The following is a 57671-nucleotide window of genomic DNA, read 5'->3' on the forward strand; positions in this document are numbered from 1 at the left end:
TTCAGACATGATTATCCACATGGCTATCTAATCTATCCTTCTGAAAAATAAAAAGATTATATTTTTTCTCAAATTTTATACACACTTTATCCATAGCTTTTCTCCAGCAATAAAAAAGGTCGTCTGAAAACCCAAATTCGGATTTCAGACGACCTTTTATCCACAAGCCGATCGGTGATCAATCGCCCATGACTTTGCCTTCGCGGCGCGGGTCGGCACCGCCGAGCAAACCGTCTTTGCCGATCACAATGCCTTGTACGCCGGAATTCAAATCGCGGATTTGGACTTTGTAGCCCAGTTTTTCCAATGCTGCCGCTTTGTCCGCCGCCGCGGTTTTTTCCTCGATTTCATACTGGCTGCCGCGATTGAGCATATTCGGCAGGGAGATTGCCGCCTGAATGTCCATACCCCAATCGATATGTGCCACCAGCGTTTTGGCAACGAAACCGATGATGCGGCTGCCGCCGGGCGAACCGACTGCCAAATAAGGCTTACCGCCTTTCATCACAATGGTCGGCGCCATCGAAGAACGCGGCCGTTTGCCGCCCGCCACGCTGTTTGCCACCGTTTTACCGTCCGCGCCGACAGGGTTGAAAGCAAAATCGGTCAATTCATTGTTGAGCAGATAGCCGTTTGCCATCAGCCCCGAGCCGAACGCGTTTTCAATCGAAGTCGTCATCGACACGACGTTGCCGTCTTTATCCACAACCACCAAATGGCTGGTGGACGGCAGCTCTACCGCCATACCCTGCGCGTATGCCTTGCCGAACTTGCCTGCCTGAATGTTTTCCAACGCCTTGTCGGATTGGCGGATTTCTTCGGCACGCGGTTTCAAGTAAGCCTGAGAAATCAGGGCGCGGGTCGGGACGTTGACAAACGCGGGATCGCCGACGTAATAATCACGGTCGGCAAACGCAATCCGCGACGCATCGCCTATCCAGCGCCAACTGTGGATATTTTCCGCGCCTAATGCCTTCATATTCTGATTTTGCAGGACGCCCAAAATCTCGCCCAAAGCAATCGCGCCCGAACTTGGCGCACCCATACCGCAGACTTCGTATTCACGATACGGCGCGCAAACCGGTTCGCGCTCGATAACGCGGTAGTTTTTCAAATCCGCCATGCTGATTTTGCCGGGGTTATCCACAGCACCGGTAACGGCACGGACAATATTCTGCGCCTGCACCCCCTGATAAAACGGCGCGCTGCCTTTTTCCGCCAACAGGCGTACGGAGCGGGCAAATTCAGGGTTTTTCAACACCGTTCCCGCTGCCAAAGGTTTGCCGTCGGGCAGGAAATACGCGGCGGTTTGCGGATAACGTTGCAAAGGCTCCAAATTCTGCTCGATGGATTTCGCCATACGCGGTGAAACGCTAAAGCCTTGTTCCGCCAAAGCAATCGGTTTGTCAAACAGGCTTGCCCACGGCAATTTGCCGTAACGCTTGTGGACATCTTCCAGCAGCTTCGGAATCCCCGGCACACCGACCGAACGGCCGCCGACCACTGCGTTCATAAAGCCCATCGGCTTGCCGTTTTCATCCAAGAAAAGCGCCGGCGTTGCCGCTTTCGGCGCCGTTTCTCGGGCATCAAACGTCGTCAGTTTTTTCGCCTTATTGTCCCAATACACCAAAAACGCACCGCCGCCCAAACCGGAAGACTGCGGCTCGGTCAGTCCCAGCGTGGTCTGCATGGCGATCATCGCATCTATCGCGCTGCCGCCGCGTTTCAAAACCTCGTATCCCGCCTCAGTCGCCAACGGATTGGCAGACGCCGCCATATAATGCTTGGCGCGGATCAATTTCTGCTCGGTCAGCCCCGTCCCTTGTTCCGGCGCATGGTTATCCACAGCCGTCGGCACAGGCGCGGCATCAGGTTTCTGCATCGGCTGGTGCGCGCACGCTGCCAAAACCAAAACAGCCGACAGGTTTAAGCCAAAGGAAAATTTCATATCTGCTCCCTTTTCGTTGAGATATTTTTCAGACGACTTGCGGTTGAAAAACACAAAAGGTCGTCTGAAACATGAAAACCGATTGGACTGTTTATCTCTTCGGACAGTTCCGTTTGAGCCCAGTATAAAACCGGCAGGCTGTGTGTATAGCCGGAAAGTTATACACAAAACCAAACCGGATTTCAAAATTATCCACATCTGCAAACAAGGCAAACAGCAGTTTATCCGCATCCAAAATCTGCATTCAACTTATTGAACTAAAAAAGGAATCAAAGTTATACACAAGCAAATGCGCGACTCAATATAATCATCTATTTATTATTTAAAATCTTATTTTATAGTTTGTTTCCCAACGCGCAGCCAAAGCCCGCAACGTAAAGGCATCTTTTCAAAAAATTAGATAGTTAAGGATTGTTAAACCTCTGTAAATCAGATAGAGTTACGGCTGATAAATTAAATTAATAATGGAGCTTCCATCAATGAAAGGCGATATCGGCGTCATCGGCTTGGCCGTTATGGGTCAAAATTTGATTTTGAATATGAACGATCACGGTTTCAAAGTCGTGGCGTACAACCGGACCACTGCTAAAGTAGACGATTTTCTCAACGGCGCAGCCAAAGGCACCAACATTATCGGTGCCTATTCATTGCAAGATTTAGTAGATAAACTGGAAAAACCGCGCAAAATCATGATGATGGTACGCGCAGGTTTTGTCGTGGACGATTTTATCGAGCAACTTGTCCCGCTTTTGGATCAAGGCGACATTATTATTGACGGCGGCAACGCCAACTATCCCGATTCCACCCGCCGCACGCACGAGCTGGCGGCAAAAGGCATCCGCTTTATCGGCGCGGGCGTTTCCGGCGGCGAAGAAGGCGCGCGTCACGGCCCGTCCATCATGCCCGGCGGCGACGAAGCCGCATGGCCTGCCGTCAAACCCATCTTCCAAGCCATTGCCGCCAAAACCCCGCAAGGCGAACCCTGCTGCGACTGGGTCGGCCGCGACGGCGCGGGCCATTTCGTCAAAATGGTGCACAACGGCATCGAATACGGCGATATGCAGTTGATTTGCGAAGCCTACCAATTCATGAAAGACGGCTTGGGTCTGAGCTACGACGAAATGCACCGCATTTTCAGCGAATGGAACCAAACCGAGCTGGATTCCTACCTGATCGAAATCACCGCCGCGATTTTGGGCTATAAAGACGAAAACGGCGAACCTTTGGTCGAAAAAATCCTCGATACCGCCGGACAAAAAGGCACAGGCAAATGGACCGGCATCAACGCCCTCGATTTGGGCATCCCGCTGACGCTGATTTCCGAAGCCGTATTCGCCCGCTGTGTGTCCGCGTTCAAAGACCAACGCGTTCAAACCGGCCGCTTGTTCGGCAAAACCGTTACCCCCGTTGACGGCGACAAGGCCACATGGGTCGAAGCCCTGCGCCAAGCGTTGTTGGCATCCAAAATCATCTCCTACGCACAAGGCTTCATGCTCATCCGCGAAGCCAGCGAAAACAACGATTGGGCATTGAACTACGGCAACACCGCCCTTCTGTGGCGCGAAGGCTGCATCATCCGCAGCGCGTTCTTGGGCAACATCCGCGACGCATACGAAGCCAATCCCGATTTAGTGTTCTTGGGTTCCGATCCCTATTTCAAAGGCGTATTGGAAAACTGCCTGCCCGCATGGCGCAAAGTTGTCGCCAAAGCCATCGAATGCGGTATCCCTATGCCCTGCATGGCTTCCGCGATTACCTTCCTCGACGGCTACACTACCGAACGCCTGCCCGCCAACCTGCTGCAAGCCCAACGTGACTACTTCGGCGCGCACACCTACGAGCGCACCGACAAACCGCGCGGCGAGTTCTTCCACACCAACTGGACAGGCAAAGGCGGCGATACCGCATCGACCACTTACGATATTTGATTTGTCTGAATCAGCGAAAAGGTCGTCTGAAAACCAAAATTTTGGTTTCAGACGACCTTTGCCGTTTGAAAGCATCGGTTTTTGATAAAATCCACGGATTGCTCACAACTTATCCACAATCTGAACTTCATCCCAATTCAATCAAACCAAATCTAATTCATTGAAAACTATCAACATACAAAAAGGTCGTCTGAAAATTTTCAGACGACCTTTTAAATTGTTCACAAAATTATCAACAGGACTAGGGTTATCGGCATCAAACCAGATTCTGCGGATTGCCTGCGACGAAGCGGTTGATGTTGTCCACAAGGATGTCAAACAGACGGTTGGCGGCCTCTTGGCTTGCCCATGCAATGTGTGGCGTGACAATGAGGTTGGGCAGTCGAGCTTTCAGCAGAGGGTTGCCGTCGCGCGGCGGCTCTTGTGTTAACACGTCAAAACCTGCCCCGCCGATTTGGCCGTATTTCAACGCCGCAACCAAAGCGGCTTCATCAACCAAGCCGCCGCGCCCGCAGTTGATGAGGATGGCGCCGGGCTTCATCTGTTGCAACTCGGCTTCGCCTATCATGTTTGCCGTTTCCGGCGTGAGCGGGCAATGCAGCGACAGCGCGTCGGCAGTGCGGACGGCTTCGTCAAAGGAAACGTAGCCGTCGCGGACGGTTTCGGCGTGTTTGTGTTCGACAAACACGACCTTCATTTTGAACGCCTGTGCATAAGTTGCCAGTGTCTGTCCGATGTTGCCGCGACCGAAAATCGCCAGTGTTTTACCGTTTAAATCGCGCATCGGTGCGCCGAGGTGGCAGAAAAACGGCGAGTTTTCCCACAAGCCTGCTGCAACGTCTCGCTGATAGGCAGGCAGGTTGCGCATCAGGGTAATCATCATCATAAACGCGTGTTCCGCCACGGATTCATTGCCGTAAGCGCGGATGTTGCACACGCTCACGCCCGCTTGCTTGGCGGCAGCAAGGTCAACATTGTTGACGCCCGTCGCGGCTAGCGCAATCAGTTTGAGCTGCGGGTTGGCGGCGATGTGTTCGGCGGAAATCACGACTTTGTTGGTAATGATGATGTCCGCGCCCTGTATGCGCTCGGCGGTCTGATGCGCCTCAGTCGAACCATAGCTGCTTAAAGTATGCGGAAAATCAAAGTCAAACGGACGGTCGGCAAGCGTGTCGCGGTCGAGAACGGCAATGCACAGTGGATTCATGTTTCACCTATCAAAAATAAAATAATGATTTAAATAAACTAATTTTGAATAAAATATTCAAAATATACGGCGTAGTTGAGAATAGTTATTATCCGAATCATACAGACATCACCATATCAGGAAACCATCATGATTAAAACCATGACCTTTGCCATTTTACATTTCGCCACCGCGTTCGGCGTTGCCTATATTTTGACCGGCAGCATCGGCATCTCAAGCGCAGTCGCGCTGGTCGAGCCGCTTGCCAACACCGTCGTTTTCTATTTCCACGAACAGGCATGGCGACGTTACGAAAAAAATATAGTGGATTAACTTTAAACCAGTACGGCGTTACCTCGCCTTGCCGTACTATCTGTACTGTCTGCGGCTTCGTCGCCTTGTCCTGATTTTTGTTAATCCACTATAAAACCGTGAAACAAGAATGGGCTACGCCGCTGCACCATTGTGGATAAGTTTTGACCGGAGGTCGTCTGAAAACGGGCTAGGGCATATTGTTTCTTATTGGTAAATATTCTTTCAACAAAATAGATATTTATCAATCAAAAAGAAATCAATAAAATGCTTTCCATCGCTTGAACGCCTACGCAGTTCATCTTTTATATTCAACATCATAAGGAAAGTATCATGAAAAAAGCACTCTTCGCCTCCCTCATCGCCGTTGCCGCCGCCGCATCTTTCGCCGACAGCCGCATTCCTGAATGGAACCATGCCAACGACTCCGGTCCCATTCCGGGCTTAACCCAAGTCGAATATCACGATGCGCACGATATGCGTAAGGATGATGACCGCGTGAAATTCACCGCACCTGCCACAGGCGTGCGCGAAATCACCGACATCGGCTACAACGACACCTATGCCCGTTCGTTGCAAAACGGCTCAAATTGATTGCTAAGCAGTTGACGATACATTGAAAGGTCGTCTGAAAACGTATCCATCCGTTTTCAGACGACCTTTTGCTTTATCGGAAACGGCAGCTATGATACCCTTCAGCGCGGAATATCGAAGAGTCGATATTGTTAACTGATTGAAAACGCTATGAAAGGATAAAACATGAGCGGTTTGATTATTGAAGATTTGCAGGAAGGCCACGGCAAAGAGGCCGTGAAAGGCAAGGAAATTACCGTACATTACACCGGTTGGCTGGAAGACGGCACCAAATTCGACTCCAGCCTCGACCGCCGTCAGCCGCTGACGATTACGCTGGGCGTGGGTCAGGTTATTCAAGGCTGGGACGAAGGTTTCGGCGGCATGAAAGAAGGCGGCAAACGCAAGCTGACCATTCCCGCCGAAATGGGCTACGGCGCACGCGGCGCGGGCGGCGTGATTCCGCCTAACGCAACGTTGGTGTTTGAAGTAGAGCTGTTGAAAGTTTATGAATAATGCCTAACGGCATTGGGATGGATTTTCTGCATTGAATTGAGCAAAAGGTCGTCTGAAAACCGAATTTTCCGGTTTTCAGACGACCTTTCATTGTCCGATTCCGTCTAAAAACAGTAAAATACCCGTTTTAAAAGATTCTGGAGCCATCATGACCGTCAAAACCCGTTTCGCCCCCAGCCCAACCGGCTACCTGCACATCGGCGGCGTGCGCACCGCCTTGTTTTCATGGGCGTTTGCCCGCCATCACAAAGGCGAGTTCCTATTGCGTATCGAAGACACCGACTTGGCGCGTTCCACCGCTGAATCCGTCAACATCATCCTCGACGGCATGAAATGGGTCGGTCTCGATTACGACAACGCCGACAACGTCGTGTACCAAACCCGCCGTTTCGACCGCTATAAAGAAGTCATCGCCGAACTCTTGGAAAAAGGCGCCGCCTACTACTGCTATTGCAGCAAAGAAGAGCTGGAAGCCATGCGTGAGAAAGCCGAAAAAGAAGGCACGGCGACTTATGACCGCCGCTGGCGCCCCGAAGCAGGCAAAACCCTGCCCGAAATCCCTGCCGACGTGCAACCCGTCGTCCGCTTCAAAACGCCTTTGGACGGCGTTACCCAGTGGACGGATTTGGTCAAAGGCGAAATCTCCATTCCCAACGAAGCACTCGACGACCTGATTATCGCCCGCGCCGACGGCACGCCGACCTATAACTTCTGCGTCGTCGTGGACGACTACGACATGGGCGTTACCCACGTTATCCGCGGCGACGACCATGTGAACAACACCCCGAAACAAATCAACATCTTAAAAGCCATCGGCGCGAACCTGCCCGAATACGGCCACCTGCCCATGATTCTCAACGAACAAGGCAAAAAAATCTCCAAACGCAGCGGTGATACCGTCGCCATCACCGATTTCGGCGCAATGGGCATCCTGCCCGAAGCCATGCTCAACTATCTGGCGCGTTTGGGCTGGGCGCACGGCGACGACGAGTTCTTCACGATGGAACAATTCATCGAATGGTTTGATTTGAAAGACGTTTCCCCGTCTCCAAGCCGCATGGACTTGAAAAAGCTCTACTGGATAAACGGCGAACACATCAAAATCACGCCCAACGAAAAACTCGCCGAACTCGTCAAACCCCGCCTCGCCCTGCGCGACATTTACGACACGGCAAAACCCGCGTTGGAAGACGTGTTGGCACTGGTCAAAGACCGCGCCCAAGACCTGAACACGCTCGCCGACGAGTGCCTCTACTTCTACGTCAAACAAACGCCCGCCGAAGCGGACGTGCAGAAACATTGGGACAACGAAGCCGCCGCCCGTATGCTGCGCTTCGCCGAACGCCTCGAAGGGCTGGAAGACTGGAACGCCGAAGCCATCCACGACCTGTTCAAACCCTTCTGCGACGAAGAAGGCATCAAAATGGGCAAACTCGGCATGCCCCTGCGCCTCGCCGTCTGCGGCACGGCGAAAACCCCCAGCGTTGATGCCGTGTTGGCATTAATCGGCAAGGAAGAAGTGTTGAAACGGATTCGTTCTTAAAACGTTGAAAAGGTCGTCTGAAATTTTCAGACGACCTTTTTGATTTTTCCGATACCCATTGATTTCTTGTGAAATAGACGGCAGGCTGGAACAGAAAACACCTGTTCCGTCATTTCCGCGCAGGCGGGAATCCGGCTTCTGCGTTTGAGGGAATGGCGGATTCGCATTTGAAGTGCAACTTTCCATAACAGAAAAAGGCCAGTATGCGGTAGCATACGGCCTTTCCTGCAAGAAAGATTGCCATGGGCTACACACAACTGACCCAAGACGAACGATACCATATCCAATACCTGTCCCGCCACTGCACCATCGCCGAAATCGCCAAACAGCTCAACCGCCACAAAAGCACCATCAGCCGAGAAATCAAGCGGTACTGCATCCAAGGGCAGCAATACAGCGCCGATAAAGCCCAACGGCAAAGCCGGCTGACCAAACAGCACCGGCGAAAACCCTATAAACTCGATTCGCAGCTGATTCAACACATCGACACCCTTATCCGCCGCAAACTCAGTCCCGAACAAGTATGTGCCTACCTGCATAAACACCACGGGATCACACTCCATCACAGCACCGTTTACCGCTACCTTCGCCAAGACAAAAGCAACAGCGGCACTTTGTGGCAACACCTCAGAATATGCAGCAAACCCTACCGCAAACGCTACGGCAGCACATGGACCAGAGGCAAAGTGCCCGACCGCGTCGGCATAGAAAACCGACCTGCTATCGTCGACCAGAAAACCCGCATCGGCGATTGGGAGGCCGACACCATCGTCGGCAAAAATCAGAAAAGCGCGTTATTGACCTTGGTCGAACGCACTACCCGCTACACCATCATCTGCAAATTAAAGAACTTAAAAGCCGAAGACACTGCCCGGGCGGCCATTAGGGTATTAAAGGCATATAAAGCCAGAGTCCACACCATCACCATGGATAACGGCAAAGAGTTCCACCAACACACCAAAATAGCCAAAGCCTTGAAGGCGAAAACCTATTTTTGCCGCCCTTACCATTCTTGGGAGAAAGGGCTGAATGAGAACACCAATGGACTCATCCGGCAATATTTCCCCAAACAAACCGATTTCCGAAACATCAGCGATCGGGAGATACGCAGGGTTCAAGATGAGTTGAACCACCGGCCGAGAAAAACACTTGGCTACGAAACGCCAAGTGTTTTATTCTTGAATCTGTTCCAACCACTGGTACCCTAGTGTTGCACTTGAAATCCGAATCCAAGAATATTTAGAAATCACCATTATTTCAACTTTCCGGACTCCCGACTGCGCGGGTAAATCCCAGAATAGGGATTTGTCGTTTGAAACCCCTATAACAAGCGTTGGGAAGAAGAAAGCCGTTTCGAGCATAAAAAACGTCGTCTGAAATCTAAAACCTGTTTTCAGACGACGTTTGCGTTTATTCAGCCCGAACTTTACTGCGCACCGACCACGATGATATTCAAGTCTTCGGGGCGGACGCGTTTTTGCCAGGCGGCTTTGACGTCGGCGGCGGTCAGTTTGGCGACGGCTTTGGGGTAGGCTTCAAGGTAGTCGTCGGGCAGGTTATAGACGCCGATGAGGCTCAGGTAGCCGAGCAGTTTGGCGTTGGAATCGAAACGCAGGGGGAAGCTGCCTGTGATGTTGGCTTTTGCCTGAGCCATTTCTTTTTCAGTCGGACCTTCGGCGATGAACTGCCTGATAACTTCCTGTGCGGCAGCAAGCGAGGCGCGGGCGGCGGGTTTGCGCGAAGAATAAGCGATGGTGAACATGCCTGCCTGACGTTCCGGAGTAAGGTTGCTGTACACGCCGTAGGTGTCGCCCCTCTGATTGCGCAGGACTTCCATCAGGCGGCTGTCGAATCCGCCGCCGCCGAGGACGTAGTTGCCGGCAACAAGCGCGTAGTAGTCGGGGTCGTTGCGGGTAATCAGCGGCATTCCGAGCATGATTTGTGCCTGTTCGCCGGCAAAGGGGATGTCGCGGCGTTGTGCAGGATGTTTTTTGACGGGCGGAACGTCGGCCGATGCGGCAGCACGGTCGGGCAGTCCGGACAATGCGTCTTGCACGAGGCGGTCGGCGCCTTTGCGGTCTATATCGCCGACGATGGCGACGACGGCATTGTTTTTGCCGTAGCGGGTGCGGTAAAACGCGCGGATGTCGTCAAGCGTGATGCCGTTTATGCTTTGTACGGTGGTGTATGCGTCTTTGCCGTAAGGGTGGTCGGGATAGGAGAGGCGCGCCAATGTTCGGGCGGCGGTGAAGTCGGGTTTGGTTTCCTGTTGTTGCAGGACGGTGGCGGCTTGCGTTTGGTTGCGTCGGAACACGGCTTCGTCGAAACGCGGGCGAGCCAGTGCGCCGTTGAACAGGGAAACGGCTTTTTTGAGTGTATCCGGACGGCTCAGGCTGCGCAGGGTGGCAGTGGCGGTTTCGTTGTCCGTACCGCTGCCGATTTCAACTGCCAATCCGTTGGTTTGGGCGTTGAAGGTTTCTTCGTCCATTTCCTTTGTGCCGCCGGTCAACAGGGTGGCGGTGAAGGCGGCGGTTTCGCTTTTGCCGTCGGGATCGGACGCGTTGCCTGCGCCTCGGAAGCTGACTGCCATGTCGATAATCGGATTTTCATGCCGCTCGGCCAAGAGGACCTGCACGCCTTGCGGGGTGGTCCAGCGTTGGATGTTGACCGCTGCCTGTACGGACAGGGGCAGGATAAGGGCGAGGAAGGCAGGAGCGTATTTCATTGTTTTTCCTTTCGGACGGTATTCTTCAGGGGCAGTATAGTGCAAGTACGCGGAATGAAACACCCTTTGACGGGAAGGTTACGGCGGTTTAATTGTCTGGCCGCCGAAAATTAAGGGTCGTCTGAAACCTGATTTTCGGTTTCAGACGACCCTTTCATCCTTCGGTCAGATTCGTAATTTATAACCAAAAAAGAAGGGCGCAATCTTGCGCCCTGATGAGATGATTTTGAACTGGGGTCGTCTGAAATTCAAAACCGGATTTTCAGACGACCTTTTGTCTTACTGCAAGACACTCAATTATGTTCCCAATCAACGTGTTCGCTCAAGAAACCGCCGCTCTGGTGTGCCCAAAGTTTGGCGTACAGACCTTGTTTCTCGAGCAACTCGGTGTGGCTGCCTTCTTCGATGATGCGGCCTTTGTCCAAGACGATGAGCCTGTCCATCGCGGCGATGGTGGAGAGGCGGTGGGCGATGGCGATGACGGTTTTGCCGTCCATCATTTTGTCGAGACTTTCTTGGATGGCGGCTTCGACTTCGGAGTCGAGCGCGCTGGTGGCTTCGTCGAGCAGCAGAATCGGCGCGTCTTTGAGCATGACGCGGGCGATGGCGATGCGTTGGCGCTGGCCGCCGGAGAGTTTCACGCCGCGTTCGCCGACGTGGGCGTCATAGCCGCGCCGCCCTTTGGCGTCGGAAAGGTTGGGGATGAAGTCGGCGGCTTCGGCGCGTTCGGCGGCGGAAATCATTTCGGCGTCGGTGGCGTCGGGGCGGCCGTAAACGATGTTGTCGCGCACGGAACGGTGCAGCAGCGAGGTGTCTTGCGTGACCAAACCGATTTGGGCGCGCAGGCTTTCTTGGGTCACGCTGTCCACGTTTTGCCCGTCAATCGAAATCGTGCCGCTTTGCGGTTCGTAGAAGCGCAAAAGCAGGTTGACGATGGTGGATTTGCCCGCGCCACTGCGTCCGATCAGCCCGACTTTTTCACCCGGGCGGATGGTGAGGTTGAAGCCGTTGAGCAGCGGCTTGCCGGCTTCGTAGGAGAAATCGACGTGTTCGAACTTGATTTCGCCTTGCGACACTTTCAGCGGCAGGGCGTTCGGCTTGTCGAGGATGGTTTGCGGTTTGGACAGGGTTACCATGCCGTCGTTGACGGTGCCGATGTTTTCAAACAATCGGGCGGATTCCCACATGATGTATTGCGACAGGCCGTTGACGCGCAACGCCATAGCGGTGGCGGTCGCCACTGCGCCGACGCCGACCTGTCCGTGATACCAAAGCCAGATGCCCAGCGCGGTCGTGCCGGCGGTCAGCGAGCTGTTGACGATGAAGCTGCAAGTGTGCAGGAGCGTCGCTAAACGCATTTGGGCGTGTACCGTAACCATAAATTCTTCCATCGACTGCTTGGCGTAGGCCGCCTCGCGCGCGCCGTGGGAGAAGAGTTTGACGGTGGTGATGTTGGAATAGGCGTCAGTAATGCGGCCGGTCATCAGCGAACGCGCATCCGCCTGACGCGAAGCGGTTTTGCCGAGCTTGGGAATCAGAAAGCGCATAATCAGGGCGAAGCCAATCATCCAGCCGATAAAGGGCAGCAGCAGCCAGCCGTCGAGCGCGACCAAAATCACGCCGGAGGTGATGAAATACACCAGCACATAAACGACCATGTCGGCAACCGTCATCACCACGTCGCGCAACGCCAGCGCGGTCTGCATGACTTTGGCGGACACGCGGCCGGCAAATTCGTCCTGATAGAAACCGAGGCTCTGCCCCAGCATCAGGCGGTGGAAATTCCAGCGCAGGCGCATGGGGAACACGCCTTGCAGGGTTTGCAGGCGCACGTTGGACGCGAGGAAGGTCCAGAGGGCGAAAAACACCATCATCGCCGCCATCGCCGTCAATGCCCAGCCTTTTTCGGCAAACAGGGTGGCGGGCGTGTATTTGCTGAGCCAGTCCACGACTTTGCCCATAAATTGAAACAGCAGGGCTTCCATAATGCCGATGCCGGCGGTAAACACCGCCAAGACGGCAATCCATTTGCGCAGGCCTTCGATGTTGCTCCAGATAAACCGCCACAGCCCTTTTTCAGGCGTTTTCGGGGCGGCTTCGGGGTAAGGGTCGATTCGGGATTCGAACCATGAGAATATTTTTTGAATCATTGTATTGGGTTTAATTGAGAGAGAATGGATTTCAGACGACCTCTACGGTGGGGACAGGTCGTCTGAAAACAAGTATCGGGAGTTAAAGGCATTATTTTACGGGAAAAAACGGCGGGAAGACACCGCAAAGGAGAAGTGAGGACGATAATTCGGCAGATGTTTTGCCGAGAGCGGGTTTGCCAATCTGATTTGGGTTTTGCCGAAACAAAGGTCGTCTGAAAATCCGAATGATGTTTTCAGACGACCTTTGAGTTATCGCGGGTTCACTATTATGGCTGTTATCGGGTATGGCTGCTTTCGATGCCGGTTTTGATTTCGCCGTAGACTTGCGAGCTGCCGCCCGTTCCCGTTGCAGAAGTACAGGCGGCAAGGAAGAAGAGGGCGGTGAGGCTGAGGACGGTTTTCATGGGGTTCCTTTCTCGGAAGGGAAAGAGGTCGTCTGAAACCATATTGGGTTTTCAGACGACCTTTTGGGTTATTTAGGATCGCAGCGGAAATGGTAGGCGCAGATTTCGAAGCCGTTTTTGAAATACAGGCGGTGTGCATCGACGCGGTCGTGATTAACATGGACGTTGAGGTGGATTTTGGTCACGCCTGTTTCCGCGCCGATTTTACGGACTTCTGCCAACAGGCGGGAGGCGTAGCCTTTGCGGCGGCTTTGCGGCAGGGTAACGATGTCGTCGATGTGGATATGGCGGCCGCTGGCGAGGTTGCAGGATTCGCGGAAGCCGCAGACAGCGACGGCGTTGTGTTTGCCTTCTTCGAAAATACCCAAGAGGCGGTAGCCGGCGGGGCGTTGGACGGTGTTGATTTGTTCGGTGAATTTGCTGATGTCGGTCAATGAAGAACGCAGGACGCTGAGGGCGGCGAAGGCGGTGGATGTGTCTTCGGGCGGTATTTCGCGCAAAACGTAGTCGGCAGCGGCGGCTTGGACCGGCGCTTTTTCGGCGGCGTGTTTTTCTTCGATGGCTTGCGCCAGCGGGACGCGTTCGGCAGGTTCGCCTTGTGCTTTGGCTTCCTGTTCTTTCAAAAGCTCTTTGCAGTCGATGATGCGCAGGTCGTTGTCGGCGGCAAAGTCCATCAGGAAACGGAACATCTGCGGATTGTCTTCTTCGAGTTTCTTATCGACGGCGACGCAGCGGACGTTGTCCACCAACATGGGGCGCACCCAGTTGGAGTAGGACAGCCGGTTGTCTTTGGTGAATGAGGACAATATGCCGCACAGGCGTTCTGCCCAGTCGCTGGGACGGAAAATCTTGCCTTTGTTGGTTGTGCCGTGAATCACGACTTCGTAAGGGTTGCAGACTAACATGGCGGTTTCCTGTGTAGAGTTTGAAATTCGGGCGGACACATGAAAACAGGATATTCAAATTGCCGCTGTTCCTTTTGCGGAAAGAACGGCGCGGGTCATTCCTGTTTGAATGTACGGTCAGATAGTGGGCGAGATAAATGCTTTGTGTCCGTTTTTGATTAATTTCACTATAAGAATGTTCATGATTATACCGCACAGTCCGGGCTTCGTGGCAGTCGGGCGGATGTATGCCGCCTTTGAGGTCGTCTGAAACTGAAAGAAGCCGGTTTTGCTGAAATAAATAAAGCAGAGCTTGTCCGAACCTTTTTCAGACGACCTGTTTGCCGCAGCGTTGTTTTCTCCGTTTCGCCAACCTGTTTACAGTGATACCGCTTATTTATCGGCTCTTATTCCTGCCCCGCGCAGGCGTGGGCGGGAGGGGCGGTTGAGGGCCGGTGTCGTTTAAAAGCAAAGTGAATCAGTTAAAAATAAAAAGGACGCATCATGCGCCCTTTTTGTCTTTGGTCCGTCGTCTGAAACCCGACGACGAAGAAACCGTCAATCTTCTTCCCCTTCCGGCAAACCCTTATCCTGCAAAGCAGATTCTTGGGCGTTTTCCACCAAATCGCGTTGCAGGCGTTTGGTGGTTTTGACGCCCAGCGCGCGCAGTTTTTCGGCGCGGCTGACGAGGTTGCCGCGTCCTTGCGAGAGCTGTTTGTAGGCTTGTTGGAACTGGCTTTGCGCTTGGTCGATGTTCTTGCCGACGGCCTCGAGCGTTTGGATGAAGCCGGTGAATTTGTCGTAAAGCCTGCCGCCTTCTGCCGCAATGGCGAGGGCGTTTTGGTTTTGCTGTTCGTTGCGCCAGATGTGGGCGACGGTGCGCAGGGTGGCGAGCAGTGTACTCGGGCCGACCGGCATGATGCGTTTGTCGAAACATTCTTGGAACAGGGCGGCATCGTGTTGCAGGGCGAGCAGGTAGGCGGGTTCGACGGGGATGAACATAAACACGAAGTCCAGCGTGCGTACGCCTTCGAGGTCGGTATAGTCTTTTTGCGACAGGCTGCGGATGTGGGCGCGGATGCTGGCGACGTGGGCGGCGAGTTCGCGCTCGGCGGTTTCAGCGTCGGCGGCTTGGGTGTAGCGGACGTAGGCGGTCAGCGAGACTTTGGAGTCGATGACGATTTGCTTGCCTTCGGGCAGGTTGACGAGGATGTCGGGCTGGAGGCGGCGCGCGCCGTCTTCTTCTTGGCGGACGGCAGCGGCTTGGACGGTGTATTCGCGTCCTTTTTGCAGGCCGGAATGTTCCAAAACGCTTTCTAAAATCATCTCGCCCCAGTTGCCTTGGGTTTTGTTTTGCGTGCCGGTGAGCGCGTCGGTGAGGGCTTTGGCGTCGCTGTGCAGTTGGGTGTTGAGGGTTTGCAGGCGTTTGAGTTCGTTTTCGAGGGTCAGCCGTTCGCGCGCTTCTTTTTCATAGGTTTGCTGAACCAGCTCGCTGAAGCCGTGGATGCGTTCGTTGAGCGGGGTCAGCAGTTGGCTGAGGTGGTCGCGGTTTTGCTCGGTGAAACGGCGGCTTTTCTCTTCCAAAATGGTGTTGGCAAGGTTTTGGAACTGGTCGCCCAAGCTTTGGCGGGCTTCGGCAAGGAGCTTGAGCTTTTCGTCGGCGGCAAGGCGTTCCTGTTCGAGCTGGATGTGGAGGCGTTCGTTGCGGACGTGCAGGTTGTGCGCGTTTTCCTGAAGCTCGGCGTAATCTTGTTTCAGACGACCTGCTTCCTGTTCGCGCTCTTGAAGATAGCCGATTTGGCGTTCGGCGGCGGCAAAGCGGTTGCCCAATTCCTGCAACTCGCCCTGCAAATCTTGGACATGATAGCGCGCGTCGGCAAGCTCGGATGCGGTTTGCGCCTGATTTTGTTCGGCAAATTCAAGATGTTGGCGGCACTCGGTAAGCGATTGCATCAGGGCAAACTGCTGCGTCTGCGCCTTGTTGCGGGCGAGCAGCCAAGTGATGAGCGCGCCGGACAAAAAGGAAAGCGCGGCGGTCAGGAGGAGCGGGGCATTCATAGGTCGTCTGAAAACGGAAAAAGCAAAAACGGCAATATAGCATGTTTGCAGGGCAAGCTTGCTGCGCGCTTGAGTATAGTGGATTAACTTTAAACCAGTACGGCGTTGCCTCGCTTTAGCTCAAAGAGAACGATTCTCTAAGGTGCTGAAGCACCAAGTGAATCGGTTCCGTACTATCTGTACTGTCTGCGGCTTCGTCGCCTTGTCCTGATTTAAATTTAATCCACTATAGGATGAGGCGGAATGACTGATAAACCGATGCCGAACAGCGGTTCGCAGAACGCAGGGTGCAGCAGTGGTAGCGAATCAATTTGATGGGCGCGTAAACGGCAGCGCCGGACTAGAGATTTGATGAGCAATTTCACAAGAAAACAGCGGATTCAGGTTTGTCGGGCAGGGATTTTGGTTTCAGACGACCTGTTTTTGCCAAAAATAGATGGGTTATTTAAAAAATGGCAATGGCAATTATAGCCTTAGACTAAAAATCCAAAATCCAAGCGGAAAAGTGTTGTTTTTTATCTGATTGAAAAATAAAAGGAAAATTTAAAAATTTTCTAAAATGATGTAATTTGGCAACAAAAAATCCGAGAGTATCTATTCTAAAATAAACGATTTGTAATCAGCTTGTAACTAAGACATCGGTGTCATTCTTCAAGACATCGGTGTCATTTTCAAAACTAAAAATAATTTATCAAAATAATTACATTATAGCATTAATACCGCTATTTTATTTACAAAAAAACTGTATAATTTATCAATTAAGGCGGTATCATGACACCTGTCGATATGGCAGACACGCCGACGACGAATACAGATGTTGCTAAATAACATTTGATTAATATGTAAAAGGATTACCCGAAATGAAAAATTTATTGACCTTGGCCGCAGCCTCTTTAATCGGTATGGCCGGTGTTACCGCTTCAGCCTCTATGGTTGTCCGCAATATCGAAACCGCTGCAAAAAAATAATTTGAAAACAAACGAAATATTTTAAACGCTTCCCAAACCCCCACAAACAACCTTCCCGTCCGCGGCGGAGCGGCTTTCGGCTTTCAACCGATTCCGGCATCAGATGCCCATACAAGCGCGAACCGCAGACCGCCAAATTCGGCGGCGGGAACAAAAGAAAGATAGATGACCATGAAAAACTTAATTAAATTGGCAGCCGCCTCCCTGATTGGCATGTCCGGTCTGACCGCCAGCGCGACGACCGCCGCCAAAAACATCGCCGAAGCCGGCAAATAATCAGCCGACCCGACGATATATTGGATTAACAAAAATCAGGACAAGGCGACGAAGCCGCAGACAGTACAGATGGTACGGAACCGATTCACTTGGTGCTTCAGCACCTTAGAGAATCGTTCTCTTTGAGCTAAGGCGAGGCAACGCCGTACCGGTTTAAAGTTAATCCACTATAATATCCGCAACACAAACACAAGAAAGAGACTCAAAATGAAAGAATTGATCAAACTCGCCGCTGCATCGCTGATCGGTATGTCCGGTCTGACCGCCGGCGCTACCCACATCGCCGACAATATGCGTACCGCGATTAAAAAATAAGCTCTGGCTGTTTTAACTCCCCAAGCTGTCGGAAGTCAAAGCAAAGGTCGTCTGAAACTTTTCAGACGACCTTTTTTGATTTGCCCGACAGTTCAAACGACGGCGGGACACAAAACATCATCGCGACGGTTCAAACCAGACGATTTGTCCTTTATCGATATGTATCGGCACGGTATCGCCGGCGGGTAGCTGTCCGGCGGGCAGAAGGGTAGTCAGTTCGCCGTATTCGGGGTGGGCGAAAGTCAGGCGCAGGCTGTCGGGTAAGGGGGTGAGGGACAGGATGCGGCAGGGTGTGCCTTGCGGGTCGGGACGGATGGCGTGTGTCGGGATGTGGCGCGCATCGTCGGTGTTGGGCAGCCCGAGCAGGCGGGCGGCTTGGGCGTTGGCGGGGCGGCGGAAGAGTTCGGCGGGCGTGCCGTATTGGAGGATGCGCCCTTCGTGCATGAGGGCGATATGGTCTGCCAGCGCGGCGGCTTCTTCGGGGGAATGGGTTACGAGGACGGCGGGGATGTTTTGACGGCGGATGCTCTCGTCGGTCAGGCGGTAGAGGTTGTGGCGCAGGTGGGTGTCGAGGCTGGAGAAGGCTTCGTCCAAGAGGAGCAGGGACGGTTTGATAATCAGGGCGCGGGCGAGGGCGAGGCGTTGCTGTTCGCCTCCGGAGAGGCTGCCGGGTTTGCGGCGGGCTTCGTTTTCCAAACCGATGTCGCGCAGTGCCTGCATGGTTTGTGCTTCGATTTCGGCTTTGGGCAGGTGGCGCATTTTGAGTCCGAAGCCGACGTTTTCTTGGGCGGTCAGGTGCGGGAACAGGGCGTAGTCTTGGAACATCAGCGAGACGTTGCGCTTTTCGGGCGGGACGGCGGTGATGTTTTGCCCGTCCAGCCAGACTTCGCCGCTGTCGGGTTTGACGATGCCGGCGATGATTTTGAGCAGGGTGGATTTGCCGCAGCCGGAGCGTCCGAGGACGGCGAGGGTTTCGCCTGCGGACACGGTCAGGCTGATGCGGTTGGCGACGGTTTTGCTGTCGAAGCGTTTGCAGATGTCGGTAAGTCGGAGCATGGGTTTCAGACGACCTTTTGGGGAATCGTGAAAGGGAAACGGCGGGGTTTTGTTTATTGGTTTCGTTTAGCGGCAAAGGCTGTCCAGCCAAAGGCTTAGCGGATGCTGCCTGTCGAGCGCGCCGTAGCGTTTGAGGGCTTCGAGGGTAACGAGCTGGGCATCGTGCATCATGGTTTGGGACAACATGGTTTCGATGATTTGTGAAACGTTCATCAATTCAAACCCTGCGACTTCGCCGTCTTGGTTTTCGGGGCGGACGGTTTCGGGCAGGACGATGTCGAAGATGTGCAGGATTTCGTTGTGGATGCCGCGCGAGACGGGACGCAGGCTGTGGATTCGGGCGGCGGGTCGGAGGGTGTCGAGGGCGGGCGGCATCAGTCCGGCTTCTTCTTCGCTTTCGCGGCAGACGGCTTCAAACGGAGTTTCGCCGCTGGCAATGCCGCCACCGACGAGGTTGTCGAGTTTGTTGGGATCGATGGCTTTGTGCGGGCTGCGGCGGCCTATCCAAAAATACCAGCTACCGTCGGTTTGCACCAGTCCGTTGAGGTGGACGGCTTGGCTCATGAGTCCGAACGGGCGGAAGGCGGCGCGTTCCAACGCAAAGAGAATCTTGCCCGCGTCGTCGCACACGTCAAACTTTTCGTCGCGCCAGCCGTGCAGCAGTCCGAGGCTTTTCCATTCGTGCGCCAAGTGCTGCAAACTGTCGCCCATCGCCAGCCAGTTGTCTGTTTGCAGGCAGAGGTCGTCTGAAATTTCAGAAAGCCCTTCCTGCCAGTCTTGTTTGATCCGTTCGCGCCAAAACGGATTCAGACGACCCAAAGCCAGCCCGTTCAGATAGAGCGTGTTCCAGTCGTCCGACGCGCCGTAACTTGCCCGCGCCCAATCGTAGAGCGCGTCGTGGGTGCGGCGGTCGATCGTTTCGGAAAAACAAGGGTGCGAAGACATGGCCGTTCCTCAGTCCAATCATAAACATAAAGCGGATTGTATCTGCTTTGTTTCAATTTGCAATCAACTCTATCCATAGCCGGACGGTACACAATGCAAAGCCAAACCGCCTGAAAACCGCTATAATCGTCCCATTCTGTCGGAGGTCCAACACCATGAGCGAATTGAGCGAAATTCTCGCCTATAATCAAAATTTTGTCGAATCGGGCGAATACGAAAAATATTTCACCGACAAATATCCCGGCCGCGAACTGGCCATCCTGTCCTGCATGGACGCGCGCATCATCGAACTGCTGCCCGACGCGCTCGGACTGAAAAACGGCGACGCCAAGCTCATCAAAAACGCCGGCGCGGTCGTTACCCATCCTTGGGGTTCCGTCATGCGCAGCCTTTTGGTCGCCGTGTTCGAACTCAAAGTCAAAGAAATCATGGTCATTGCCCACTACGATTGCGGCATGAAGGGGCTGAACGCCGCCGGTTTCCTTGAAAAAGTACACGAAAGCGACATCCCCGACGACCGCATCGAAACCTTGCGCAACGCGGGCATAAACCTCGACAACTGGCTGACCGGTTTCGACAACGTAGAAGACAGCGTCCGCCACACCGTCAAAGTCATCCGCAACCACCCGCTTATGCCCGCCGACATCGCCGTCCACGGACTCGTCATCCACCCGACCACCGGCAAACTCACCCTGGTTGTCGACGGCAGCCCCGAAGCAAAAAGCCTTTCAGACGACCCCGACAACCCATAAACCCGACAGGTCGTCTGAAACCCAAACAGAGCGCACACCCCACACCCAAGGACACCCATGAAAAACATCGGACTTTTCGGCGGCACCTTCGACCCCATCCACAACGGCCACCTCCACATCGCCCGCGCCTTCGCCGACGAAATCGGACTCGACACCGTCGTCTTCCTGCCCGCAGGCGACCCCTACCACAAAGACCCGTCCCGCGCCCCCGCCCAAGACCGCCTCATCATGACCGAACTCGCCATCGCCGACGACCCCCGCTTCGCCGCCAGCGACTGCGACATCGTCCGCGACGGCGCAACGTACACCTTCGACACCGTCCAAATCTTCCGCCAGCAATTCCCCGCCGCCCAACTTTGGTGGCTCATGGGCAGCGACAGCCTCATGAAACTGCACACTTGGAAAAAATGGCAGACCCTCGTGCGCCAAACCCACATCGCCGTCGCCATGCGCCAAGGCGACAACCTCAACCAAACCCCGCGCGAACTCCACGCCTGGCTGGGCGAAGCCCTCCAAAACGGCAGCGTCCGCATCCTCAACGCCCCCCTGCACAACACCTCCTCCACCCAAATCCGCCAAACCCTCCAAAGCGGCAGACTTTCAGACGACCTCCCGCCCCAAGTCGCCCGCTACATCCGCGAACACAAACTGTACCAAAGCGGAAAATAGCGTAAATTCATACAGATAAGTTATAATACCGTCCAAACCCCATTTCATTCCCACCATTAGGAAAACAATGAACGAACAAGAACTGCAAGACCTGCAAAAAATGGTCGAAACCGCCGTCGAAGCCCTCGAAGACATCAAAGCCAAAGACATCTCCGTCCTCGAAACCCAAGAAAAAACCTCACTGTTCGCCCGCATGATCATCGCCAGCGGCGACAGCACCCGCCAAGTCAAAGCCCTCGCCAACAACGTCGCCGTCAGCCTCAAAGAAGCCGGCTTCGAAATCCTCAGCACCGAAGGCGACAGCGGCGAATGGACGCTCGTTGACGCAGGCGACCTCGTCGTCCACGTCATGCTGCCCGCCGTCCGCGACTTCTACGACATCGACACCCTCTGGGGCGGCGAAAAACCCAGCTTCCACGCCGGTGCGCAAAAACCCTGGCACGCCGCCGACTAAGCCATCACCCCAAGCCGTCTGTGCATACAGACGGCTTTATTGCGCACGCCCTACCCCCTTTTTGCCCAAACCGAAGCTTTCAGACGACCCCTTGACCGAACAATAAAAATATCGGATTCAAGAATCCCGTTTCAACATCATTCAAACCAAAAGGTCGTCTGAAACCTTTCAGACGACCCCATCCGACCAAGGAAACCCATGAACATCACCGTCCTCGCCGTCGGCACCAAAATGCCCCGCTGGGTGGACGAAGCCGTCGGCGAATACGCCAAACGCTTCGGACGCGACGTCGCCTACACCCTCAAAGAAATCAAACCCGAAAAACGCGGCGCAGGCGTCAACGCCGCACAAGGCATGGCGGCGGAAGAAAAACGCATCCTCGAAGCCATCCCCCAAGGCGCATTCCTCATCGTCCTCGACGAACGCGGCAAAGCCCCGACCTCCGTCGAGCTGGCGGAACACCTCAAAAGCTGGCAGCAAAACGGCGAACACGTCTGCTTCGTCATCGGCGGCGCCGACGGCATGACCGACCGCCTCAAACAACAAGCCCGCATGATGATGCGCCTCTCCAGCCTCACCCTCCCGCACGGCATGGTGCGCGTCCTGCTGACCGAACAGCTCTACCGCGCCGTTTCCATCCTCCACAACCATCCCTACCACCGCGAATGACAAAAGCCGTACCCATAGGCAGGCTTTTCGGCTTAAAAGTAATTACTTGAAGTTATAGGAATTTTTTGTTACAAACAATTTAATCAAGAAAATCCTTGACACCTTCCCGGAATGAAAGTATAGTTTTAGCTTCTGACGCGGGATGGAGCAGCATGGTAGCTCGTCGGGCTCATAACCCGAAGGTCGTAGGTTCGAATCCTGCTCCCGCAACCAATTTTAAAAACCCTCGGTTTTCCGAGGGTTTTTTGTTGCCCGCCATTTCGGTAAAACGGCAAACAGGTTGGTTGCTGCGGGAAGGCGTTATGACCGGTTCGTTTATTTTTGATACATTCTCTGTCCTCGCGCAGGTGGGGCGGAAATGGCGCGCCGACAAATAAGCGGTATCGATGTAAACGGGCCGGCTATGCCGTATTGTAAAAGGTCGTCTGAAAACTTTCAGACGACCTTCAATCTTTTTTCTCAATATGCCGCAACGGCTTAACGTTTTTTCTTGGCGTTTTTCTTTTCGGCGGTGGCAAGGCGCATGGCGACGAATTCGACCATCAGTTCTTTTTTCGTCCAGAAGAAGTTTTTCATTTTTTCCAGAGAATAGATTTTGCGCACCATCATGGGCAGGCCGGCATGGATGATGGCGGCGACTTCGCCGTTGCGGGTTTCGTCCGCCATGGCGGTTTTGAGGTCGGTCTGGTTGGCGGCAAGGTAGTCGCCGAGTTGTTTTTGAACGCTGGTGCTGATTTCAAATTGCTTAATCATGTTTTCTTTCCGTTTTGTGTTTTTCCCGCGGGGAGTGGGTATATTAGTTTAATTACATATGCATTCTAACAAAATCTAATCTTATTGCATATAAACAGTCTGGAATTATGATGTGATTTACCATTTTTCGGGTATAAAACAGACAGTCGTTGACATAAAGAAAACAGCCGCTGCGGTTTGGCGGGTAAAATACGCGTTTTCGAGCGTGAGGTCGTCTGAAAATGTATTTGTGGTTTAAGCTCTTGCATGTGTTTTTTGTGATTTCGTGGTTCGCCGGACTGTTTTACCTGCCGCGGATTTTTGTGAATCTGGCGCAGGTCGAAGCGGCGGAGCAGCCGGTGGAATATGAGCGGCTCTCGGCGATGGCGCGGCGGCTGTATAAGTTTATGTCGCCGTTGGGGTTCGGGACGCTGGTGTGCGGCATTGTGATTCCGTTTGTGACGGGCTGGTGGGGGCAGGGCTGGCTGCATGTGAAGCTGTCGATGGGCCTGCTGCTTTTGGCTTATCAATTTTATTGCGGCGCGCTGCTTCGCGGTTTTGAGGAAAAACGCAATGCGCATTCGCACAAGTGGTACAGGGTGTTTAACGAAGTGCCTGTATTGATGATGGTCGTCGCTTTGTATATGGTGGTGTTCAAGCCGTTTTAAGGTGTGTGCGAAACCTGCAAAACCTGTTTTCAGACGACCTTCTTTTATATTGGAATCAAACAGATGACTATTGAAATCGAACGCCGCTTCCTGTTGAAAAACGATGACTGGAAGCGCGAAGCCTCTGCGCCGCAAGTGTTGCAGCAGGGCTATTTGAGCGTGGAAAAAGAGCGCACCATCCGCGTGCGCATTATTGACGATAAGGCTTGGTTGACTTTGAAAGGCTATATTTCGGATGTCAGCCGCAGCGAGTTTGAATACGAAATTCCTTTGGCGCACGCGCAGCAGATGATGGAGACGATGTGTCCGTTTAAGATGGAAAAACACCGTTATCGGGTGGAATTTAATGGCTTTGTGTTTGAAATCGACGAGTATTTCGGCGATAACGCGCCTTTGGTGGTGGCGGAGGTCGAGCTACCTGCGGAAGATACACCGTTTGAAAAACCGGACTGGCTGGGCGCGGAGATTACGTCGGAAGGAAAATTTACCAATGCGTATTTGAGCAAGCATCCTTATTCGACTTGGTAGGCGGGTTGGGGGAATAACGGTACGCCGCCGATACTGGATGCGGATTGTAGCGTGGGCTTTGCCCACGGAAAAAGGCTTGGTTGAGAATCAAAAAGGTCGTCTGAAAGTAGGTTTCAGACGACCTGAAGTTCGTCCCAAGACCTTTGCAAAATTCCCCGAAATCCCCTAAATTTCCATCAAGACATTTAGGGGATTTCTCATGAGCACCTTCTTCCAGCAAACCGCACAAGCCATGATCGCCAAACACATCGACCGCTTCCCATTATTGAAGTTGGATCAGGTGATTGATTGGCAGCCGATCGAGCAATACCTGAACCGTCAAAGAACCCGTTACCTTAGAGACCACCGCGGCCGTCCCGCCTATCCCCTGTTGTCCATGTTCAAAGCCGTCCTGCTCGGACAATGGCACAGCCTCTCCGATCCCGAACTCGAACACAGCCTCATCACCCGCATCGATTTCAACCTGTTTTGCCGTTTTGACGAACTGAGCATCCCCGATTACAGCACCTTATGCCGCTACCGCAACTGGCTGGCGCAAGACGACACCCTGTCCGAATTGCTGGAACTGATTAACCGACAACTGACCGAAAAAAACCCAAAAGTAGAGAAAGCATCCGCCGCCGTCATTGATGCCACCATTATTCAGACCGCCGGCAGCAAACAGCGTCAGGCCGAGACCTTTGCAAAAAAGCCCTTCCCTCGACAACCGAAACCCAAACACAGTTTTTCGGCTGTTTTCGTTTCAAATATCCACTAATTCTACCCAAACACCCCCTTAATCTTCCCCAGACGCCCCATAATCGGGCATCCGGGCCGCCTTTTAGGCAGCAGCGGGCACACTTAGCCTGTTAGCCGCTTTCAACAGGTTCAAACACATCGCCTTCAGATGGCTTTGCGCACTCACTTTGAACAGACCAAAATAGGCTGCCTGGGCGTAGCGGAATTTACGGTGCAGCGTACCGAAGCTTTGTTCGACCACATAACGGGTCTTCGACAAATATCGGTTGCGTTTGGTTTGCGCTTCCGTCAGCGGACGGTTGCGGCAGGCTTTGCGCATAATGCCGTCTGACAACTGATGCTCTTTCAGATGTTGCCGGTTTTCCTTACTGTCGTAGCCTTTGTCGGCATAGACGGTCGTACCTTCGGCAATGCCTTCCAACAAAGGGGACAGATGGTTGCACTCATGGGTATTGGCAGGAGTGATGTGCAGTTTCTCGATATAGCCTTCCTCATCGGTACGGGTATGTTGTTTGTAACCGAGTTTGTAGAGGCCGTTTTTCTTTGTCCAACGGGCATCTTTGTCCTTACTCGGTGTGGTTTGTCCGCTGACTTGTCCTTCCTCGTCGACTTCTATGGCCTGACGCTGTTTGTTGCCGGCAGTCTGAATAATGGTGGCATCAATGACGGCGGCGGATGCCTTCTCTAATTTTAGGTTTTTTCCGGTCAGTTGTCGGTTAATCAGTTCCAGCAATTCGGACAGGGTGTCGTCTTGCGCCAGCCAGTTGCGGTAGCGGCATAAGGTGCTGTAATCGGGGATGCTCAGTTCGTCAAAACGGCAAAACAGGTTGAAATCGATGCGGGTGATGAGGCTGTGTTCGAGTTCGGGATCGGAGAGGCTGTGCCATTGTCCGAACAGGACGGCTTTGAACATGGACAACAGGGGATAGGCGGGACGGCCGCGGTGGTCTCTAAGGTAACGGGTTCTTTGACGATTCAGGTATTGTTCGATCGGTTGCCAATCAATCACTTGGAGATCTTTGCAATAACATAGGGTACTAAAATTTTATGCTCAATCTCATTTTCAAAATGCAAAACTTTTCTGATTTTTCCTACTTTTTGCTCAATATTAGGAAGGTTTTAGGCAATTGAAAATTTTTTGGCGCATTTTTATGCGTCAAATTTCGTTAACAGACTATTTTTGCAAAGGTCTCACTTGATCTAACTTCAATAGTGGGAAGCGGTCGATGTGTTTGGCAATCATGGCTTGTGCGGTTTGCTGGAAGAAGGTGCTCATGAGAAATCCCCTAAGTGTCTTGGTGGTAATTTAGGGGATTTTGGGGGATTTTGGGGAATTTTGCAAAGGTCTCTCAATATATTTTAGTTTGAGAGGAAACATGGATTTGTTATCTACTGTCGAACGTTATTCAAAGTTAGAAATCCCCAAAGCAACCAATTTTCTTAAGAGTCGCTTTGGGTATATGGCACAGCTTTTAAGATACTTTTTAGTTATAATCTCAAATTTTCTTTATAACATAAAAATAAATATTAAGTTCTCTATGGGTTATCCATAGAAAAATTTTAGGTTATTTATTATTTTATCATAAAGATCGAGAAAAACCTCTCTGTTGTTCGTTTTTATTTTCCTGAACGGCTAATTCTTGGACTTTTTCCTGTTCAATACGCTCATTAGCTATTTGATTAAAACGAGCTACCTCATCAGAATTGTCTGCAAGAACCTTTCTAGCGTATGAACCGTCGGCATCACTTACTAAGCCCTTAAGCATAGCACTCAGCTCTTCAAATTTTGATTGTTGTTTAGTTTCCTCCACCTGTGGCTTCATCTCAGGTTTAATGAAATTTTCCTTCGCTCTTAACGCTCCGTGAAAAATTGTTTTATTATCCCAATAACTATTCCCTGTCATCACTACTTCAGCAGGGCCTGTTGATGTTTGTGAACCAAAAAAATGGATACGACCTTTTTCATCATACTCTTTGAAAATGGCAATGTGTTGAGCACCGTTAGGCATCGTCATCATCAGTAAGTCACCTGGTTTCAAGCTACCATCAGTTTTAGCGGAACTAGGCAGTACATCAAAATTTTCTTTAGCATAACCAGTTAGTTTATTCCCTTGAAATAACGTGTGCGTTGTAAATTCACCTGCTGATTTTTTAAGGTTAAACCCAGCACCATGTAATGAATAATAAACTAAGGAAGAACAATCAACCCCTTTTCTTCCATCATGGTCTTTATCTTCATTAAAACGAGAGGGATCAATTTTTTCACCTCTACTATTGGCTGAGCGACCAGCTAAATCATGTCGCCCATACTCATGTGTACTCTTTGAAAAATTAGCTTCTGCAAACCCGATAATCCTTTGGTTTTGGCGTTCTTGAATTTCAGACATTATAAATTCCTTTTTTCATGTTTCATTTAAGATAATCCAATCTTTGGGAATTTGGATTAATGTTGTGTTACTCTATTACACAAACACCTATCAGCATGACTGTAGCCTAATTATCGTTTACTATACTAACAGCTGGTACTTATCCTCCGCTGAACTGGCTTTCTTCTATTGTATTGCAAAATTTCCCATATTGATACACCTATCTGTATCTTTAAAAGTAAATTTAGCATGCTCAGTTAATAACACTAATAATAGCTCTTTTTTGCCGATATTCATTCCTGAGATAGTTAACTTCTCTCTATAATACAAAATATTGCTTATCTCCTTAGCATTATCATAGTGGGTGTTGTATCTTTATAAAACAACAGCCCCTCCTTTTTTAATTGCACATAAACTTGGTTTCCACATAATGCATACTGATAGGTTAAGCAATTACGACGTGTTAGACATCAGTGGATGTTTTCAATTATTGAATGGGTCACAGTAAGAAACCTTTGCAATAGCATAAGTTACATAAATTTTATGCCCAATACCATTTCAAAATGAAAAAACTTTCTGATTTTTCCTTTTTACTCAATATCAGGTGTAGAAACCAGTAGCGTTATTCACAGTATTTGAAAAACAATATTGTCATGAAAATTCATAAGAATACCTACCTCACATCTCACTAACGTCAAGCTGTTTAGTGAGTCTATCCACAGAATAAAATCATCGTTACTTCTCTGGTTCGGCGATACCAAGTCAGCAGAGTGACCACCTACAATATCCTTTATGCATTGCAACAAATTTTAATCTTATTGCATATTAACTGTGCGAAATTATGACGTAATTTACAATTTTTCAGGCGTAAACAGGCAGTTGTTGATATAATCAATTAAAAACAAAATAGTACAATACTCAACTTTGAAGGTCTAACCATGGCATACTCTGCGGACTTAAGAAACAAAGCTTTAAACTATTACGAACAATGCAAAAACATCAGCCAAACCGCAGCAACGTTTAATTTGTCAAGAAACACGCTTTACCTGTGGATTCGCCTTAAAAAACAAACAGGCAGCCTAAAACATCAAGTTACCGGTCTAAATGCCGTAAAATTGGATAGGCAAAAACTGGCTCAATATGTTGAGCAGCACCAGGATGCCTATCTGCATGAAATCGCCAAACATTTTGATTGTACGCCAGCCGCCGTTTGCTATGCACTCAAACAGATGGGGATGACGCGCAAAAAAAGACCACCACTTACAAAGAACAAGACCCGGCCAAAGTAACGCATTATTTGACACAGCTGGCCGAATTTTCCGACTACCAACGTGTTTATAGTCAATTAAAATCAAAATAGGACAGTAACGCATCGTCAAATCGGGCGTAATCAGACAATACGGTTCGCAGATACCGCTTAATATTCGCCCACACCTTCTCAATCGGGTTGAGCTCAGGTGAATAAGGTGCAAGAGGCAATACCTTATGTCCCCATTTTCCCGCCATTTCCCGTAAAACACCCATACGGTGAAATCGCGCATTATCTAAAATAATCACCGATTTTTGAGTCAATGCAGGCAGTAGGCATTGCTGAAACCACGCTTCAAAAAAGACTCCGGTCATCGTATTTTGATAAACCATCGGAGCAATCAGCCGGTTGCCGACTTGTGCGGACACCAGAGATAAGCGTCGGTATCTTTTTCCACTTATCTGCGCTTTCACTATTTGCCCTTTCGGGCTGCGGGCATAGGGACGGAACAGGTAGCGGTCAAATCCTGTTTCATCCAAATAAACACGTTGGTAGTCGGAAAATTCGGCCAGCTGTGTCAAATAATGCGTTACTTTGGCCGGGTCTTGTTCTTTGTAAGTGGTGGTCTTTTTTTGCGCGTCATCCCCATCTGTTTGAGTGCATAGCAAACGGCGGCTGGCGTACAATCAAAATGTTTGGCGATTTCATGCAGATAGGCATCCTGGTGCTGCTCAACATATTGAGCCAGTTTTTGCCTATCCAATTTTACGGCATTTAGACCGGTAACTTGATGTTTTAGGCTGCCTGTTTGTTTTTTAAGGCGAATCCACAGGTAAAGCGTGTTTCTTGACAAATTAAACGTTGCTGCGGTTTGGCTGATGTTTTTGCATTGTTCGTAATAGTTTAAAGCTTTGTTTCTTAAGTCCGCAGAGTATGCCATGGTTAGACCTTCAAAGTTGAGTATTGTACTATTTTGTTTTTAATTGACTATATTTGGATGAAACAGGATTTGACCGCTACCTGTTCCGTCCCTATGCCCGCAGCCTGAGAGGGCAAATAGTGAAAGCGCAGATAAGCGGAAAAAGATACCAACGCTTATCTCTGGTGTCCGCACAAGTCGGCAACCGGCTGATTGCTCCGATGGTTTATCAAAATACGATGACCGGAGTCTTTTTTGAAGCGTAGTTTCAGCAATGCCTACTGCCTGAGACCTTTGCAAAAAAGCCCTTCCCTCGACAACCGAAACCCAAACACAGTTTTTCGGCTGTTTTCGTTTCAAATATCCACTAATTCTACCCAAACACCCCCTTAATCTTCCCCGGACGCCCCATAATCGGGCATCCGGGCCGCCTTTTAGGCAGCAGCGGGCACACTTAGCCTGTTAGCCGCTTTCAACAGGTTCAAACACATCGCCTTCAGATGGCTTTGCGCACTCACTTTACACAGACCAAAATAGGCTGCCTGGGCGTAGCGGAATTTACGGTGCAGCGTACCGAAGCTTTGTTCGACCACATAACGGGTCTTCGACAAATATCGGTTACGTTTGGTTTGCGCTTCCGTCAGCGGACGGTTGCGGCAGGCTTTGCGCATAATGCCGTCTAACAACTGATGCTCTTTCAGATGTTGCCGGTTTTCCTTACTGTCGTAGCCTTTGTCGGCATAGACGGTCGTACCTTCGGCAATGCCTTCCAACAAAGGGGACAGATGGTTGCACTCATGGGTATTGGCAGGAGTGATGTGCAGTTTCTCGATATAGCCTTCCTCATCGGTACGGGTATGTTGTTTGTAACCGAGTTTGTAGAGGCCGTTTTTCTTTGTCCAGCGGGCATCTTTGTCCTTACTCGGTGTGGTTTGGGCGCTGACTTGTCCTTCCTTGTCGACTTCTATGGCCTGACGCTGTTTGCTGCCGGCAGTCTGAATAATGGTGGCATCAATGACGGCGGCGGATGCTTTCTCTACTTTTAGGTTTTTTTCGGCCAGTTGTCGGTTAATCAGTTCCAGCAATTCGGACAGGGTGTCGTCTTGCGCCAGCCAGTTGCGGTAGCGGCATAAGATGCTGTAATCGGGGATGCTCAGTTCGTCAAAACGGCAAAACAGGTTGAAGTCGATGCGGGTGATGAGGCTGTGTTCGAGTTCGGGATCGGAGAGGCTGTGCCATTATCCGAGCAGGACGGCTTTGAACATGGACAACAGGGGATAGGCGGGACGCCCTCGGTGGTCTCTAAGGTAACGGGTTCTTTGACGGTTCAGGTATTGTTTGATCGGCTGCCAATCAATCACCTGATCCAACTTCAATAGTGGGAAGCGGTCGATGTGTTTGGCGATCATGGCTTGTGCGGTTTGTTGGAAGAAGGTGCTCATGAGAAATCCCCTAAATGTCTTGGTGGGAATTTAGGGGATTTTGGGGAATTTTGCAAAGGTCTCTGCCTGCATTGACTCAAAAATCGGTGATTATTTTAGATAATGCACGATTTCACCGTATGGGTGTCTTACGGGAAATGGCGGAAAAATTGGGACATAAGGTATTGCCTCTTGCACCTTATTCACCTGAGCTCAACCCGATTGAGAAGGTGTGGACGAATATTAAGCGGAATCTGCGAACCGTTTTGTCTGATTACGCCCGATTTGACGATGCGTTACTGTCCTATTTTGATTTTAATTGACTATATAAAGAAAACAGCCGCCGCGGTTTGGCGGGTAAAATATGTGTTTTCGAGCGTGAGGCCGTCTGAAAAATGGTTTTCAGACGGCCTTTTGACTTTATTAGCCGATTTTAAGGCTGATAGCTGGGTTTCATGCCGTTGGGCAGGAGTTGCCAGACGTAGCCTGTGGTTTTCATTTTGCCGGCAACTTCGCCTGCTTCGTCGCCGTAGCCCCAGAAGTAGTCCACGCGGACGGCGCCTTTGATGGCGCTGCCTGTGTCTTGCGCCATGATGAGGCGGTTGAGGGCTTTTTTGGTGGTCGGATGGGCGGTGGCGACAAACAGCGGCGCACCTAAGGTGATGTAGTGGCGGTCGATGGCGCCTGCGTATTCACCCAAGAGCGGGGTGCCCAATGCGCCGACCGGGCCGGCTTCGCTGCTGCCGGTCAGTTCGCGGAAGAAGACGTAGCTGGGGTTTTGTCCCAAGACTTCGGCGAGGCGGCCGGGGTTTTGCTTCATGTAGGCTTTGATGCCCTGCATGCTGGTTTGTGAGAGGGGGAGGTAGCCTTTGTCCGCCATGTAGCGTCCGATGGAGACGTAGGGGTGTTCGTTTTTGTCGGCAAATCCGACGCGGATATATTTGCCGGACGGGGTTTTCAGACGACCTGAACCTTGGATGTGCATGAAGAAAAGTTCGACGGGGTCTTCTGCGTAACCGAGGATGGGAGCTTTGCCATTGAGCGCGCCGCCGTTGATTTGGTTGCGGGTGTAATAAGGAACGAAGCGGCTGCCTTCAAACCTGCCTTTGAGGGCGGTGCTGCGGGCTGTAATGGGGAATTGGGACAGGTCGGCGGTGTGTGTGCCGCTGTTGTCGATGACGCCGCTGTTGGCACCGGTTTGGCGGATACGGACGGTGGCTTTGCTGCCTCTCAAATTGGCGGGCAGTGGGACGGAAACGAAGTCGTTGGGGATGCCGTAGATGGGGAAACGGGCTTTGCTGGTGGCTTTGTCATCACCGAGCAGGACGGGCTCGTAGTAGCCGGTGATGGTGCCGGCGGGGTTACCGTTGTTGCTGACTTGCCAAGGGGTGAAATAGCGTTCGAAGAAATGCTTGGCTTGGAAATGGTGGACGGGCGTCTGCATGGCTTGGGCGCACACGTCTTGCCAGCCTGCGCGGTTTTTGAGTTTCTCGCAGCCTAAGCGGAAGGATTGGAGGCTTTTGACGAAGTGTTGGGTGTTCCAGTGCGGCAGTTCTTGGTGGGACACGACGGTGTAGGTTGCGCCGCCGCCGCTGACGGTGGTGCCTGCAGGGTCGGGCGTGCCGGTGGGGCGGTCGGGGCCTTTGACGGTGGTGGTGTCGACTTCGGGGAGGTTTTTGATGCGTTTGCTCGGGCAGGCAGAAAGGACGGCTGCGGCGATGGTGAGGAGTGTGATGCGGTATAGGTGTTTTTTCATAATGCTGTCTTAAAGGTCGTCTGAAATCGGGTGGATGAGAACGTGGTTTGCAGACGGGATATTGGTCCGTTTATTCAAGAGCTTGGGATTCTAACACAGTTTGTCCGCCTGCTTTGACTCAAGGCGTGAAGTCGTCTGAAAACGGATGGGGCGGGTGTTCAGACGACCTTGTGTGTTGTGGCGGCTATTGTTGATGGACGGGATATATTTTAACTGCCGTATCGGCTGTTGGGAGACGGACTGGAAAAGTACGTTTGTCCGATACTTTCGTCATTTCCTTGTTAACATTCGTAACTGTGTTTATTACTTAAAAATAAAAATTATTTGCATTTGTTTAATTATCGGTTTATAAATATTTAGGCATAAGGTCGTCTGAATTTTCTTGGAGAGGATTTATTGCAGCCGAATAGAATAGATAAGGCGGCGGGTGAAACGGCTTGGGTAAAAGAATAAATGGTTTAGTTTTGGATATTTAGTTTTAAGGTTTGTTTTATATATGTTGATTGCTTTTTTGATTATGCTGCGCGAGGGCATCGAGGCCGCCCTGATTGTGGGCATCGTCGCCGGTTTTTTGAAACAGTCGGGACATTCGCGGCTGATGCCTAAGGTGTGGCTGGGCGTGGCTTTGGCTGCGCTGATGTGTCTGGGCATCGGATACGGCATCCATTCGGCAACGGGCGAGATTCCGCAGAAGGAGCAGGAATTTGTGGTCGGCGTTATCGGTTTGGTGGCGGTGGCGATGCTGACTTATATGATTTTATGGATGAAAAAAGCCGCCCGTTCGATGAAGCAGCAGCTTCAGGATTCGGTTCAGACGGCCTTAAACCGCGGCAACGGTCAAGGCTGGGCTTTGGTCGGCATGGCTTTTCTGGCTGTGGCACGCGAGGGGCTGGAGAGTGTGTTTTTCCTCTTGGCGGTGTTTCAGCAGAGTCCGACTTGGTCTATGCCCGTCGGCGCGGTATTGGGGCTGCTGGCCGCAGTGGTCATCGGCGCGCTGATTTATCAGGGCGGTATGCGTCTGAATCTGGCGAAGTTTTTCCGCTGGACGGGCGCGTTTTTGATTGTGGTGGCCGCCGGTTTGGTGGCCGGTTCGCTGCGCGCGCTGCATGAGGCGGGCGTGTGGAACCACCTGCAAGAGGTAGTGTTTGATTCTTCCAAATACCTGCATGAAGACAGCCCGCTGGGCGTGCTGCTCGGCGGCTTCTTCGGCTATACCGACCACCCGACGCAGGGCGAGGTGCTGGCGTGGCTGCTGTATTTGGTTCCGGTCATGATTTGGTTTCTGCACGGCAGCAGGCCCGCCGCGGTGCAGAGGTCGTCTGAAAACCATTAGGGACTGTCGACAGCCCCTAGTGGCGCTTAAAAATTCCGTATCCCATTCTTATCAACATGCCAAAGAGGTTTGAAATGAAAAAACTCAATATAACTGCTTTATCCGTGATGCTGGCTTTGGGTCTGACCGCGTGTCAGCCGCCCGAAGCGGAAAAATCCGCGCCTGCCGCGTCAGGTGCATCGGGTGCATCAAGCGCGAATGCCGACGGCACCGTCAATGTCGGCGTGAACGACACCGCCTGCGAACCGATGGAACTGACCGTACCGAGCGGACAAGTCGTGTTCAACATCAAAAACAACAGCGGCCGCAAGCTCGAATGGGAAATCCTCAAAGGCGTGATGGTGGTTGACGAACGCGAAAACATCGCCCCCGGACTTTCCGACAAAATGACCGTTACCCTGCTGCCGGGCGAATACGAAATGACCTGCGGCCTCTTGACCAACCCGCGCGGCAAGTTGGTAGTAACCGACAGCGGCTTTAAAGACACCGGCAACGAAGCCGATTTGGAAAAACTCGCCAAACCGCTTGCCGACTATAAAGTTTACGTCCAAGGCGAAGCCAAAGAGCTGGTTGCCAAAACCAAAGCCTTCACTGACGCCGTCAAAGCGGGCGACATCGAAAAAGCCAAATCCCTGTTTGCCGCCACCCGCACCCACTACGAACGCATCGAGCCGATTGCCGAACTCTTCAACGAACTCGACCCCGCCATCGACGCGCGTGAAGACGACTTCAAAGACAAAACCGAAGACGCGGCCTTCACCGGCTTCCACCGCATCGAACACGCCCTGTGGGTCAAAAAAGACGTATCCGGCGTGAAAGACATTGCCGACAAACTCATGAAAGACGTTGAAGCCCTGCAAAAAGAAATCGACGCCCTCTCCTTCCCGCCGAACAAAGTCGTCGGCGGCGCGGCAGTGTTGATTGAAGAAGTTGCCGGCAGCAAAATCAGCGGCGAAGAAGACCGTTACAGCCACACCGACTTGAGCGACTTCCAAGCCAACATCGAAGGCGCGCAAAAAATCGTCGAACTCTTCCGTCCGATGATTGCCGAGAAAAACAAAGCCCTGCTCGAGAAAGTCGACGCCAACTTCAAACAAGTAACCGACATCCTCGCCAAATACAAAACCAAAGACGGCTTTGAAACCTACGACAAACTCAGTGACGAAGACCGCAAAACCCTTCAGGCACCAATTAACGCCCTTGCCGAAGACCTGAGCCAACTGCGCGGCACACTGGGCCTCAAATAAACTTGACCCGCCCGTTTCAGACGACCTTTTGAAGAAATACAAGGGGTCGTCTGAAAACTAATCGCTGATGCCCTCTCCCACGGAAAGGGAAAGGCCGTAGCGTGGGCTTTGCCCACGAAAAACCCGAATACAGAAATCGTAGGCTGGGTCGGGTTTGCCAACCCAACCTGCCCTGCTGACAGCCGTATCAAAAATTAAACGGGTTAGCTGTATCGCCGTTCCAAGATTAGATTTCTGAGAAAGTTTGGTTTGCCCCAAATGCAAGCATTTCGGAGGTCCGCTAATCCTCCGGTAGAAGAACAGGTAGGGTGTGTGGCGCAGCCACGCACGCGGAAATCGCGCATCCCTTACCGTTTATTCGATTGATCGATGATTCAAAGTTTTCAGACGACCTTAAACGTCGTCTGAAAATTCAAAATAGCAAACTTAAACAAAACAACCGCGTACATACCGCAGCCCGAATCCCCGCAAAGGACTCCACCATGAGCCAAGACAACTCACAACCCGCCCAACCGACCAAACGCACCCTATTCAAAACCGTCCTTGCCGCAGGCGCAGCCGGCGCGGCAGGCTGGTTCGCCGGCAAACAACAAGGCGAAACCGCCGCCGAGACCCGTCTCAACGAACACTCCCCGCAAGCCTACCCCTGCTACGGCACCCACCAGGCCGGCATCACCACCCCGCACCAACTCTTCGGCATCATGTGCGCCTTCGACGTAACCGCCAAAGACCCCAAACAACTCGAAAACCTCTTCCGCACCCTCACCGCCCGCATCGAATTCCTCACCCAAGGCGGCGAATACCAAGACGGCGACGAAAAACTCCCCCCCGCAGGCAGCGGCCTGCTCGGCAAAACATTCCGCCCCGACGGCCTCACCATCACCGTCGGCGTCGGCAGCAGCCTCTTTGACGACCGCTTCGGACTCAAAGACAAAAAACCCCGCCACCTCCAAGAAATGCGCGACTTCCCCAACGACCGCCTCCAAAAATCATGGTGCGACGGCGACCTCAGCCTCCAAATCTGCGCCTTCACCCCCGAAACCTGCCAAGCCGCCCTGCGCGACATCATCAAAAACACCGCCCAAACCGCCGTCATCCGCTGGAGCATAGACGGCTGGCTGCCCAAAGCCGAACCCGGCGCCATCGCCGCCCGCAACCTCTTAGGCTTCCGCGACGGTTCCGGCAACCCCGACGTATCCGATCCCAAAATTGCCGACCAAGTCCTCTGGACAGGCATCGCCGCCAACAGCCAAGACGAACCCGCCTGGGCGAAAAACGGCAGCTACCAAGCCATCCGTCTCATCCGCCACTTCGTCGAATTCTGGGACAGAACCCCCTTGCAGGAACAAACCGAAATCTTCGGCCGCCGCAAATACAGCGGCGCCCCTATGGACGGCAAAAAAGAGAGCGACACCGCCGACTTCGCCAAAGACCCCGAGGGCAAAACCACCCCCAAAGACAGCCACATGAGGCTCGCCAACCCGCGCGACCCCGAGTTCATGAAAAAACACCTGCTCTACCGCCGCGCCTTCAACTACTCCCGCGGCCTCGCCGCCAACGGCCAGCTCGACGTCGGCCTGATTTTCATCTGCTACCAAGCCAACCTCGCCGACGGCTTCATCTTCGTCCAAAACCTGCTCAACGGCGAACCGCTGGAAGAATACATCAGCCCCTTCGGCGGCGGCTATTTCTTCATCCTCCCCGGTGTAGAAAAAGGCGGCTTCCTCGCCCAAAGCCTGCTCAGCGCGTGAACACAGGTCGTCTGAAACCTGACGGTGCATAGGTTTTATGCGTCAAACTCTCCCTGAAAAAGGTCGTCTGAAAACCAAGTATTCCGGTTTTCAGACGACCTTTCCGTCAAATGGGCACAAATTCAGAATAAGCTAACCCGTAGCGTAGGCTTCGCCCACGACCTTCCATCCGAACATCCGAATCTAATCCTCTCTGTTTATTCGTGGGTAGAACCCACGCTACGGGCGGCTGGTAACGGATAGGGCAAAGCAAAAAGGTCGTCTGAAAACCTAATTCCGGTTTCAGACGACCTTTTTCTTGTCTGCTGTACGGCTTATTGCTGCTTCGCCGCCCATTCCTCAGGCGTGGCGGCAACGGAAATCGACAGCGCGTGCAATTCGTTGCTGGCCAGTTGCGCCTTCAGACCGTCTTTGATCAGGCGGTGGCGGGCGAGGCGGGCTTTGCCTTCAAACTCGGAAGAAACGATGACGGCGAAAAAGTGATGCCCGTCGCCTTCGACTTCTACGTGTTCGCAAGCGGCGACGCCTTCAATCAGCGATTTGACTTGTTCTGGGGTAAGCATTTGTATTCCTTGTTTCAAAAACATTGCGGCATTATACAGAATAATGCCGTCAAACATCGCCAACTTGCTGAGGATAGTATTTTAAAAGTTATTCATTAATATTGAATTAACATAAGATTTACAAAGGTCGGCGGATTCGCATTTGAAGTGCAACTTTCCATAACAGAAAAAGGCCAGTATGCGGTAGCATACGGCCTTTCCTGCAAGAAAGATTGCCATGGGCTACACACAACTGACCCAAGACGAACGATACCATATCCAATACCTGTCCCGCCACTGCACCATCGCCGAAATCGCCAAACAGCTCAACCGCCACAAAAGCACCATCAGCCGAGAAATCAAGCGGTACTGCATCCAAGGGCAGCAATACAGCGCCGATAAAGCCCAACGGCAAAGCCGACTGACCAAACAGCACCGGCGAAAACCCTATAAACTCGATTCGCAGCTGATTCAACACATCGACACCCTTATCCGCCGCAAACTCAGTCCCGAACAAGTATGTGCCTACCTGCATAAACACCACGGGATCACACTCCATCACAGCACCGTTTACCGCTACCTCCGCCAAGACAAAAGCAACGGCGGCACTTTGTGGCAACATCTCAGAATATGCAGCAAACCCTACCGCAAACGCTACGGCAGCACATGGACCAGAGGCAAAGTGCCCGACCGCGTCGGCATAGAAAACCGACCTGCTATCGTCGACCAGAAAACCCGCATCGGCGATTGGGAGGCCGACACCATCGTCGGCAAAAATCAGAAAAGCGCGTTATTGACCTTGGTCGAACGCACTACCCGCTACACCATCATCTGCAAATTAAAGAACTTAAAAGCCGAAGACACTGCCCGGGCGGCCATTAGGGTATTAAAGGCATATAAAGCCAGAGTCCACACCATCACCATGGATAACGGCAAAGAGTTCTACCAACACACCAAAATAGCCAAAGCCTTGAAGGCGAAAACCTATTTTTGCCGCCCTTACCATTCTTGGGAGAAAGGGCTGAATGAGAACACCAACGGACTCATCCGGCAATATTTCCCCAAACAGACAGATTTCCGAAACATCAGCGATCGGGAGATACGCAGGGTTCAAGATGAGTTGAACCACCGGCCAAGAAAAACACTTGGCTACGAAACGCCAAGTGTTTTATTCTTAAATCTGTTCCAACCACTGGTACCCTAGTGTTGCACTTGAAATCCGAATCCAAGGTCGTCTGAAACGTTTTCAGACGACCTCTTTTCTTATTTTTGGATGTCGGATACTTAAAAATATCATTTTTTTAGTATGAGTGAATTCAGGCAAAAGGGTTTTGGCATATAAATTGCTTTCAGATAAAAGGTAAAGTTTCACTTTGATTGCAAAATAAAGTTAAGAAAATAGAAGTCATCAAAGATAAGCGGATAGATAAATAGCCAAAAGGTCGATAAATCAGTTTTTGGAGATTGTTATCTGAGGTATAGATAAATCCTGAAATTTGTTTGGAAGTGACAATATACGTCATATCCGTTGAATAAATTTTGCAATCGAAATATCAGTATCAAATACGATAGTTTCATTTTTGGTTATTGGATTGGATGTTTGAAAAGCAGGTTATTCCATCAATTCAATAATATATTAAATTTATTTGTTTAACATTTTAAATCAGAGAGTCAGCATGAATAAAATCTATCGTGTCGTATGGAACGAAACCACACAGACGTGGAATGCGGTGGCGGAATTCGCCAAAGCGCATGGGAAAACGGCTTCATCAGGCATAGGCGGCATCGTTGCCTCCGTAGGCGTGCGCTTCGCGTTTACCGCCATCATGTCCGGCCTGCTGCTTGCCAGCGGTCAAGCCGTCGCGACAGTAGAAAATAACGGCAAAACCCTTGCCAATGGCACAGTTTTATCTGCAGCCGCCGATGGTACTGATTACAACACCTGTTATTTCGATACCGTCAGCTACAACGTGGTCTGTGGTGATGATACTACGAAGGCGTTAGATTTCATTCCTCAAACCGGTGGGCAACCCCCAAAACAAGGTAAATCTGTCGCCATCGGACAAGGAGCCCAAACCAGCGGAGAAAGTAATGTTGCCATCGGTCCGAAAACGGTTACTGCCAACACAGGCTCTATTGCCATCGGCGTGGCGGCAAGTGCCAATCACAACCAATCTATCGCTATGGGACAGGAGGCATCAGCAAAAGGTGAAGCCGATGTCAGTATTGGAAAATTGGCAGGCGATACCGTTTCTTCCGACGGCCGCAATATTTCCATTGGCGAGAGCGCGCTGAAAGGCGGCTCGGGAGTCAATAATGTCATCGCCATCGGTTCGTCGGCAGGCATTAATTCCAATAGTAGTCATTCGGTTTATATCGGAACCGGTGCGACCGGTATGGATCCCAAAAATATTTCCATCGGATATCAGGCGAACACCAAAAGCGGCAGTATTGCAGTTGGTGACAACTCAAATGCGCAGGGCAGTTCGTCCGTTGCCATCGGTACCAAATCCGTTGTAACCGATGTAGCATCTAATGGCGTTGCCATTGGTTTCAATTCCACTACTTCGGGATTGAGTGCTGTCGCTATCGGTGGTTCAAGTTCTACCGGTAAAGGTGCCAATGCATCGGGACCTGCCAGCCTGGCAATAATGGGTACCGCCGTCGCTTCTGCACCGCGTGCCATATCCATAGGCGAATTTACGGTCGGATCAGGAGCTTATGGTATTGCCATCGGCGGTAAAGCAAATGCACAGGGTACTTCTTCCATCGCGATTGGCGGCAGTCAGGCGCAAGACAAAGGAGCGACTGCTGCGGGTCATTTCTCAACCGCTATCGGTTATGGTGCCAAGACAGTCAATCAGGATACCACTGCCGTCGGTAAAAACAGCACGGCAAACGGTCTGCGCGCCACAGCCTTCGGTGTAGACAGCAATGCAGGTGCTGAAAACGCCTTGGCGGTTGGTCCGCAAACTGCTGCTTCTGCCAAAGGCGCGATTGCTGTCGGTTTTGCCACTCAGGCAACCGGTATGAGCAGCGTCGCAGTCGGTAAGGAAGCCATTGCCACCAAAGAAACTTCTACTTCACTCGGTCAAAACAGCCAAGCAACCGCCAACAACGCCGTCGCCATCGGTAACAAAGCCGTAGCGGCAGGTACGGGCAATATCGTGGTAGGTACGAACGCGGGCGTGTACGACGCCGCCGTTTCCGCAGGACGTACAGTCGGTGCGGACACCGTCTATATCGGCGCGGACAGCGGTCGCAATGCCTATACCAACGAACGCCAAATCTCCATCGGTAAAGGTACGGGTAACAACGCTACCGGCGTGGACAACATCGCCCTCGGCTTGCGTTCCGGCGCATTTGTGTCCGGTGCGAACAACGTCGCTATCGGTAGGGAAGCAGGTATGGGCACGGATGCCCAAAAACTGAGCGTCACTTCCACTGTCGCCATCGGTGAAGCTGCAAAAGGCAGCTTCAGCAACACCGTAGCCATCGGTAAAACGGCCTTGGCAGAAAAAGAATCCGCAGTTGCCGTCGGTATGGTTTCCAAAGCCAGCGGCGACAATTCCGTCGCCATTGGTAAGACTGCCAATGCCAGCGCACACGAAACCGTTGCCATCGGTCACGAGACGGTTGCCGGAGCCGTTTCTTCCGTCGCGGTTGGTCAGCGTGCCAACGCATCAGGCAGTGAGGCGGTCGCATTGGGTATTGATTCCAACGCCTCCGGTAAGTTTGCTGTCGCCATCGGTAACATGGCGAAGGTAACCGACAGCAAACTCAACGGCATTGCCATCGGCAGCAATGCTGTCGCTTCGGAAGACTATGCAATGGCGATGGGTCTTGACACCCAAGCAACGGGTAACAGCTCGATTGCCTTTGGTAATACTGCGAAAGCGCTTGGGAAAGAAGCTGTTGCCTTTGGTCATTTGGCAACTGCCGCAAAAAACAATACCCTCGCGTTTGGTGTTTCTTCCAATTCTGCAGAAGTCGGTGCAGTAACTTTGGGTGCATATACCAAAGCTGATGCTGTTACGGGAACTGCATTGGGTTATTCTGCTCATGCCGTCAATGAAAACGATGTTGCCTTGGGCGGCAACAGTTTGACTGAAGCGCACCACAACGGCGACTACACGCTGAATGGCAACTATACCGCTGCCGGAACAAGCTCTTACGGTACGGTTTCCGTCGGTAGCATCAATACCGCTGAAGCAGGTAAGTCTAGCAATGCCTTCACCCGTCAAATTCAAAACGTCTCCGCGGGTGTTATCAGCGCAACCAGCACCGATGCCATCAACGGCAGCCAGCTTTACACGACCAATTCTTACCTGCTCAACTTGGGTAACAACGTCAAAAACGCCTTGGGCGGCGAAACTGCAATCGACAATGCAGGTAATCTGACCCTGAACAACTTGGGCGGTACAGGCAAAGCCAATGTTCACGACGCTTTGGAAGCGATGAACAACAAAATCGACCAATTAGGTGGCGGCAGCTCCAGCCATTTTTACAGCGTTCAGACGGCCTCTAATGCCCGTGGCAACTACAATAATGACGGCGCAACCGGACTGGATGCCCTGGCGGCAGGCGCGGATGCCCAAGCTGCGGGCGATTTTGCCGTAGCCGTCGGTACAGGCGCGCAGGCGGTGATTTCCAACTCTATCGCTATTGGTAAAAACGCCTCTGTCAACGAAGATACTGCCTCTGTCGCAGCCGTCAACGGCGCGACCAAAGGTGAAGGCTCCGTTGCCATCGGTGCGAACACCAAAGCCAGCGGCACCAACGCTACCGCCGTCGGTCAAGCGTCCAACGCCTACGGTCAAAACTCCTTCGCAGGCGGTCAGTCTTCCAAAGCATTGGGCAAATCCAGCGTAGCGGTGGGTGACGGCGCAATCGCCAACCAAGATTCTTCCACCGCAATCGGCGCATACAGCCAGTCCACGGCGGCAGGTGCGACCGCGTTGGGCTTCAATACCCGCGCAACCGCTTCCGGTACTGTCGCGGCAGGTCGCAACAGCAAAGCCACTTCCAACAATGCTTTGGCATTGGGTAACGAAGCAGACGCGCAAAAAGACGACACCATCGCCATCGGCTACAACGCCCAAGCCACGCAAAACCGTGCCGTAGCCTTCGGTAAAAACGCCAAAGCGACAGCGGGCGATACCTTTGCCTTCGGCGATTCAGCAAAAGCTTCTACAACCAATGCTATTGCTTTCGGTAAAAACGCCAATGCCGCTCATGCAGGTTCTATCGCATTGGGTGCCAATTCCGCGACTGAAGCAGCCGTTCAGACGACCTCTGCCGCTGTTGGCGGTCTGACTTTCGGCAACTTCGCAGGTAACACTCCTGAGTCCACACTCAGCATCGGTTCAGCAGGCAAAGAACGTACGATTACCAACGTTGCCGCAGGCCGCATCAGCAACAACAGCACCGACGCAGTAAACGGCAGCCAGCTTTATGCGACTCAAAACGTCATGAACAACATCGGTACGACCGCAGTAGGCGTATTGGGTGGCAATGCAGCCATTGCGAATGACGGTACTATTACGATGTCCAACATCGGCGGTACGGGCGCATCCACCATTGAAGGCGCGATTTCCGCCATCAACAATGCCTCTTACAAGTCGTTCAAGCTGAATACGGCTAAAACCAGCGGTACCAACGGTGAAGCCTACAACCACTCGCTGAAAGAAATTACCAACGGTTCGACCATCACGTTGGAAGCGGGTAAAAACATCGTGCTGAACCAAAACGAATCTACCGTCAGCATCAATACCGCCGATGCGCCTGAGTTTGCCGGCAAAATCACCGCCAAAGGCGGACTGGATATGTCCAACACCAAGATTACCAATCTGGGCAAGGGCGACCAACCGACCGATGCGGTTAACCTGAGCCAGTTGACCGATGCCATCAATAACGTTCACGTTACCACCCTGACGGCGGTTACCAACGAAGCTCCGTTTGCTTACGTTTCCGAAGACGGAAAAATCCTGAAGCGCAACGTAACGGTTGACGGTTCAGGCGCAAAACAGGTTTCCTTTGTTTACGCTGACGATACAAGTACGCCATATAACGGCGCAGTAACCATTGCCGCGCTGAACCCGACCGATCCGCAAACCACCGTTCCGACTCAAGTTGGCAACGTTGCTGCAGGTAAGGGACAAAATGATGCGGTAAACGTATCCCAGCTGGACAAAGTTGCCCAAGCTTTGGGTACTTCCGTCAACAACGCGACAGGCGAAATCGCCGCGCCGAAATACTCTGTGATTTCCGGCAGCCCCGCGACTTCAGGCGTAGCTGACTACAACAATGTCGGCGATGCATTGACTGCCTTGAGCAATGCCGTTCGTGCGCCTTTGACTTTTGCAGGTGACAGCGGTACGCCTTCAACCCGTCAATTGGGCAGCACTGTTGCCGTTAAAGGCGGCGAAGCCGATGCAACCAAACTGTCCGACAGTAACAACATCGGCGTGGTTTCAGACGACGCCAATGGCACGCTCAACGTCAAACTGGCAAAAGAGCTGAAAGGTCTGACCTCGTCTGAATTCGTCGACGCAGCAGGCGGCAAAACGATCGTTTCTGCAGACGGCATTACCGTCGGTACAGCGGCAAACCCTGTCAAACTGACAACCGAAGGTCTGTCTAACGGCGGTAAGAAAGCAACCGACATCGCTGCCGGTGTGAACAATACCGACGCCGTCAACGTCAGCCAGCTCACTCCGTTGGCAACCGCATTGGGTGCAACCGTCAATCCGACTACCGGCGCGGTTGAAGTACCGAATCTGGTCGTAACCAAAACCGACGGTACGCAGGCTGCACCTGTCAACACCGTACAAGGCGCGTTGGACAACATCGGTACCGAGCTGCAAAAAGGTCTGACCTTTGGCGGCGACAACGCAGACAAGAATTTCGAGCGCAAACTCGGCAACCAAGTCTTGGTTAAAGGCGGTGCAGACGCAGCGAAACTGTCTGACAACAACATCGGCGTGGTTTCAGACGACGCCAACGGTACGCTCAACGTCAAACTTGCCAAAGAGTTGCAAGGTTTGAACAGCGCCCAATTTGAAACCGACGGCAACGTGACCACCATCAACGGCGGCAATGTTTCCTTGGCTGACAAAGACGGCAATATTGCCGAAACCACAGCAAACGGCATCACCCTGACTCCGGTGCCAAGCAGCGGCAAAGAAGCCGTCAGCCTGACCAAAGACGGTCTGAACAACGGCGGCAACAAGATTACTAAGGTTGCCGAAGGCATGCTTGCTGCTGACAGCACCGATGCTGTTAACGGAGCGCAACTGTATAAAGTTGATCAGAAAGCCAACACCAATGCCGAAAATATCGCCAAAGGCATCAATATCGGCGGTACGAGCGGCAGCAACAAATACGCATTAGGCGACACTGTCAACATTAAAGGCGACAGCAACATTGTCAGCGAAACCGTTGAAGGTGGCGTACAACTGAAACTTGCCGATACCGTCAAAATCGGACAAGACAGTGGCAAACCCGTCAGCATTGACGGCGTAAACGGCACAGTCAGCGGTCTGAGCAACAAAGCCTTGGGCGGTGCGGACTTCGCTACCAAAGGTCAAGCTGCGACTGAAGAGCAGTTGAACGAAACTCAAGCCAACCTGGCGAAAATCCTCGGCGGTAACGCGGCCAACAACAATGGCAACGTCACCTTCACCGACATCGGCGGTACAGGCAAAGCCAATGTTCACGACGCGATTGCCGCGGTAAAAGAAACTGCCGAAAAAGGCTGGAACCTGAACGCCAACGACGAAACCTCGTCTGAAAAAATTGCTGCTGGCGACACTGTAACCTTCAAAGAAGGCAAAAACGTCAAAGTCAGCCGCGACGGTAAGAACATCACCGTAGCGACTTCAGACGACGTATCCTTCAACAAAGTCACTGTCGGCGACAGCGTTCTGACCGACAACGGACTGACTGTGGGCAATGGCGCAGCAGGCAACCCTGTCAGCCTGACCAAAGACGGTCTGAACAACGGCGGCAATAAAATCTCCAACGTCGCAGCAGGCGAGGCAGATACCGACGCCGTCAACGTTGCCCAGTTGAAAGCCAATTCAGGTCGTGTGGAAAGCGGCAACGACAACATCGTCGTTGAAACCGACAAAACAGGCACCTCTAACGTTTACAAAGTTTCTACCGCGAAAAACCTGAAGGCTGACAGCCTGACTGCGGGCGAGACTGTTGTGAACAACAGCGGCGTAACCGTCGGCGACAAAGTGACGCTGAGCAAAGACGGTTTGAAAGCAGGCGATGTGAACATTACTGCTGACGGCATCGACGCTGGCAACAAAGCCATCAGCAACGTAGCCAAAGGCGTAAAAGCCACCGACGCCGTCAACGTCGCCCAGCTGAACGAACAACTCGCCGCCACTGAAAAAACCACCACCGTCGTCGCCGGTAAGAACGTGACCGTCAGCGAAAAAGTGGACGGCAACAACACCGAGTACACGGTTAACGCCGATAAGACCACCCTCAGCCAAGCGGCGGGCGGTGCGGTTAAAGTCAGCGAAGGTACGAAAGACGCCGACGGCGTAACCGACTACGCGCTGGATCTGACCGACGAAGCCAAAGCCGACATCGCCAAAGGCGTAGCGGCGAAAGACGCGGTGGACAACAAAGGTCTGACCTTTGCCGCCGACAACGGCACGACCGGTGCGAAGAAACTGGGTGACAGCCTGAGCGTCAAAGGCGACGGCAACATCCTGACCCGCGCCGACGAAAACGGCATCGGCTTCTCGCTGGCCGACAAGATTACCGTCGGCAAAGCAGGCAACGGCAACAAACCGCTCGTAATCGACGGTACCGCCGGTCTGATTTCCGGTCTGAGCAACACCACCCTGGGCGGTGCGGACTTTGCCACTAAAGGCCAAGCCGCAAGCGAAGAGCAGTTGAACGCAGCCCAAGCCAACCTGGCGAAAATCCTCGGCGGTAACGCGGCCAACAACAAAGGCAACGTGACCACCACCGACATCGGCGGCACCGGCAAAGACAACGTCCATGACGCCATTGCCGCAGTCAAAGAAACTGCCGACAAAGGTTGGAACCTGAACGCCAACGACGAAACCTCGTCTGAAAAAATCGGCGCAGGCGACACCGTGACCTTCAAAGAAGGCAAAAACGTCAAAGTCAGCCGCAACGGTAAGAACATCACCGTAGCGACTTCAGACGACGTCTCCTTCGACAAAGTGACCGTAGGCGGCAGCGTTCTGACCGACAACGGACTGACTGTGGGCAACGGCAAAGCAGGCAAACCTGTCAGCCTGACCAAAGACGGTCTGAACAACGGCGGCAACAAAGTGTCCGACATCGCTGCAGGCGAAGATGACACCGACGCAGTGAACGTTGCACAGCTCAAAGCAGCCGCAGCGAAAGCCACGTCTAAAGTGGACAGCGGCAACGACAACATCGTCGTCACCCCCGAGCAAAATGCCGACGGCAGCACCACTTACAAAGTGGCGACCACACCTAACCTCAAAGCCAACAGCTTCACCGCAGGCGATACCGTTATGAACAACGACGGTGTTAAAGTCGGCGACAAAGTGGCGCTGGGCAAAGACGGTCTGAAAGCAGGCGATGTGAACATCACTACCGACGGCATCAACGCAGGCAACAAAGCCATCAGTAACGTTGCCGAAGGTAAGAAAGACACCGACGCAGTGAACGTTGCACAGCTCAAAGCAGCCGCAGCGAAAGCGACATCCAAAGTGGACAGCGGCAACGACAACATCGTCGTCACACCGGAGCAAAATGCCGACGGCAGCACCACTTACAAAGTGGCAACTGCCCCCGACCTTAAAGCTGACAGTCTGACCACAGGTGATACCGTTGTGAACAACGACGGCGTCAAAGTCGGCGATAAAGTGGCTCTGGGCAAAGACGGTCTGAAAGCAGGCGATGTCAACATCACTGCCGACGGTATCAATGCAGGCAACAAAGCCATCAGTAACGTTGCTGAAGGCAAGAAAGATACTGATGCAGTAAATGTTGGACAGTTGAACCGTCTGACCGCTGCTGCTAAGACAGAAGTCGAAGCCGGTACCAACATTGCCAGCGTCAGCAGCAAACAAGGTGCGAACAAACAAACTGTTTACACCATTAATGCTGATGGTGCGAGCGTCTCCGCAGGTTCCGACAAAATTGTCGTGACCAAAGGCAAAAAAGATGCCAATAATGTGACCGACTACGCCGTTGACCTGTCTAAAGCCGTCAAAGCCGACATTGCCAAAGGCGTAGCGGCGAAAGACGCGGTAGACAACAAAGGCATCAGCTTCGCAGGCGACAGCGGTACGACCGTTGCCAACAAATTGGGCGATACCGTCGCTGTTAAAGGCGATGCCAACATCACCACCACCGCAGGCACGAACGGCATTCAGGTCGGCCTCAACAAAGACCTGAAAGTCGACAGCGTCAAAGCAGGCGATACGGTTGTGAACAACAGCGGCGTCAACGTCGGCGACAAAGTGGTGCTGGGCAAAGACGGTCTGAAAGCAGGCGATGTCAACATCACTGCCGAGGGCATCAACGCAGGCGGTAAGAAAGTCACCAACGTCGCCGCAGGTACCGTCGCCGCAGACAGCACCGATGCGGTTAACGGCAGCCAGTTGTATCAAGCTAATCAGGCGATTAACCAAAGGGTGACCAACCTTGGCAATTACGTGGTGAACATGGGCGACCAGATCAACCAACGTATCGACAATGTTGAAAGCGACTCTAAAGCCGGTACCGCAGCAGCAATGGCGGTGGCTGGTCTGCCGCAAGCCTACCTGCCGGGTAAGAGCATGATGGCGGTTGCAGGCGGCGTTTACCGCGGTGAAAGCGGCTACGCAGTCGGCTTCTCCAGCATCTCCGACGGCGGCAACTGGGTCATCAAAGGTACCGCTACCGGAAACTCACGCGGCCACTACGGCGCGACCGCAGGTGTCGGCTACCAATGGTAATTCCGTTGTAAAGCCTGTTTGAAGGCAAAGCAAAGGTCGTCTGAAAACCCGAAACAAGGTTTTCAGACGACCTTTTTCTATATCGGATTGAATGGGACGGGGTTTGCTTTCCGAACATGCTCAGTTTCGCAAACACACGATTCAAACAAAACATTATAGTGGATTAAATTTAAATCAGGACAAGGAGACGAAGCCGCAGACATTACAAATAGTACGGCAAGGCGAGGCAACGCCGTACTGGTTTAAATTTAATCCACTATAAAACCAAACGCGGCGGTTTGTTTTCAGACGACCCCGCAGAATATCCGACTATTTTTTGTGGCAAAATCGGGTTTGTGCCACATCGTTAGCCTGCTATTCAACATTTAAAAACATTCAAACCGGCTGACAAAACAGACGAAACAAATAACAAGGAGAAACAGACATGAGCCGCATTTTATCCTCACTGCGCTATCCGCTGATTCAAGCACCGATGGCGTTTGCGCATGACACAGAGCTGCCTTTGGTTGTCGGCAAAACCGGCGCTTTGGGTTCGTTGGCGGGGGCGATGTATGACACCGCAGGTTTGGAAAAAGCGTTGGCACGGATGAAGCAGGAAGGCGGCGGCCGTCCGTACAACCTCAACTTTTTCGCCCACCGCACGCCGTCTGCCGACCGTGCGCAACAGGACGCATGGTTTGGCGTGTTGCGTCCGTATTTCGAGGCTTACGGGCTGACGGAAAACAATATTCCCAGTGGCGGCGGACGGCAGCCGTTTGATGCCGACGCGTTGGCATGTGTGGAGCGTTACCGCCCGCCTGTCGTCAGCTTCCACTTCGGCTTGCCCTCGCCCGAATACTTGCAGCGCGTCAAAGCGACGGGCGCGGAAGTGTGGAGCAGCGCGACGACGGTTGAAGAAGCCGTTTGGTTGGAACAAAACGGCGCGGATGTCGTGATTGCCCAAGCGTGGGAAGCGGGCGGTCATCGGGGATGGTTTTTAAACCGTAATCCCGACAGCCAAAGCGGCTTGTTTGCCCTGTTGCCCGCCATCCGTAACGCCGTGCGCCTACCCGTCATAGCCGCAGGCGGCGTTTCCGATGCCGCCGCCGTCCGCGCCGCGCTGGAATTGGGCGCATCCGCCGTGCAGGTCGGAACCACCTTCCTGCTCGCAGACGAAGCCCTGACCAAACCCGCCCACCGTGCCGCCATCCAAACTGCCCGTCCCGAAGATACCGTGGTAACCAACTTGTTCAGCGGCGGCGCGGCGCGCGGACTTTACAACCGCTTCATACGCGAAGCCGGTCCGATGAATGACGCAGCGCTCCCGTTCCCCTTGGCAGGCGCAGCCGCCGGCGCATTGAAAGCCGCCGCCGAAAAACAAGGCTGCTACGACTTTTCCCCGTTTTGGGCAGGACAAAACGCAGGACTGTGCCGCCCCGGCAGCGCAGCGGAAATCGTCGGGCGGTTGTGTGGCGGCATTGAGCGTTAGGACGGGCTGAACATGGTCAGGGCGGACATGGCAATCAACAAGGTCGTCTGAAAATGTGAACTAGGTTTTCAGACGACCCGTAACGTTGACTTTGCCCACGAAATAAATATAAAGATAACTGCCCTATTCGGATTGTCGGACGGAAGGTTCGCGGGCAAAGCCCACGCTACGGGCTGGGTTTATTTCGAGTCTGTCGGGTTAAATAAAAGGTCGTTTGAAAACGGAGGGAGTGAGTTTGTTTCTCTCAAACTCAAATCTCAAAGTTTTCAGACGACCTTGTTTTAACTTGCAACCTGCCTCCTCTCCCGTCCGGCGGGAGAAGGCTGGGGAGAGGGTGGTTCTGCGGATTTGCACGAATTTGATTTTACCTAAACCTCGGAAGCCACCCCCATCCTAACCTTCCCCCGCCAGACGGGGGAAGGGACAGGTTGCTGTTGCTGCAACGGGTAGCGTGGGCTTTGCCCGCGAAATGAACATAAAGATAACTGCCCGATTTTGATTGTCAGACAACAGGTTTGCGGGCAAAGCCCACGCTACGGGCTGGGTTTATTTCGAGCTTATAGGGTTAAATGAAAGGTCGTCTGAAAACTTGTTGTTTTAAGTTTTCAGACGACCTTTTGGGTTCGTGCGAGGTACGAAAATAGGCGTAATGCAGTTTACGCCTTATTTCTTATCGCCTTTTTCCGGACGCACCCAGCCTTCGATGACGGTTTGGCGGGTGCGGGCGAGGGCGAGTTTGTTGTCTTCGACGTTTTTGGTAATCGTGCTGCCTGCGCCTGTCGTGACTTTGTTGCCGAGGGTGACGGGGGCGACTAGGACGCAGTTGGAGCCGATGCGGACTTCGTCGCCGATGACGGTTTTGTATTTGTTCACGCCGTCGTAGTTGGCAATGATCGTGCCTGCGCCGAAGTTGGTTTTGCTGCCGACTTCGGCGTCACCGATGTAGGTGAGGTGGTTGGCTTTGGTGCCTTTGCCGATGGCGGCGTTTTTGATTTCGACGAAGTTGCCGACGTGTACGTCGTCTGAAAGGCGGGCTTGCGGACGCAGGCGGGCGTAAGGGCCGATTTGGTTGTTTTGTCCGATTTCGCAGTCTTCGAAGTGGGAGAAGGGGGCGATTTTGCTGTTTGCGCCGATTTTGGCGTTTTTGATGACGCAGTTTGCGCCGATTTCGACGTTGTCGCCGATTTCGATGTCGCCTTCGAGGACGACGTTGACGTCAATCACGACGTCTTGTCCGTGTTTCAGACGACCCCTTAAATCAAAGCGGGCGGGGTCGCGCAGGGTAACGCCTGCTTTGAGCAAGGCTTGCGCTTGTTCGGTTTGGAAGATGCGTTCGAGTTCGGCGAGCTGGAGTTTGTTGTTTACGCCGGCGGCGAGGTGGGAGGCGCGCACTTGGACGGGATGGACTTTGATGCCGTCGGCAACGGCTTTGGCGATGAGGTCGGTCAGGTAGTATTCGCCTTGGGCGTTGTTGCTGGAGAGGGTGTCCAGCCAGTTTTTGAGTTTGGCGTTGGGCAGGACGAGGATGCCTGTGTTGATTTCGCGGACGGCTTTTTGGGCGGCGTCGGCGTCTTTTTCTTCGACGATGGCGGTTACGCTGCCTTGGCTGTCGCGGATGATGCGGCCCAAGCCTGTCGGGTCGGCGGGAACGTCGGTCAACAGGCCGACTTCGCTGCCGGCGGCTTCGAGCAGGGTTTCGAGGGTGGCGGTGTCAATCAGGGGGACGTCGCCGTACAACACCAGCGTGCGACCTTCGGCGGCAAGGTGCGGCAGGGCGGTTTTGACGGCGTGGCCGGTGCCGAGCTGTTCGGTTTGCTCGACCCAGACGACGTCGCGTTTGACGGTGTCCAAAACTTGGTCTTTGCCGTGTCCGATGACGACGCAGATGTTTTGCGGATGAAGCGCGGCGGCGGTGTCGATAACGCGCTCGACCATGGGAAGGCCGCCGATGCGGTGCAGCACTTTGGGCATTTTGGAATACATGCGCGTGCCTTTGCCGGCGGCGAGGATGACGATGTTGAGAGGTGTGGCGGACATGATGGACTTTCTCGAATGCAATGTTGATGAAGGGGGTATTTAGCGGTCGTCTGAACGGGGTTTTGGGGCTTCAGACGACCTTTTATGTCGTGGTATTTCTGCGGAACTTGATGGGATATGGTGGATAAAGACAGAAAACACTCATTTCGTCATTCCCGCGCAGGCGGGAATCCAGACCCCAGATTTCAGGAATGCTTTGGGATTGATACAAGCTCAAATTCCTGGATTCCCGCCTGCGCGGGAATGACGGCGGGGGGCTTTTGTTTTTATCCAATCTATCCGAAAAAACCGCAAATCGGGCATTTTGCCTGACGTTTCGTCGGGTATCAATGCCCTATCTATGATAAATGGTTTAAGTATCCGGTTTTATGGTTTATTGGGTTTGGGGTTCCAGCGGTACGAGTCGGCATGGCTGCCGTGTTCCAAGCGGTCGAGTGTGGTCGGTTTCAGGGGCGTGCGCGCGGATGTGTCGGCGGGACGGCTGTCGAAGTCGTAGCGGTCTGTGGTGCAGCCGCTCAGGATGGCGGCGGTAACGAAAATCAGGGCGAGGGAACGCATGGTTTTCTCCTTGTGAAGGACGGCAGATGTAGGACGAACGGGATGGCGGTTATGTTTGAGGTCGTCTGAAACGGAAAAGACGGTTTCAGACGACCTCTGCGGGCGGATTATTCCTCAGTTTGGGTTTCGGGCGCGGTTTGTCCGGCGCCTTGGGGTTTGTTCCATGTCGTGCCGCGTACGTTTTCTTGGTCGCCGTGCAGCGGTTTGAGGGTGCGGCGTTCGGGGCGGTATTGGTTGTAACGCATATCGCGGGAGTAGGTGCCGTCTTCGTAATAGATGCGCGTGCCTTTTTCGTATTTGGGGCGCAGGGAAGTGTGGCCGGATTCGTTTTGGTAGGTTTCCCAAGTACAGCCGGTCAGGGCGGCTGCGGCGGCGAGGATGAGGGCGGTGTATCGCATGATGGTTGTCCTTGTGGTCGGGCGGCTTGGTGCCGTTGTTCAAACCCGATATTGTAAAGGTTTCAGACGAGTGCTGACAGTTTTTCGGCACATTCGGCGAGCGCCTGCATATCTTTTGCAACGGCGTCGGTAAAGGGCAGGGGATGGGCTTTGCTGCCGAACCATACGGTTTTCATGCCCAGCTCTTTGGCTTGATGCAGGTTGTCCGCGCTGTCGTCGATCATGATGCACTGTTCGGGCGCAGCGTCGAGCAGGCGGCAGACGGTCAGGTAGGCTTGCGGGTCGGGTTTGTAGCGCAGCCCGAAGTCGTCCGTGCCGAGAAGTGCGTCAAAACGGTTTGCCAAACCCAATGCCCCGATGATAGCGCGGACGTAAAACGAAGGGCCGTTGGAAAAAACGGCTTTGCGTCCTTTCAGACGACCTAAAACGCTTTCGGTTCCCTCCATGCCCTCTAATTTTGCCAAGATTTGCGCGATGGGATGGCTTTCGCGCAGAAACTCGCGGATGTCGATTTCGGGATGGTGGATTTGCAGGCCGGCAAGCGTTGCGCCGTATCGGTGCCAATAGTCCTGACGCAGGTCGGACGCCGTCTCTTCGGAGAGCTTGAGGCGTTGCGCCATGTAGTCGGTCATGGCACGGTTGATGATGTAGAAAATGCCTGCATCGGCGTTGTGCAGCGTGTTGTCGAGGTCAAAGAGCCAAACGGGGGAAAGGTTCATGTCGTGTGTTGGTGCGGATTTTGTTATGATGTTTCGTATTTTACCCGTACAAAGGTTAGAGAATGAAACTGAAATTATCCGCCCTCGCCCTCTTGCTGGCTTCGGCAAACTTATCCGCCCAGACCGAAGTGCGCCTTGCCGTGCACAAATCCTTCAGCCTGCCCCAATCCGTCATCGCGCAGTTTGAAAAAGCCAACGACGCCAAAGTCTCCGTTATCAAGGCGGGCAGCGGCAACGAAATGCTCAACAAGCTGATTCTCAGCAAGGCGAACCCGATTGCCGACGCGGTGTACGGTTTGGACAACGCCAACATCGGCAAAGCGCGCGAAGCAGGCATATTGGCGGCGGTGCAGCCCAAATCCGCACCCGTTTCAGCGGGGATGCCCGTCATCGCGGCAGTCAATTACGGCTACGTTACCCTCAACTACGACAAAAAATGGTTTGAACAGAAAAAACTGCCGCTGCCCAAAACCTTGCAGGACCTGACCCGCCCCGAATATAAAAACCTGCTGGTGACGCCCTCGCCCGCCACCTCCTCGCCCGGACTTGCCTTCCTGATGGCGAACATCGGCGGCATGGGCGAAGAGGGCGCGTTCAAATGGTGGGCGCAGATGCGTCAAAACGGCGTGAAAGTCGCCAAAGGCTGGAGTGAAGCCTATTACACCGACTTCACCCAAAATGGTGGCGCGTATCCGCTCGTCGTCAGCTACGCCGCCAGCCCCGCCGCCGAAGTCCACTACTCTAAAGGCAAATACAGCGTACCGCCGACCGGCAACCTCTTCCTCAAAGGCGGCGTGTTCCGTCAAGTCGAAGGCGCGGCAGTCTTGAAAGGCGCGAAACAGCCCGAGCTGGCGGCGAAACTCGTACAGTGGCTGCAAAGCGGCGAAGTGCAAAAAGCCCTGCCGACCGAAATGTGGGTCTATCCCGCCGTGAAAAACACGCCGCTGCCCAAAGTCTTCGAGTTCGCCCAGGCCCCGAAACACACCGACTCGCCCAGCCGCAACGACATCGACACCAAACAGAAACAATGGGTCAGCCGCTGGACGAAGACCGTGTTAAGGTAAGCGGGAAGGTCGTCTGAAAATCCGCCGCTCCATCCTGTCGGCCGGATAGTCAAATGACTTTATTTTCGATACGCAACTTATCGGGTACCGTCATTCCCGCCGTAGCCTGTCCTCGCGTAGGCGGGGGCGGAAATGACGGAATTTGACGATATGCCGTATTTAAAGTTAAGGATGTTGGCAATAAAAAGGGTCGTCTGAAAACCCCAAAACGGTTTCAAACTGTTCGAAACCACGTTTCAGACGACCCCTTACCGTTTCGTTTTGAATGAAGGAATCCCATGAAGAAGCCCCTACTCTACGCCTTCACGCTGACCGCACTTGGCGGCTGTTTCTACACCGAAACCCCTTACGGCCGCACCGCCGTCCTCGACCTGCCCGTCCATTCCCAAACCACCATCAACAAAACCGTTACCGTCAACGCCCCGCCGGGAACGACCGTCATCTATCAGGACAGCGAGCCGGTACACCGCTACGGCTATCCCTACCCACCTTACCCGCGCCCGTATCCCGCGCGTCGGATTTACCGGTATTGAAAAATGTCTGTGAAAACAATAGGGCGGTGGCTATCCTGCTCCCAAAGGTGCACGTGATATATACAGCTATGATGTAAAAGGTATCGCGCAAAACATCAGCCTGAACATAACGGACAATCGTAGTACACAACAGCGGCTAACTGATCGTTTTGACAATGCAGGCAGAATGCTGACGCAAGGCATAGGCGATGGCTACCGCAGGGCAACCGAATACAATCCCGCATTGAACAAATTAGGCAATGCCGCCGAAGCTATTAATGGTTCGGCAGACATCATTAAAAATGTCATCGGTGCAGCAGGCGAGATTATCGGAGCAGGCGATGCTGTACAAGGTATAGGCGCAGGCATAGACATTGCCACCATGCACGGTTTAGATCTGCTTTCCACCGAAAACAAAATTAAAGCTGTCAGCAATTTGGGTGGTTTGTCGCAATTCCAGAACAATGCCACAGAAACCGTCCGTGATTGGGCGGTCAGAAACCCGAATGCGGCACAAGGAGCAGAAGCACTTGGTAATATCGCCAAAGCGATTGTCCCTGTTACCAAAGGGGCGGAATATGCTCGAGCCCGATACGACTGGGGTGGTATAGGTGCAAGCACCGTCAAACAGTCGCAGATGGGCGCAGTTGCATTGCCGAAAGGGAAAGCACCTGTCGGGGAAAATTTTTCCCAAGCCCAACAAGGACGGTACAGTTATGATTCACCGTACCACTCCCGCACTGTCAGAACGGAATTGGAACAGCGTTCCGGCAAACAAAATGTCAAATCCTCGACAGTACCGCCGTCAAACGGCAAAAATGTCAAACTGGCAAACCAAAGCCACCCGAAGACCGGGGTGCCGTTTGACAGCAAAGGATTTCCGAATTTTGAAAAAGACGTAAAATACGATACAAGAATTAATACCAAGGAGTTCAGATCGAAGGGTTCGACAGGGCAAATGAGGATGGCGACCAAGGATTTGGCGGAAGCCATTAGGAAAGGACAGGTTCGCAGCTCCAGTTTCAATTCGAAACAGTTAAAAGCAATTGAAAAAGGAGAATCTAAAATACCGGATTATACTTGACATCATCATCAGGATACCGGACGTATGCAGTTAATTCGTGAGGATATACATAGGCGTACAGGACATATAGGTGGTGAAGCAATGAATAAAGGTAAATGATTATGTGGAAAATTAGTAAAGAAAATTGTGAAGATTTAGGATTTGCAATAATCTGCATGTTCTATGATGCTATTAATCTTTCTGAATTTAAATTATGGTTAGATATAGTTGTTAGAGATACTCCTATTGATAAAATTCCATTGTATATTTTTGATTTGATTGATTTTGATAAGAGTATAGGGGAAATTTATGATTTAATTGGAGTCGTTAATTATGGTTACATTTCAAATGATCAAAAAAATGCATTAACGGGCATTGCCTTCTTAAGGGATATAGATGTCTATGATTCTCCCGTCTCAAAAGAAAAAGCATTAAAATCCTTAAAAAAACATCCTGAAATTTATCAGAGGTTTCAGTATTTCTTTCCATTTGTAGAACTGCCTCCGCCTTAAGTAATCAAAATGCTGCCTTTAACATAGAACAATTAAGGGCAATCGAAAAAGGCAAAGCCAAAATTCCCAACTATACTTGGCATCATCATCAAGATACAGGAAAGATGCAGCTTGTGCCTGAATGGGAACATTCTAAAACCGGTCACATAGGAGGTGAGGCAATGGGGAAAGATAAATGATTATGTGGAAAATTTATAAAGAAAATAGCACTGACTTAAATTTTGCCCTAGGTAGTATATATTGCCAAGCAATCAATATTACCGAATTTAAAATGTGGGTTGAAAAAATCATAAGGGAAATGGATTTAGATGAAATTCCAAATTATTTTTTTGATTTAATAGATTTACAATCACTATTCCATCTGATTGATATTATAGGATTTGTTCCCGAAAATAACTTATCAAAAAATCAGGATAATGCATTGACCGGCATTGCTTTTTTAAGAGAGATAGATGTCTATGATCCGCCTATCTCAAAAGAAAAAGCATTAAAAGCCTTAAAAAAACATCCTGAAATTTATCAGAGGTTTCAGCATTTCTTTCCATTTGTAGAACTGCCCCCGCTTTAAACAGTCAAAATGCCGTCTGAAACGATATTTGCTTTTCAGACGGCATTTTTGATACAAAGCGGGTAACTAAAAGAGCGTTTGACGACAAAGGAAAATCTAAAATACCAAATTACACTTGGCATCATTATCAAGATACAGGAAGGATGCAATTGATTGGTGAAGACTTGCATCATGATACCGGCCATATTGGTTGGGAAGCGATGAACAAAGGAAGGTAACTATGT

General features: G+C 52.3%; 43 protein-coding genes, 1 tRNA gene and 9 pseudogenes (1 of these 53 only partly in view). 32 read left to right on the forward strand and 21 right to left on the reverse strand.

The window, feature by feature from the left end; translation table 11 throughout:
* Nucleotides 1-178: 178 nt before the first annotated feature.
* Entirely contained in the window at nucleotides 179-1948 is a 1770-nt protein-coding gene (gene ggt / locus MON37_RS11445) for a gamma-glutamyltransferase (RefSeq protein ID WP_039408991.1), read from the reverse strand.
* A gap of 479 nt (nucleotides 1949-2427) precedes the next feature.
* Here ggt and gnd point away from each other — a divergent pair, with 479 nt between their 5' ends.
* The gene (gene gnd / locus MON37_RS11450; RefSeq protein ID WP_039408943.1) at nucleotides 2428-3876 is read left to right on the forward strand and encodes a decarboxylating NADP(+)-dependent phosphogluconate dehydrogenase; all 1449 of its coding nucleotides are present in this window, start codon (nucleotides 2428-2430) and stop codon (nucleotides 3874-3876) included.
* 256 nt (nucleotides 3877-4132) lie between these two features.
* Here gnd and MON37_RS11455 read toward each other — a convergent pair whose 3' ends face one another.
* A complete protein-coding gene (locus MON37_RS11455) occupies nucleotides 4133-5083 on the reverse strand; it encodes a D-2-hydroxyacid dehydrogenase (RefSeq protein ID WP_003779689.1) in 951 nt (316 codons plus the stop codon).
* Between the two features lie 129 nt (nucleotides 5084-5212).
* Here MON37_RS11455 and MON37_RS11460 point away from each other — a divergent pair, with 129 nt between their 5' ends.
* From MON37_RS11460 to gltX, 4 genes are all read left to right on the forward strand, one after another.
* Nucleotides 5213-5395 (forward strand): DUF2061 domain-containing protein, encoded by a 183-nt coding sequence (locus MON37_RS11460; protein WP_003763483.1) that lies wholly within the window; start codon nucleotides 5213-5215, stop codon nucleotides 5393-5395.
* 312 nt (nucleotides 5396-5707) lie between these two features.
* The gene (locus MON37_RS11465; RefSeq protein ID WP_003762337.1) at nucleotides 5708-5968 is read left to right on the forward strand and encodes a hypothetical protein; all 261 of its coding nucleotides are present in this window, start codon (nucleotides 5708-5710) and stop codon (nucleotides 5966-5968) included.
* Between the two features lie 165 nt (nucleotides 5969-6133).
* Entirely contained in the window at nucleotides 6134-6463 is a 330-nt protein-coding gene (locus tag MON37_RS11470) for an FKBP-type peptidyl-prolyl cis-trans isomerase (protein WP_003743612.1), read from the forward strand.
* Between the two features lie 148 nt (nucleotides 6464-6611).
* A complete protein-coding gene (gene gltX, locus MON37_RS11475; RefSeq protein ID WP_039408939.1) occupies nucleotides 6612-8006 on the forward strand; it encodes a glutamate--tRNA ligase in 1395 nt (464 codons plus the stop codon).
* A 26-nt stretch (nucleotides 8007-8032) separates the two neighbouring features.
* Here the strand turns inward: gltX and MON37_RS11480 are convergent, their stop codons facing one another.
* A complete protein-coding gene (locus tag MON37_RS11480; RefSeq protein WP_156122141.1) occupies nucleotides 8033-8221 on the reverse strand; it encodes a hypothetical protein in 189 nt (62 codons plus the stop codon).
* Between the two features lie 27 nt (nucleotides 8222-8248).
* Between MON37_RS11480 and MON37_RS11485 the strand changes: the two genes are divergently transcribed.
* On the forward strand, nucleotides 8249-9214 hold the full coding sequence (locus MON37_RS11485; protein ID WP_242883680.1) for an IS30 family transposase: 966 nt from the start codon (nucleotides 8249-8251) through the stop codon (nucleotides 9212-9214).
* 218 nt (nucleotides 9215-9432) lie between these two features.
* Here MON37_RS11485 and MON37_RS11490 read toward each other — a convergent pair whose 3' ends face one another.
* The 7 genes from MON37_RS11490 to MON37_RS11515 form a co-directional block, all read right to left on the reverse strand.
* Nucleotides 9433-10731 (reverse strand): M16 family metallopeptidase, encoded by a 1299-nt coding sequence (locus MON37_RS11490; RefSeq protein WP_039408227.1) that lies wholly within the window; start codon nucleotides 10729-10731, stop codon nucleotides 9433-9435.
* Between the two features lie 293 nt (nucleotides 10732-11024).
* Entirely contained in the window at nucleotides 11025-12881 is a 1857-nt protein-coding gene (locus MON37_RS11495) for an ABC transporter ATP-binding protein (protein WP_039408229.1), read from the reverse strand.
* A 278-nt stretch (nucleotides 12882-13159) separates the two neighbouring features.
* Nucleotides 13160-13288, reverse strand: a complete 129-nt coding sequence (locus tag MON37_RS12315; protein ID WP_267894569.1) for a hypothetical protein — start codon at nucleotides 13286-13288, stop codon at nucleotides 13160-13162.
* Between the two features lie 68 nt (nucleotides 13289-13356).
* A complete protein-coding gene (locus MON37_RS11500; RefSeq protein ID WP_003768500.1) occupies nucleotides 13357-14193 on the reverse strand; it encodes a GNAT family N-acetyltransferase in 837 nt (278 codons plus the stop codon).
* A 537-nt stretch (nucleotides 14194-14730) separates the two neighbouring features.
* The gene (locus MON37_RS11505) at nucleotides 14731-16230 is read right to left on the reverse strand and encodes a DNA recombination protein RmuC (protein WP_039408231.1); all 1500 of its coding nucleotides are present in this window, start codon (nucleotides 16228-16230) and stop codon (nucleotides 14731-14733) included.
* A gap of 1676 nt (nucleotides 16231-17906) precedes the next feature.
* Nucleotides 17907-18845 (reverse strand): ABC transporter ATP-binding protein, encoded by a 939-nt coding sequence (locus MON37_RS11510; protein WP_039410473.1) that lies wholly within the window; start codon nucleotides 18843-18845, stop codon nucleotides 17907-17909.
* Nucleotides 18846-18911: 66 nt separating this feature from the next.
* Entirely contained in the window at nucleotides 18912-19790 is an 879-nt protein-coding gene (locus tag MON37_RS11515; RefSeq protein ID WP_039410472.1) for an NUDIX hydrolase, read from the reverse strand.
* Between the two features lie 155 nt (nucleotides 19791-19945).
* On the opposite strand from MON37_RS11515, the gene MON37_RS11520 reads away from it, so the two are divergent.
* From MON37_RS11520 to MON37_RS11540, 5 genes are all read left to right on the forward strand, one after another.
* Complete coding sequence (locus MON37_RS11520; RefSeq protein ID WP_019270002.1) at nucleotides 19946-20542, forward strand: beta-class carbonic anhydrase; 597 nt, start codon at nucleotides 19946-19948, stop codon at nucleotides 20540-20542.
* Between the two features lie 57 nt (nucleotides 20543-20599).
* Nucleotides 20600-21211, forward strand: coding sequence for a nicotinate-nucleotide adenylyltransferase (gene nadD, locus MON37_RS11525; RefSeq protein WP_003764780.1), 612 nt, complete (start codon nucleotides 20600-20602; stop codon nucleotides 21209-21211).
* Between the two features lie 67 nt (nucleotides 21212-21278).
* Nucleotides 21279-21665: a ribosome silencing factor gene (gene rsfS / locus MON37_RS11530; protein ID WP_039410466.1), complete on the forward strand. Its 387-nt coding sequence runs from the start codon at nucleotides 21279-21281 to the stop codon at nucleotides 21663-21665.
* Between the two features lie 198 nt (nucleotides 21666-21863).
* Complete coding sequence (gene rlmH / locus MON37_RS11535; protein ID WP_009312525.1) at nucleotides 21864-22334, forward strand: 23S rRNA (pseudouridine(1915)-N(3))-methyltransferase RlmH; 471 nt, start codon at nucleotides 21864-21866, stop codon at nucleotides 22332-22334.
* Between the two features lie 136 nt (nucleotides 22335-22470).
* Nucleotides 22471-22547: transfer RNA gene (locus tag MON37_RS11540), tRNA-Met, on the forward strand.
* A 264-nt stretch (nucleotides 22548-22811) separates the two neighbouring features.
* Here the strand turns inward: MON37_RS11540 and MON37_RS11545 are convergent.
* Nucleotides 22812-23087 (reverse strand): hypothetical protein, encoded by a 276-nt coding sequence (locus MON37_RS11545; protein ID WP_039410460.1) that lies wholly within the window; start codon nucleotides 23085-23087, stop codon nucleotides 22812-22814.
* A gap of 221 nt (nucleotides 23088-23308) precedes the next feature.
* Here MON37_RS11545 and MON37_RS11550 point away from each other — a divergent pair, with 221 nt between their 5' ends.
* The 3 genes and pseudogenes from MON37_RS11550 to MON37_RS11560 all read left to right on the forward strand — a co-directional run.
* Nucleotides 23309-23734, forward strand: a complete 426-nt coding sequence (locus tag MON37_RS11550; protein WP_039410457.1) for a CopD family protein — start codon at nucleotides 23309-23311, stop codon at nucleotides 23732-23734.
* Nucleotides 23735-23797: 63 nt separating this feature from the next.
* The gene (locus MON37_RS11555) at nucleotides 23798-24262 is read left to right on the forward strand and encodes a CYTH domain-containing protein (protein WP_039410455.1); all 465 of its coding nucleotides are present in this window, start codon (nucleotides 23798-23800) and stop codon (nucleotides 24260-24262) included.
* Nucleotides 24263-24461: 199 nt separating this feature from the next.
* Nucleotides 24462-24935 (forward strand): annotated as a pseudogene (locus MON37_RS11560) (transposase); the annotation flags it as partial.
* A gap of 147 nt (nucleotides 24936-25082) precedes the next feature.
* Here the strand turns inward: MON37_RS11560 and MON37_RS11565 are convergent.
* Nucleotides 25083-26012 (reverse strand): annotated as a pseudogene (locus tag MON37_RS11565) (IS5 family transposase); the annotation flags it as partial.
* 568 nt (nucleotides 26013-26580) lie between these two features.
* A complete protein-coding gene (locus MON37_RS11570; protein ID WP_070859338.1) occupies nucleotides 26581-27387 on the reverse strand; it encodes an NlpC/P60 family protein in 807 nt (268 codons plus the stop codon).
* 917 nt (nucleotides 27388-28304) lie between these two features.
* Here MON37_RS11570 and MON37_RS11575 point away from each other — a divergent pair.
* Nucleotides 28305-28705 (forward strand): annotated as a pseudogene (locus MON37_RS11575) (IS630 family transposase); the annotation flags it as partial.
* A 2-nt stretch (nucleotides 28706-28707) separates the two neighbouring features.
* On the opposite strand, the gene MON37_RS11580 reads toward MON37_RS11575, so the two are convergent.
* Nucleotides 28708-29555, reverse strand: a protein-coding gene (locus MON37_RS11580; RefSeq protein WP_242883686.1) for an IS630 family transposase whose coding sequence is annotated in 2 segments (ribosomal slippage) — nucleotides 28708-29240 and nucleotides 29240-29555 — 849 coding nt in all. Because the reading frame shifts where the segments join, the coding sequence is not laid out codon by codon here.
* A 47-nt stretch (nucleotides 29556-29602) separates the two neighbouring features.
* Between MON37_RS11580 and MON37_RS11585 the strand changes: the two are divergent.
* Nucleotides 29603-29797: pseudogene (locus MON37_RS11585) on the forward strand (IS630 family transposase); the annotation flags it as partial.
* 171 nt (nucleotides 29798-29968) lie between these two features.
* Here the strand turns inward: MON37_RS11585 and MON37_RS11590 are convergent.
* Nucleotides 29969-30976, reverse strand: a pseudogene (locus MON37_RS11590) (IS5 family transposase).
* A gap of 62 nt (nucleotides 30977-31038) precedes the next feature.
* Here MON37_RS11590 and MON37_RS11595 point away from each other — a divergent pair.
* Nucleotides 31039-31278: pseudogene (locus tag MON37_RS11595) on the forward strand (IS630 family transposase); the annotation flags it as partial.
* Between the two features lie 110 nt (nucleotides 31279-31388).
* On the opposite strand, the gene mltA reads toward MON37_RS11595, so the two are convergent.
* The gene (mltA, locus tag MON37_RS11600) at nucleotides 31389-32711 is read right to left on the reverse strand and encodes a murein transglycosylase A (protein WP_039409606.1); all 1323 of its coding nucleotides are present in this window, start codon (nucleotides 32709-32711) and stop codon (nucleotides 31389-31391) included.
* 496 nt (nucleotides 32712-33207) lie between these two features.
* On the opposite strand from mltA, the gene efeU reads away from it, so the two are divergent.
* From efeU to efeB, 3 genes are all read left to right on the forward strand, one after another.
* Nucleotides 33208-34044: an iron uptake transporter permease EfeU gene (gene efeU, locus MON37_RS11605; protein WP_039409603.1), complete on the forward strand. Its 837-nt coding sequence runs from the start codon at nucleotides 33208-33210 to the stop codon at nucleotides 34042-34044.
* 74 nt (nucleotides 34045-34118) lie between these two features.
* Nucleotides 34119-35291 (forward strand): iron uptake system protein EfeO, encoded by a 1173-nt coding sequence (gene efeO, locus MON37_RS11610; protein ID WP_039409594.1) that lies wholly within the window; start codon nucleotides 34119-34121, stop codon nucleotides 35289-35291.
* Between the two features lie 482 nt (nucleotides 35292-35773).
* Nucleotides 35774-37042 (forward strand): iron uptake transporter deferrochelatase/peroxidase subunit, encoded by a 1269-nt coding sequence (efeB, locus tag MON37_RS11615; RefSeq protein WP_039409592.1) that lies wholly within the window; start codon nucleotides 35774-35776, stop codon nucleotides 37040-37042.
* A gap of 314 nt (nucleotides 37043-37356) precedes the next feature.
* Here the strand turns inward: efeB and MON37_RS11620 are convergent, their stop codons facing one another.
* A complete protein-coding gene (locus MON37_RS11620; protein WP_039409609.1) occupies nucleotides 37357-37605 on the reverse strand; it encodes a BolA family protein in 249 nt (82 codons plus the stop codon).
* A gap of 217 nt (nucleotides 37606-37822) precedes the next feature.
* On the opposite strand from MON37_RS11620, the gene MON37_RS11625 reads away from it, so the two are divergent.
* From MON37_RS11625 to MON37_RS11640, 3 genes are all read left to right on the forward strand, one after another.
* On the forward strand, nucleotides 37823-38788 hold the full coding sequence (locus MON37_RS11625) for an IS30 family transposase (RefSeq protein ID WP_242883604.1): 966 nt from the start codon (nucleotides 37823-37825) through the stop codon (nucleotides 38786-38788).
* Nucleotides 38789-39260: 472 nt separating this feature from the next.
* Nucleotides 39261-48548: an ESPR-type extended signal peptide-containing protein gene (locus MON37_RS11630; protein ID WP_039410320.1), complete on the forward strand. Its 9288-nt coding sequence runs from the start codon at nucleotides 39261-39263 to the stop codon at nucleotides 48546-48548.
* A gap of 424 nt (nucleotides 48549-48972) precedes the next feature.
* On the forward strand, nucleotides 48973-50016 hold the full coding sequence (locus MON37_RS11640) for an NAD(P)H-dependent flavin oxidoreductase (protein WP_039410318.1): 1044 nt from the start codon (nucleotides 48973-48975) through the stop codon (nucleotides 50014-50016).
* Between the two features lie 663 nt (nucleotides 50017-50679).
* Here MON37_RS11640 and glmU read toward each other — a convergent pair.
* The 4 genes from glmU to MON37_RS11660 all read right to left on the reverse strand — a co-directional run bounded on the left by glmU (nucleotide 50680) and on the right by MON37_RS11660 (nucleotide 53728).
* Complete coding sequence (glmU, locus tag MON37_RS11645) at nucleotides 50680-52053, reverse strand: bifunctional UDP-N-acetylglucosamine diphosphorylase/glucosamine-1-phosphate N-acetyltransferase GlmU (RefSeq protein ID WP_039410315.1); 1374 nt, start codon at nucleotides 52051-52053, stop codon at nucleotides 50680-50682.
* 366 nt (nucleotides 52054-52419) lie between these two features.
* The gene (locus MON37_RS11650) at nucleotides 52420-52611 is read right to left on the reverse strand and encodes a hypothetical protein (RefSeq protein WP_003766199.1); all 192 of its coding nucleotides are present in this window, start codon (nucleotides 52609-52611) and stop codon (nucleotides 52420-52422) included.
* Nucleotides 52612-52718: 107 nt separating this feature from the next.
* Entirely contained in the window at nucleotides 52719-53009 is a 291-nt protein-coding gene (locus tag MON37_RS11655; RefSeq protein ID WP_039410312.1) for a hypothetical protein, read from the reverse strand.
* A gap of 62 nt (nucleotides 53010-53071) precedes the next feature.
* Entirely contained in the window at nucleotides 53072-53728 is a 657-nt protein-coding gene (locus MON37_RS11660; protein WP_039410309.1) for a pyrimidine 5'-nucleotidase, read from the reverse strand.
* A 62-nt stretch (nucleotides 53729-53790) separates the two neighbouring features.
* On the opposite strand from MON37_RS11660, the gene MON37_RS11665 reads away from it, so the two are divergent.
* The 9 genes and pseudogenes from MON37_RS11665 to MON37_RS11705 all read left to right on the forward strand — a co-directional run.
* On the forward strand, nucleotides 53791-54792 hold the full coding sequence (locus MON37_RS11665; protein WP_039410306.1) for a thiamine ABC transporter substrate-binding protein: 1002 nt from the start codon (nucleotides 53791-53793) through the stop codon (nucleotides 54790-54792).
* 278 nt (nucleotides 54793-55070) lie between these two features.
* A complete protein-coding gene (locus tag MON37_RS11670) occupies nucleotides 55071-55325 on the forward strand; it encodes a hypothetical protein (RefSeq protein ID WP_003766208.1) in 255 nt (84 codons plus the stop codon).
* Nucleotides 55326-55347: 22 nt separating this feature from the next.
* Nucleotides 55348-56316, forward strand: a pseudogene (gene mafB, locus MON37_RS11675) (polymorphic toxin MafB class 2); the annotation flags it as partial.
* Nucleotides 56296-56487 (forward strand): annotated as a pseudogene (locus MON37_RS11680) (HNH endonuclease). The pseudogenes mafB and MON37_RS11680, both read left to right, overlap by 21 nt.
* A 2-nt stretch (nucleotides 56488-56489) precedes the next feature.
* Nucleotides 56490-56879 (forward strand): hypothetical protein, encoded by a 390-nt coding sequence (locus tag MON37_RS11685; RefSeq protein WP_039410303.1) that lies wholly within the window; start codon nucleotides 56490-56492, stop codon nucleotides 56877-56879.
* Nucleotides 56855-57058: an HNH endonuclease gene (locus tag MON37_RS11690; RefSeq protein ID WP_082013672.1), complete on the forward strand. Its 204-nt coding sequence runs from the start codon at nucleotides 56855-56857 to the stop codon at nucleotides 57056-57058. The genes MON37_RS11685 and MON37_RS11690 overlap by 25 nt, the downstream gene beginning before the upstream one ends.
* Nucleotides 57059-57060: 2 nt before the next feature.
* Nucleotides 57061-57447: a hypothetical protein gene (locus MON37_RS11695; RefSeq protein WP_039410323.1), complete on the forward strand. Its 387-nt coding sequence runs from the start codon at nucleotides 57061-57063 to the stop codon at nucleotides 57445-57447.
* 83 nt (nucleotides 57448-57530) lie between these two features.
* Nucleotides 57531-57665 (forward strand): annotated as a pseudogene (locus MON37_RS11700) (HNH endonuclease); the annotation flags it as partial.
* A gap of 2 nt (nucleotides 57666-57667) precedes the next feature.
* On the forward strand, nucleotides 57668-57671 hold the 5' end (the start) of the coding sequence (locus tag MON37_RS11705) for a hypothetical protein (protein WP_039410300.1). Its footprint extends 386 nt past the window's final position; only the first 4 of its 390 coding nucleotides appear in the window; it begins with the start codon at nucleotides 57668-57670; its stop codon lies off the right edge, out of view.

The organism is Morococcus cerebrosus, assembly GCF_022749515.1.
GTDB classification, from domain to species: domain Bacteria; phylum Pseudomonadota; class Gammaproteobacteria; order Burkholderiales; family Neisseriaceae; genus Neisseria; species Neisseria cerebrosa.

Coding starts and splice junctions, on each gene's coding strand:
- ggt (WP_039408991.1), bottom strand. CDS start 1,948: ATGAAATTTTCCTTTGGCTTAAACCTGTCGGCTGTTTTGGTTTTGGCA.
- gnd (WP_039408943.1), top strand. CDS start 2,428: ATGAAAGGCGATATCGGCGTCATCGGCTTGGCCGTTATGGGTCAAAAT.
- MON37_RS11455 (WP_003779689.1), bottom strand. CDS start 5,083: ATGAATCCACTGTGCATTGCCGTTCTCGACCGCGACACGCTTGCCGAC.
- MON37_RS11460 (WP_003763483.1), top strand. CDS start 5,213: ATGATTAAAACCATGACCTTTGCCATTTTACATTTCGCCACCGCGTTC.
- MON37_RS11465 (WP_003762337.1), top strand. CDS start 5,708: ATGAAAAAAGCACTCTTCGCCTCCCTCATCGCCGTTGCCGCCGCCGCA.
- MON37_RS11470 (WP_003743612.1), top strand. CDS start 6,134: ATGAGCGGTTTGATTATTGAAGATTTGCAGGAAGGCCACGGCAAAGAG.
- gltX (WP_039408939.1), top strand. CDS start 6,612: ATGACCGTCAAAACCCGTTTCGCCCCCAGCCCAACCGGCTACCTGCAC.
- MON37_RS11480 (WP_156122141.1), bottom strand. CDS start 8,221: ATGCTACCGCATACTGGCCTTTTTCTGTTATGGAAAGTTGCACTTCAA.
- MON37_RS11485 (WP_242883680.1), top strand. CDS start 8,249: ATGGGCTACACACAACTGACCCAAGACGAACGATACCATATCCAATAC.
- MON37_RS11490 (WP_039408227.1), bottom strand. CDS start 10,731: ATGAAATACGCTCCTGCCTTCCTCGCCCTTATCCTGCCCCTGTCCGTA.
- MON37_RS11495 (WP_039408229.1), bottom strand. CDS start 12,881: ATGATTCAAAAAATATTCTCATGGTTCGAATCCCGAATCGACCCTTAC.
- MON37_RS12315 (WP_267894569.1), bottom strand. CDS start 13,288: ATGAAAACCGTCCTCAGCCTCACCGCCCTCTTCTTCCTTGCCGCCTGT.
- MON37_RS11500 (WP_003768500.1), bottom strand. CDS start 14,193: ATGTTAGTCTGCAACCCTTACGAAGTCGTGATTCACGGCACAACCAAC.
- MON37_RS11505 (WP_039408231.1), bottom strand. CDS start 16,230: ATGAATGCCCCGCTCCTCCTGACCGCCGCGCTTTCCTTTTTGTCCGGC.
- MON37_RS11510 (WP_039410473.1), bottom strand. CDS start 18,845: ATGCTCCGACTTACCGACATCTGCAAACGCTTCGACAGCAAAACCGTC.
- MON37_RS11515 (WP_039410472.1), bottom strand. CDS start 19,790: ATGTCTTCGCACCCTTGTTTTTCCGAAACGATCGACCGCCGCACCCAC.
- MON37_RS11520 (WP_019270002.1), top strand. CDS start 19,946: ATGAGCGAATTGAGCGAAATTCTCGCCTATAATCAAAATTTTGTCGAA.
- nadD (WP_003764780.1), top strand. CDS start 20,600: ATGAAAAACATCGGACTTTTCGGCGGCACCTTCGACCCCATCCACAAC.
- rsfS (WP_039410466.1), top strand. CDS start 21,279: ATGAACGAACAAGAACTGCAAGACCTGCAAAAAATGGTCGAAACCGCC.
- rlmH (WP_009312525.1), top strand. CDS start 21,864: ATGAACATCACCGTCCTCGCCGTCGGCACCAAAATGCCCCGCTGGGTG.
- MON37_RS11545 (WP_039410460.1), bottom strand. CDS start 23,087: ATGATTAAGCAATTTGAAATCAGCACCAGCGTTCAAAAACAACTCGGC.
- MON37_RS11550 (WP_039410457.1), top strand. CDS start 23,309: ATGTATTTGTGGTTTAAGCTCTTGCATGTGTTTTTTGTGATTTCGTGG.
- MON37_RS11555 (WP_039410455.1), top strand. CDS start 23,798: ATGACTATTGAAATCGAACGCCGCTTCCTGTTGAAAAACGATGACTGG.
- MON37_RS11570 (WP_070859338.1), bottom strand. CDS start 27,387: ATGTCTGAAATTCAAGAACGCCAAAACCAAAGGATTATCGGGTTTGCA.
- mltA (WP_039409606.1), bottom strand. CDS start 32,711: ATGAAAAAACACCTATACCGCATCACACTCCTCACCATCGCCGCAGCC.
- efeU (WP_039409603.1), top strand. CDS start 33,208: ATGTTGATTGCTTTTTTGATTATGCTGCGCGAGGGCATCGAGGCCGCC.
- efeO (WP_039409594.1), top strand. CDS start 34,119: ATGAAAAAACTCAATATAACTGCTTTATCCGTGATGCTGGCTTTGGGT.
- efeB (WP_039409592.1), top strand. CDS start 35,774: ATGAGCCAAGACAACTCACAACCCGCCCAACCGACCAAACGCACCCTA.
- MON37_RS11620 (WP_039409609.1), bottom strand. CDS start 37,605: ATGCTTACCCCAGAACAAGTCAAATCGCTGATTGAAGGCGTCGCCGCT.
- MON37_RS11625 (WP_242883604.1), top strand. CDS start 37,823: ATGGGCTACACACAACTGACCCAAGACGAACGATACCATATCCAATAC.
- MON37_RS11630 (WP_039410320.1), top strand. CDS start 39,261: ATGAATAAAATCTATCGTGTCGTATGGAACGAAACCACACAGACGTGG.
- MON37_RS11640 (WP_039410318.1), top strand. CDS start 48,973: ATGAGCCGCATTTTATCCTCACTGCGCTATCCGCTGATTCAAGCACCG.
- glmU (WP_039410315.1), bottom strand. CDS start 52,053: ATGTCCGCCACACCTCTCAACATCGTCATCCTCGCCGCCGGCAAAGGC.
- MON37_RS11650 (WP_003766199.1), bottom strand. CDS start 52,611: ATGCGTTCCCTCGCCCTGATTTTCGTTACCGCCGCCATCCTGAGCGGC.
- MON37_RS11655 (WP_039410312.1), bottom strand. CDS start 53,009: ATGCGATACACCGCCCTCATCCTCGCCGCCGCAGCCGCCCTGACCGGC.
- MON37_RS11660 (WP_039410309.1), bottom strand. CDS start 53,728: ATGAACCTTTCCCCCGTTTGGCTCTTTGACCTCGACAACACGCTGCAC.
- MON37_RS11665 (WP_039410306.1), top strand. CDS start 53,791: ATGAAACTGAAATTATCCGCCCTCGCCCTCTTGCTGGCTTCGGCAAAC.
- MON37_RS11670 (WP_003766208.1), top strand. CDS start 55,071: ATGAAGAAGCCCCTACTCTACGCCTTCACGCTGACCGCACTTGGCGGC.
- MON37_RS11685 (WP_039410303.1), top strand. CDS start 56,490: ATGTGGAAAATTAGTAAAGAAAATTGTGAAGATTTAGGATTTGCAATA.
- MON37_RS11695 (WP_039410323.1), top strand. CDS start 57,061: ATGTGGAAAATTTATAAAGAAAATAGCACTGACTTAAATTTTGCCCTA.